The organism is Streptomyces sp. NPDC020422 (genome assembly GCF_044386705.1).
Classification (GTDB): Bacteria; Actinomycetota; Actinomycetes; order Streptomycetales; family Streptomycetaceae; genus Streptomyces.
In genome coordinates, this window is record NZ_JBIRVJ010000012.1 from 173,015 (window position 1) to 228,963 (window position 55,949).

Below are 55,949 nucleotides of genomic sequence, written 5' to 3' on the forward strand. Positions count from 1 at the left end.
CGAGACCGTCGTCCGGGTAGGAGTTGGCGGTCATGTAGCCCTCGGCGCCACCCACGGTGAAGGAGGTGGTGATCCCCGGGCGGCCCTTCGGGAGGCGCTTGCGGACCGGGCGGTACTCGACGACCTTCTCGACGGCCTCGCGGATCGTCGCCTCGGTCTTCGCGGTCACCTCGGCCTTCTCGTCCTCCTTCTTCTTGGCGGAGAGCGGCTGGCCGACCTTGCAGTTGTCGCGGTAGATGGCGAGCGCCTTGACGCCCATCTTCCAGGCCTCGAAGTAGACCTCCTCGACGTCCTCGACCGTGGCCGTCTCCGGCAGGTTGACGGTCTTGGAGAGGGCGCCGGAGATCCACGGCTGGATGGCGGCCATCATGCGGACGTGGCCCATCGCGGAGATGGAGCGCTCGCCCATGGCGCAGTCGAAGACCTCGTAGTGCTCGGTCTTCAGGCCGGGGGCGTCGATCACGTTGCCGTGCTCGGCGATGTGGGCGACGATCGCCTCGATCTGCTCCTCCTGGTAGCCCAGGCGGCGCAGGGCCTGCGGGACGGTGCCGTTGACGATCTGCATCGAGCCGCCGCCGACGAGCTTCTTGAACTTGACCAGGGCGAGGTCGGGCTCGAGGCCGGTGGTGTCGCAGGACATCGCGAGACCGATGGTGCCGGTCGGGGCGATGACCGAGGCCTGGGCGTTGCGGAAGCCGTTCTTGGCGCCGAGGCGGACGACGTCCTGCCAGGCCTCCGTGGCGGCGGCCCAGATCGGCGAGTCGAGGTCGTCCATGCGGACGGCCTTGTCGTTGGCGTCGGCGTGCTGCTTCATGACGCGCTGGTGCGGCTCGGCGTTGCGGGCGTAGCCGTCGTACGCGCCGACGACCGCGGCGAGCTCGGCGGAGCGCTTGTACGAGGTGCCGGTCATCAGCGAGGTGATGGCACCGGCCAGGGCGCGGCCGCCGTCGGAGTCGTAGGCGTGGCCGGTCGCCATCAGCAGGGCGCCGAGGTTGGCGTAGCCGATGCCGAGCTGGCGGTAGGCGCGGGTGTTCTCGCCGATCTTCTGGGTCGGGAAGTCGGCGAAGCAGATGGAGATGTCCATCGCGGTGATGACGAGCTCGACGACCTTGGCGAAGCGCTCGACGTCGAAGGACTGGTTGCCCTTGCCGTCGTCCTTGAGGAACTTCATCAGGTTCAGCGAGGCGAGGTTGCAGGACGTGTTGTCCAGGTGCATGTACTCGCTGCACGGGTTCGAGCCGTTGATGCGGCCGGACTCGGGGCAGGTGTGCCAGTGGTTGATCGTGTCGTCGTACTGGATGCCCGGGTCGGCACAGGCCCACGCGGCCTCGGCCATCTTGCGGAAGAGCGCCTTGGCGTCGACCTCCTCGATGACCTCGCCGGTCATGCGGGCACGCAGGCCGAACTTGCCGCCGTTCTCGACGGCCTTCATGAACTCGTCGTTCACGCGGACGGAGTTGTTGGCGTTCTGGTACTGGACGGACGTGATGTCGTCGCCGCCCAGGTCCATGTCGAAGCCCGCGTCACGGAGGGCGCGGATCTTCTCCTCCTCCTTGACCTTGGTCTCGATGAAGTCCTCGATGTCGGGGTGGTCGACGTCGAGGATGACCATCTTGGCGGCCCGGCGGGTGGCGCCGCCCGACTTGATCGTTCCTGCGGAGGCGTCGGCGCCGCGCATGAAGGAGACCGGGCCGGAGGCGTTGCCGCCGGAGGAGAGCAGCTCCTTGGAGGAGCGGATGCGGGAGAGGTTCAGGCCGGCACCGGAGCCGCCCTTGAAGATCATGCCCTCTTCCTTGTACCAGTCGAGGATCGACTCCATGGAGTCGTCGACGGACAGGATGAAGCAGGCGGAGACCTGCTGGGGCTGCGGCGTGCCGACGTTGAACCACACCGGGGAGTTGAAGCTGAAGATCTGGTGCAGGAGGGCGTAGGCCAGCTCGTGCTCGAAGATCTCGGCGTCGGCGGGCGAGGCGAAGTAGCCGTAGTCCTCGCCGGCCTTCGTGTAGGTCTTCACGATCCGGTCGATGAGCTGCTTGAGGCCGGTCTCGCGCTGCGGGGTGCCGACGGCCCCGCGGAAGTACTTGCTGGTGACGATGTTGACCGCGTTCACCGACCAGAAGTCGGGGAACTCGACGCCACGCTGCTCGAAGTTGATCGAGCCGTCGCGCCAGTTGGTCATGACGACGTCACGGCGCTCCCAGGCCACCTCGTCGTACGGATGCACGCCGGGGGTGGTGTGGATGCGCTCGATACGCAGGCCCTTGCTCGCCGCCTTGGCTCCCTTGGTGCGGGAACCACGTGCCGGACCGCTCGCCGTCTCTGTCATGCCGCCTCCCATATACGGGCAAAACACGCTGGAGCACCCGGAAAATTCCAGGGCTCCGCCTTCTGTACTTCGTCTTGTAGTGCAGTTGCCACGAGCGCCTCGCGGTTGGCTCGGGGCAGGTCTTTCCGGGCCGCGCGGCGGCCTTCTCCGGACCGCCCGTCTGGGACGTCGGACCGGCTCGCCGTTCTAGTCGGCGGCGGTGGCGGGCACGGGGACCTCGGGGGTCGCACCGGTCCCGCGCACCTCAGCGGGAGGCCGCTCGCGGAGTTCCGCGATGGCGGCCTCGAAGTCTTCGAGGCTGTCGAAAGCCTTGTACACGGACGCGAAGCGCAGGTACGCGACGAGGTCGAGCTCCTGCAGCGGGCCGAGGATGGCCAGACCCACGTCGTGGGTGGTCAGCTCGGCACTCCCGGTGGCGCGCACCGCCTCCTCGACCCGCTGGCCGAGCTTGGCGAGGGCGTCCTCGGTGACGGGCCTTCCCTGGCACGCCTTGCGCACGCCGGAGATGACCTTGGTACGGCTGAAGGGTTCGGTGACTCCCGAACGCTTGACCACCATGAGCGAGCAGGTCTCCACCGTCGTGAAACGGCGGGAGCAGTCGGGGCACTGGCGGCGGCGTCGGATCGACGTCCCGTCGTCGGTGGTGCGACTGTCGACGACACGGCTGTCGGGGTGCCTGCAGAAGGGGCAGTGCATTGGTTCCGACCCTCCCTCACGGCACGACTGAATAGCTTCGCCGGGCCCGTCAAGGCCCCTCGAAGCGACCACCAGCATAGGCGATACGGAGACCCCCGGCCGACCGAGGACCACTACTTGTAGGTGGCTGATCGGATCCAACCACTAGATCTTGGGTTGGTCCGCCATTTCGACCCCGTGCGCGTGTCGCGGTTCGCGACCGGCCACGAGGGTACGGGAAGGGCGCGGCTGCGCTGATTCCGGGGTCGCCGATGCGACACTGGGAGGGCAGCCGGCTCCCGCGCGGCACAGCGGTGAAGGTTACCGTAATGACCGAATTGAGACGGCGACCCGGGTCCGTGCAGGTCCGCATATACACCCACGCCCGTGCACACGTAAGGCGATCCGCGATTTTTCACTCGAACGTGTGTTTGGCGCAACCTTTCGAAAGCCACTACCGTTGTGCCAGCCAGGGAGACCATTCGAGAGGGGCCGCCGACGTGACCACCACCGCAGACAGTGCCACCATCACTGCCCAGGACCGCTCCCAGGGCCGACTCGAGCCGGTGCATGCGATGAATGACGCAGCCATGAACGGGGAGGAGCCCGGCCGACCCGCGCGCTCGCTCCCCGGACGACCTCCGGGGATCAGGGCCGACAGCTCCGGCCTCACCGACCGGCAGCGCCGGGTCATCGAGGTCATCCGCGACTCCGTCCAGCGCCGCGGCTACCCGCCGTCGATGCGCGAGATCGGCCAGGCGGTGGGCCTCTCCTCCACCTCCTCCGTGGCGCACCAGCTGATGGCCCTGGAGCGCAAGGGCTTCCTGCGCCGCGACCCGCACCGCCCGCGCGCGTACGAGGTGCGCGGCTCGGACCAGCCCAGCACGCAGCCCACGGACACCACCGGCAAGCCCGCCGCCTCCTACGTCCCCCTGGTCGGCCGTATCGCGGCCGGTGGCCCCATCCTGGCCGAGGAGTCCGTCGAGGACGTCTTCCCGCTCCCCCGGCAGCTGGTCGGCGACGGCGAGCTCTTCGTGCTCAAGGTCGTCGGTGACTCCATGATCGAGGCGGCCATCTGCGACGGCGACTGGGTCACGGTCCGTCGCCAGCCGGTCGCCGAGAACGGCGACATCGTGGCCGCCATGCTCGACGGCGAGGCCACGGTCAAGCGCTTCAAGCGCGAGGACGGCCATGTCTGGCTGCTGCCGCACAACGCGGCGTACCAGCCGATCCCCGGCGACGAGGCCACCATCCTCGGCAAGGTCGTCGCCGTGCTGCGACGGGTGTGACCCCACCTCGTCGGCCCTGAACCGGGCCCCGGGACCCACTGCGCCGGTCCCGGGGCCCTGCTGTGTCTCCAGGCCCCGAGCCGCGCGGCTACGCCTCGGCCGCCTTGGCCGCCGCGTCGATCGCCGAGAGCGACTTCCGCACCTGGTTGCGGTCGGTGGTGTACCAGAAGTCGGGCAGCGAGGCCTTCAGATAGCTGCCGTACCTGGCCGTCGCGAGCCGCGGGTCGAGGACCGCGACCACGCCCCGGTCCCCCGTCGCCCTGACCAGACGGCCGGCGCCCTGGGCCATGAGCAGCGCCGCGTGCGTCGCCGCCACCGCCATGAAGCCATTGCCCCCGGCGTCCTCCACCGCCTTCTGGCGCGCGCTCATCAGCGGGTCGTCGGGGCGCGGGAAGGGGATCTTGTCCATCACGACGAGCTGACAGCTCGGTCCCGGCACGTCGACGCCCTGCCACAGCGAGAGCGTGCCGAAGAGACAGGTCTTGGGGTCGGCCGCGAAGTTCTTGATCAGCTCGCCGAGGGTGTCCTCGCCCTGGAGCAGGATCGGCAGCTCGGGAATCCGGGTCCGCAGCTCCTCGGCCGCCTGCTGCGCGGCCCGCATCGAGGAGAACAGCCCGAGCGTGCGCCCTCCGGCCGCCTGCATCAGCTCGGTGAGCTCGTCCAGCATGTCGCCGCGCTCACCGTCCCGCGCGGGGCGGTTCAGATGCTTGGCGACATAGAGGATGCCCTGCTTCGGGTAGTCGAAGGGCGAGCCGACGTCGATGCCCTTCCACACCGGCAGGTCGTCGCCCGTGGTGCCCTCGGGGGCGAGCCCGAGCGAGGCGCCCACCCCGTTGAAGTCGCCGCCCAGCTTGAGGGTGGCGGAGGTGAGGACCACCGAACGGTCGGCGAACAGCTTCTCGCGCAGCAGCCCCGAGACGGTGAGCGGAGCGACCCGCAACGAGGCGCCGAAGCGGTCGTGCCGCTCGTACCAGACGACGTCGTACTCCGAGCCCTGGGTGATCCGCTCGGCCACTCCGTGCACGGTCTCGACCGACGCCAGGGCCTGCTTGCGGACGGCGTCCTCGTCCTGCACCGAGCGGTCCCGGGTGTTGCCCAGAGCCGTGATCACCGCGCGGGAGGCGTCGCGGAGCGCCATCAGCGCGTACGCCAGGTCCTCCGGGATCTCCTCCAGGCGGCCCGGCAGGGCGAGCTCCATCACGCGCTCGAAGCCCTCGGCGGCGGTCTGCAGCTGGTCGGCGACCTTCTCGTCGACCAGCTTCGCCGCCCGGCGCACCGCCCGGTTGACCTGGCCGGGCGTGAGCTCTCCCGTGGCCACGCCGGTCACCCGGGAGACCAGCTCATGGGCCTCGTCGACGATCAGCACCTCGTGCTGCGGCAGCACCGGCGCGCCCTCGATCGCGTCGATGGCGAGCAGGGCGTGGTTGGTGACGACGACCTCGGCGAGCTTGGCGCGCTCGCGGGCGGCCTCGGCGAAGCACTCCGCCCCGTACGCGCACTTGCTCGCGCCCAGGCACTCGCGCGAGGAGACCGAGACCTGGGCCCAGGCCCGGTCGGAGACGCCCGGCGTCAGGTCGTCCCGGTCGCCGGTCTCCGTCTCGTCCGACCAGTCCCGCAGCCGCAGCAGGTCCTGCCCGAGCTTGCTGGTCGGGGCCGCGGCCTCGAAGGGGTCGAACAGGCCGTCCTCCTCGTCCTGCGGGACGCCCTCGTGCAGACGGTGCAGGCACAGGTAGTTCGACCGGCCCTTGAGCATGGCGAACTCCGGGCGGCGGCGCAGCTGCGGGTGCAGGGCGTCGACCGTCCGCGGCAGGTCGCGCTCGACGAGCTGGCGCTGGAGGGCCAGCGTCGCTGTCGCGACCACCACCCGCTCCCCCTGCGCCAGGGCCGGCACGAGATAGCCGAGGGACTTGCCGGTGCCGGTGCCGGCCTGGACGAGGAGGTGCGAACCGTCGTCGATGGCCTCGGTCACGGCCTGGGCCATGGTGACCTGGCCGGGGCGCTCCACACCGCCGACGGCGGAGACGGCGGCGTGGAGGAGGTCGGGGAGGGATGGCTTCGTCATAGCGCTTCCAGCCTACGGGGCGGCACCGACAGCCGGGCCCTCCCGGTGATCACGCGAGGGGGTTCGGGACGGTGCCGTGGACCGCGGCGTGGGGGCGCTCGGGGCGGTCGCGGTAGCCGTCCAGATGGAGCCGGTTGCGGTTGAGACAGAGCCGGTCGATCCGGGGGACGAGCAGGTCGAACAGCTCGAAGCGTTCCTTCAGCTCCGGGAAGCGTGCCTGGTGGCGGAGGATCTCGGCGCGCAGCAGGGTCCAGAACTCCTCTTCGGGCACGCCCAGTTGCTCCTCGTACAGGGGCGCGAGGTAGCGGAAGACGCCGACGAAGAGGCCCGAATGGATGAACTGGGTGAGGAAGTCGGGCTCCTCGGTGAGCAGCACGGCCCGTACGTCGTCGGGCATCGTGGCGTGCTCGGGCAGCGGGTGGGCGCTGATGTTCACGTCGTCGACGAAGTCCTTGATCGCCAGGCGTACGGGCACGTCCTGCTCGTCGTAGACGACGATGGCGTTCTCGCCGTGCGGGGAGAAGACCGTGCCGTACTGGTAGAGGAAGTGCAGCAGCGGCGGCATCAGGGCGGCGAAGAGGCGCTGGAGCCAGGCCCGGGGGGCGAGCCCCGAGCGGTCGACGAGTTCGGCGGCGAAGGCGCGGCCGTCGGGGTCGGTGTGCAGCAGCGAGGCGAGGGTGCGGGCGCGCTCGCCGGGCGGCAGCCGCAGCGGCTCGCGCCAGATCGCCCCGAGGAGTTCCTTGTACTGGTACGGCACTTCCGGCAGGCGGTCGTAGAGCGGGTGCTCGACGGTGACGGAGGCGACCTCGCCGAGGAGGATCACCCCGCACTCCTCGCGCAGGAACGGGTCGGCGTCGCGCAGGCCGTGCACCCAGGCGGTGACGGCGGGGGCGGCGAGGGTGCGCTCGGTGGGCAGGCCGCGCCAGACGAGGGTGTTGAGGACGGACAGCGGCAGCTTGACGGTGTGGCGGTCGGGGCGGCTGGTGTTGAGGAAGGTGCGGACCGACTGCTGCGGCAGGCGCAGGTCGTCGTCCGCGGCGAGCGGCACCAGGGCCCCGGAGGCGACGGCCGGGGCGTAGAGCGGCAGCAGGATCTCGTCCCACTGCCAGGGGTGCACCGGGAGCAGGAGGTAGCCGTCGGGGTCGAGGCCGCGGGCCCGCAGCTCGGCGTGGAAGCCCTCGCGGACCTCGGGGTCGAGCTCGCGGGCGTAGAGCCGGTCGGGGGTGTCGAGGCCGGGGACCCCGCGGTAGGCGGCGATCCGGCTGCTGACCGCGATCCACGGCAGGCGGGTGGCGCGGCGGGCCTCGGGGGCCCAGCGGGCGGTGTCGGCGGCGGAGAAGCCGATCCGGCCCTTGTTGAGGACGAGCCACGGGTGCCCGGTCTGGTGCCCTTCGAGTTCCGCGTAGCCGAGGTCGGCGAGGCGGGCGGCGGGCAGCGCGGTGTGGTCGAGGCGGGCGTCGGCGGCGAGGGTGGTGGTCAGCTCGCGGATGAGGTGCCCGAGGGTGGCGCCGTCGAGGCCGAGGAGGCGGCGGGCGCGGACCAGGAAGGCGAGCGGGTCGGTGGCGGGGGCTCCGTCGAGGGTGAGCGAGTCGGGCGCCACCCGCCAGCTGCCGTAGGCGCCGCGGCGGGCGGTGAAGGCGAGGACGCCTCCGTCGTCGAGGGTGAGGGTGTAGCGGTTCGGCGCCTGGGCGGACGTGCCGGGGTCGGCCGGGATGGGTTCGACGATCTCCTCGTAGGCGAACTCGGCGACGGCCTTGGCGAGCAGCCGGGCGGAGGCCCGGGCCCAGCCGGCGGGGTTGAGTTCGGGCGGGGCGCAGAGGGCGGGCGGTGCGGGCTGTGCGGAGTCATGGGGTGCAGGGGACGTCGACACGAGGACTCCTCGGGGTGAAAGCCGCTGTGGGTCGAGCGGGGTGGGTACGTCAGGGGGTGTTCACAGGACATGGCGCAGGACGCGGTCGCGGACCATGAGCGCGGCCCGCTTGTCCGGGAGGTCGACCTCCGCGGAGAGGCGGAAGCCGGCGCCGAGGAAGGCGGCCACGGACGGGATGTTGCGCAGGTCGGGTTCGGCGAGGACCCGGGTGCAGCGGGGCCGGTGGTCGAGGACGAGGTCGGCGACGGCGCGCAGGAGCGTGGTGCCGACCCCGCGGCCGCGGTCGGCGACCCCGCCGACGAGCAGGTGGACGCCGGTGTCGTGGGGGCGCGCCGGGTAGTGCCGGGCGAGCGGGTCGAGGTCGGCCCGGTAGATCTCGAAGTAGCTCATCGGTGTGCCGTCGAGGACACCGAGGCAGGGCACGCTGCGCCCGTCGCCGTCGAGTTGGGCACGGATGTGGTCGGCGGTCACGGTCGGGGGGCCTTCGAGCTCCCAGAAGGCGGCGACGGCGGGGTCGTTCATCCAGCGGGCGATGAGCGCGAGGTCCCGGTCGAGTCGTACGGGGACGAGCTGGAAGCGGCCGGCGGGGGTGGCCGCCGGACGCCAGCCGGCGAGGTCGTCGAGGAGGTCGCCGTCCGCGCCCCCGGCCTCACGGTCGGCGGCGAGGAGGGCGAGGAGTTCCTCGGGGAGGTGCAGGTCGAGGGTGTCGTCGGCGCCCTGCTGGGCGCCGGGGCCGGGGGCCGGGCCCGTGGTTTCGGTGCCGGGGTGCGCTTCGGTGGGAGGCACGGGGCGCTCTCCTCTCGGCCGTCGGGGTGGGTGGTGGAGGCGGGTGGGCGCGTTGGCCGGGGACGGGTCAGGCGCGCAGCGGGTTGGTGATGGTGACGTAGACGGACTGGGTGTCGACCGGGCCGACGAGCTCGTCGAGGCCGTGCAGGCGGGTGAGGAGGTTGGCCTTGCAGCGCAGGGTCGCGGCCTCCAGGAGCCGGTGCGGCAGCGGCGATCCGAGGCTGGTCGCGCTGGTGAGGAACTGGCGCAGGGCGGCGAGCAGGACGCGCTCGTCGGCGAGGCGCTGGGCGCCGAAGGCGCCGATGAGGCCGAGGACGTTGTTGATGCCGAGGTAGTAGGCGAAGCGCTCGTCGGTCACCTGGTCGGAGACGAAGGTGTCGCTGGCCTTGCCGATGCCGGGGAGGCGGCCTTCGAGCTCGTCGCGGCGGGACTCGCGGAAGTAGTAGCCCTGGTTGTCGCGGTAGCGGCCGCCGACGGGCCAGCCCTCGGGGTCGAGGAGGACGAGGGTGTTCTGCTGGTGGGCCTCCAGGGCGACGCCGGCGTGTCCGTCGAGCCAGAGCACGGGGCGCACCACGAGGTCGAGGTAGCGCAGGAACCACTCGGCGGCGACGGCCGTGGTGGGGCGGCCGGTCCGGGCGGCGAGCCGGCCGACGACCTCGGCGAGGCGCGAGCTCATCCGGGGCGAGCCGGGCACCGGGCGCGGTGAGGTGAGGGCGGCGAGGCAGACGGCGTCGTCGCCGGCGGCGAACGGGTTGTGCCGGATCATGACGTCGAGTCCGGGGACGGGCTCGCCCTGGGGGGTGTCGACGGCGAGCCAGGCCGGGTCCCGGACGATGTCGAAGCCCGGGTGGGCGGCCTGCCACTGGTCGACGAGGCCGGTGCGCAGGAGCCGGTGCACCTCGACGCCCCGGTGGAGCTCCTTGCGCAGGTTCTCGCGGCGGGAGTTGGTGATCCGCACGCCGAGGGAGAGCTTCAGCATGGCCCGGGCGCCCGGGCGGTGCACCGTGCGGACGGAGGAGGTGGGGTGCCAGCGGCTGCCGTGCGGGCCGAGGTCGTGGAGGAGGCCCGCGTCGAGGAGGGCGGCGACGGCGGGGCGGTGGCGGAGTTCGCGGGCCTGCCAGGGGTGCAGCGGCAGGGCGGCGGTGCCCTGCGGCAGGTCGAGGCCCTCGGCGAGGGCGGCGGTGAGCTGGGCGGCGGCGACGAGGCGGCCCTGCTCGGTCCAGGCCGAGTCCGTGGCGAGGAGGGTGGGGTCGACGGCCATCCAGTGGAGCGGGAAGGAACCGTGCGCTTCGGGCGAGTAGAGCCGTGCTTCGGAGTCGGAGAGTCCCTCGCGGCTCTTGGGCGTGGGGTGGAGCGGGTGGCCGAGCAGCAGGGACTGCTCGGCGGTGAGGAAGAGGTCGGCCTCGGGGTCCGGCAGCGGGTGGCGGCGGCGTTCGGCGATGAACTCGGCGGTGCGGCGGGCGGAGTCGGCGACGCGCCCGACGAGTTCGGTGCCCTCGGGGCGGCCGGTCTCGCGGCTGAGGAGGGCGGCGACGGTGACCGCGTCGACGGTCGGCGCGCCGGCCGGGAGGCCTTCGAGGGCCGGGGCGCCGAAGCGGTGCCAGCCGGTGGGCGACCAGTAGCGGACGGGGACGAGGAGGGCGGCGCCGGAGGCGTCGAGGGGGATGCGCAGGGTGGGGGCGCCGGGTGCCGGGAGGTTCTTCTCCCGTACCCAGCAGCGCAGCAGGTTCTCTACGGCGGCCTGGTCGGCGGCCCGTCGGGGGTCGGGGTCGTCGAGCGGGTCCGGGTCGACGGAGGAGGGGAGGGCGGGGGCGACGGCAGTCGCGACGGCGGAGGCGGCGGCGGCAGCGGTGGGGGGAGGGACGACCGCGGGCGCGGGGGCCGACGCGACGGCGGAAGCGGCGGACGCGGCGGACCCGGCCGCCCCGGCGGACGCGGCCGGCCCGGATGAGGCGGCCGGCGATGCCACGGCGGACCCGGCCGGGGCACCGGACGCGCCTGCCGCGCCAGGCGCACCGGCCACGCCGCCCGACACCGGGGCCGGCCGCCCCGTCGGCGCCCCGCCGTGGGCGTCGGTGGGCGGCCCCGGGTACTGGCGGGGCACGGTCGGGTCGGCGGTGAGGGGGGCGGTCACGGGGCCGGAGGCTTCGGGGGTGGGGGTGGGGTTCACGGGACTTCCTTGGGAGGGGCCGGGGGACCAGTGGGATTGGCCCGGGTTCAGCGGGACGGTCCGGACGATCGGGCCCGGTGGGCCCGTTCGGCGGCGGCGAGGGCGTCGGCGAAGCGGTCGAGGACGGCGGCCGCCTGCTCGTCGGTGAGGGTCAGCGGCGGCAGCAGGCGGACGACCGCGTTGTGGCGGCCGCCGAGTTCGACGATGAGGCCCCGGTCGAGGCACTGGCGCTGGACGGCGCTCGCGAGCGCGGGGTCCGGCGGCGGGGCGAGGGCGTCCGCGCCTGCGGACTCGGGGTCGACAAGCTCGACGCCGATCATCAGGCCGCGGCCGCGGACGTCGCCGACGCAGGGGTGGGCGGCGGAGAGGCCCTGGAGCTGCCCGAGCATGCGGGCGCCGAGGGTGCCGGCGCGTTCGGCGAGCCTGTTCTCCCGTACGTAGGCGAGGGTGGCGGCGCCCGCGGCCATGGCGAGCTGGTTGCCGCGGAAGGTGCCCGCGTGGGCGCCCGGTTCCCAGGCGTCGAGCTCCGAGCGGTAGACGACGACGGCGAGCGGGAGGGAGCCGCCGATGGCCTTGGAGAGGACCATCACGTCGGGGACGACGCCGCTGTGCTCGACGGCCCAGAAGGTGCCGGTGCGGCCGACGCCCGTCTGGACCTCGTCCGCGATCAGGGGGATGGAGCGGTCGGCGGTGATCTCCCGCATCCGGCGCAGCCAGCCGTCGGGGGCGGGGATGACGCCGCCCTCGCCCTGGACGGGTTCGAGGATCATCCCGGCGGGGGCGGGGATGCCGCTCTTGGGGTCGTCGAGCGCGGTCTCGGTCCAGCGGGCGGCCAGTTCGGCCCCGTGCTCGCCGCCGACGCCGAACGGGCAGCGGTAGTCCTGGGGGTAGGGCAGCCGGGCGACGCGGACGTCGGTGGCGCCGCCGGAGGCGTCGAGGGCGCCGGCGGTCATGCCGTGGTAGGCGCCGCTGAAGGCGAGGATCCCGCGCCGGCCGGTGGCGGTGCGGACGAGCTTGAGCGCGGCCTCGACGGCGTCCGTGCCGGCCGGCCCGCAGAACTGGATGCGGGCGTCGTCGGCGAGCCCGGCGGGGAGGGTGGCGAAGAGCTCGCTGGTGAAGGCGTCCTTGACCGGGGTGGCGAGGTCCAGGACGTGCAGCGGGGCGCCCGAGTCGAGGACCCCGCGGATGGCCTCCAGGACGACGGGGTGGTTGTGCCCGAGCGCCAGGGTGCCCGCGCCGGAGAGGCAGTCGAGGTAGCGGCGGCCGTCGGCGCCCTCGATGGTGAGGCCGCGGGCCCGTACGGGGACGATCGGCAGGGAGCGTGCGTAGGTGCGGGCGGCGGACTCGCGTTGCGCCTGCCGGCGCAGGATGCCCTCATGGGCGCCGCAGGTCCGCTCGGCCGGCGTCAGGGCCGGAGCTGGTTCGGTCACGGCCACGGCTCGGTGTCCTCCCGCTGTAACAGTTGCGTTGCACATCGGTACGTTGCAGGGCGGCCCGAAGAGGCGTCCCGAACACCGCCGTTGTGTCCCCCGTCCGTACCAACGACGGGGGCTGCCGGGGATCACGGGCCGGAGCCAAGATCCTTGGCGTGTCCCGGATCACGGACCGGCAACGGCTGTCGGGCTCAGGAACCGCGGACCTGCGTCGTACCGTCCCCTCCGGCACCGGCATAGTGGGGGCTTCACACGGCACGGCCCGTCCGCGCCGCCACTGTTCACTGATGCACAAGTTGACGTAGTCCCAGGGGGATCACGAGATGCGATCGATTCGTCCGATGCTGGCCGCAGCATCCGCCGTCGCGGCACTGACGCTGACGGCGACGGCCTGCGGTCCGACCGAGGACAACGCGGGGGGTGACAAGCCCAGCGCTTCCGCGCCGACCGCGGACGGCAAGATCAAGATTCCGGACGACCTGAAGCAGCGTCTGAAGGACCACGGGATCGACCTGGACAAGTGGCGGAACGGCGAGTGGAGGAACTGGGACAAGGACAAGTGGCTGCGTGAGGCCAAGGACTACGTCAACCCGATCATCGAGGACCTCTGGGACCCGGACCGGATGCGGGACGCCGAGCGCCCCGACAAGCCGGTCAGGGACGAGGACATCTCCGGCGACAAGGGCGTGACCGACCCGACGCCGGACCCGGTGAAGGCCAAGGCCGTCCAGGCGCCGTACCACTCGACCGCGCCGGCCTCCGGCAAGGTCTTCTTCGACGGCCCCGAGGGCTCGATGGTCTGCTCGGCCACCGTCGTGCAGGACCCGGCGCACCCGGGCAAGTCCAACATGGTCTGGACGGCCGGTCACTGCGTGCACGCGGGCAAGAAGGGCGGCTGGTACCGCAACATCGCCTTCGTCCCCTCGTACAACAACGCCGCCAAGCCGACCGCGGAGCTGGAGAAGGCGACCCGCGAGGAGATCGCGCCGTACGGCGTGTGGTGGAGCGACTGGGCGCAGACCTCGGACCAGTGGATCGACCAGGGCGGGCAGACCGGCGGCCAGGGCGCGCCCTACGACTTCGCCGTGCTGCATGTGACGCCGGAGAAGGGCTCGACCGGCAAGTCCCTGGAGGAGACGGTCGGTTCGGCGCTTCCGGTCGAGTTCAACGCGCCGGCCGTGCCCAAGATCGCGGAGATGACCGCGACCGGCTTCCCGGCGGGTCCGCCCTATGACGGGCAGAAGATGTTCCAGTGCGCGGACAAGCCGGGCCGCCTTTCGGTGAAGACGGACCAGCCGACGATGTACCGGATCGGCTGCACCATGACCGGCGGTTCCTCCGGTGGCGGCTGGGTGGCCGCGGGCCAGGACGGCAAGCCGGCGCTGGTGTCGAACACCTCGATCGGTCCGGTGACGGCGGGCTGGCTGGCCGGTCCGCGACTGGGCGCCGAGGCCAAGGCGGTCTACGCCGGCGTCAGCAAGAAGTACGCCGACCGCTGACCCGGGCGGGGCCGGAGGCGGGACCCCCGGGGGGTCCCGCCCCTGCCGACGGGCATACTGTGCACCGCTAGTGACGCGTTCATGGCAATCAGGGACGGCTCCACAGGACCGCCGTGCCCCGGACCGCCGGACGCGCCGAACATCCCAGGGGGACATCACTCCATGCGTTCCATACGACTCCTGCCCGGCCTGACGGCCCTGGCGGCGGCGCTCGCGCTGACCGCGACGGCCTGCGGACCGACCGAGACCCCGGCCGCCGACAAGCCGGCCGACAAGCCCGCCACCTCCGCCTCCACCCCGGCCGACGACGGCTCCGGCTCCGGCTCCGACCTCACCAAGGACATCGCCGGCAAGCTGAAGAAGCACGGCGTCGACCTCGACAAGTGGAAGGACGGCGAGTGGAAGAACTGGGACAAGGACACCTGGCTCCGTGAGGCCGAGGACTTCGTCAACCCGGTGATCGACGGTCTCTGGGACCCGGCCCGGATGCAGTCGGCCAAGAGCCCGGACCCGACGATCACCGCGCAGGCCGGCAGCTCCGGCAGCGACCCGGTGCCGCGGCCGGTGCAGGCGCAGCGCGAGAAGACGCCGTACCACCGCTACGCGGCCCCGGTCGGCAAGATCTTCTTCGACTCGCCCGAGGGGTCGATGGTCTGCTCCGGCACGATCGTGAAGGACCCGCGCCACCCCGGCAAGTCCAACCTCGTGTGGACCGCGGGCCACTGCGTGCACGCCGGCAAGCGGGGCGGCTGGTACCGCAACATCACCTTCGTCCCGGCCTTCAACGACCTGGGCAAGTCGCCCGCCGCGCTGCGCAACGCCCAGCCGCACGAGGTCTACCCCTACGGCCAGTACTGGGCCGACTGGGCCGTGACCTCCGGTGAGTGGATCCAGAGCGGCGGCACCAACCAGGCCTGGCCGTACGACTACGCCGTGCTGCACGTCAAGCCCGAGCGGGGCCGCAAGTCCCTGGAGGAGACCGTGGGCGTGGCCCTGCCGGTCGACTTCTCCGCTCCCTCGGCCGCGCAGGCCGGCACGGTCGGCGCCTGGGGCTACCCGGCGGCTCCGCCGTACAACGGCATGATCATGCACAAGTGCCTGGACCGCGCCTCCCGCCTCACCACGGCGCCGGCCACCCCGACCATGTACCGGATCGGCTGCACCATGACCGGCGGCTCCTCCGGCGGCGGCTGGTTCCGCGTGCTGCCCAACGGCACGACGGCGCTGGTGTCGAACACCTCGATCGGCCCCGCCGGCCGCAACGGCTGGCTGGCCGGACCGCAGCTGGGCCGCGGCGCCAAGGCCGCTCACGAGATGGTCAGCAAGAAGTTCGCCCGCTGACCCGAGGACCGGAAGCACCCGTACGACGACAAGGCGCCGGCCGTCTCCCCGAAGGGAGGCGGCCGGCGCCCTCGTGCGTGGGTCGCGTCAGTGCGCGGCGGGGACGTACGGCGCGAGGAGCGCCGCGAGTTCCTCGTGGACCCGCGCCTTGAGCAGGGTGCCCTCCGGGGCGTGCTCCTCGGAGAGGACCTCGCCCTCGCCGTGCACCCGCGAGACCAGTCCGCCGTGCGTGTAGGGCACGAGGACCTCGATCTCGACCTGGGGCCGCGGCAGCTCGGACTCGAGGAGTGCGAGCAGCTCCTCCATGCCCTCGCCCGAGCGGGCGGAGACGGCGATGGAGTGCTTCTCGACCCGCAGCAGGCGCTGGAGCACCAGCGGGTCGGCCGCGTCCGCCTTGTTGATCACGACGATCTCCGGCACGTTCACCGCGCCGACGTCGCGGAACACCTCGCGGACGGCCGCCAGCTGCTCCTCCGGGGCCGGGTGCGAGCCGTCCACCACGTGCAGGATGAGGTCGGAGTCGCCGACCTCCTCCATGGTGGAGCGGAAGGCCTCGACCAGGTGGTGGGGCAGGTGCCGGACGAAGCCGACGGTGTCGGCCAGGGTGTAGACCCGCCCGGTGGGCGTCTCCGCCCGGCGGACGGTCGGGTCGAGGGTGGCGAACAGCGCGTTCTCCACCAGGACGCCGGCGCCCGTGAGGCGGTTGAGCAGCGAGGACTTGCCGGCGTTGGTGTACCCGGCGATCGCGACCGACGGGATCTTGTTCCGGCGGCGCTCCTGCCGCTTGATGTCGCGGCCGGTCTTCATCTCCGCGATCTCCCGGCGCATCTTCGCCATCTTCTCGCGGATCCGACGCCGGTCGGTCTCGATCTTGGTCTCACCGGGACCACGGGTCGCCATGCCGCCACCGCCGCCGCCACCCATCTGACGGGAGAGCGACTGACCCCAGCCGCGCAGTCGCGGCAGCATGTACTGCATCTGCGCGAGCGCGACCTGCGCCTTGCCCTCTCGGGACTTGGCGTGCTGGGCGAAGATGTCGAGGATGAGGGCGGTCCGGTCGACCACTTTCACCTTGACGACGTCCTCGAGGGCGATCAGCTGGCCGGGGCTGAGCTCACCGTCGCAGACGACGGTGTCGGCACCGGTCTCCAGGACGATGTCCCGGAGCTCCTGCGCCTTGCCCGAGCCGATGAAGGTGGCCGGGTCCGGCTTGTCGCGGCGCTGGATGACGCCGTCGAGCACGAGGGCACCCGCCGTCTCGGCGAGGGCCGCGAGCTCCGCGAGGGAGTTCTCCGCGTCCTGCACCGTCCCCGAGGTCCACACACCGACCAGCACGACGCGCTCCAGGCGCAGCTGGCGGTACTCGACCTCGGTGACGTCCTCGAGCTCGGTGGAGAGGCCCGCGACACGGCGCAGGGCCGCGCGCTCGGAGCGGTCGAGCTGGTCGCCGTCCCGCGCTCCGTCGATCTCGTGGCTCCAGGCGACGTCCTCTTCCATCAGGGCATCGGCCCGAAGGCTCTCGGTGCGGCTGGTCTCCGCGAAGCTCTGCTTGTCCTGGGAAGGGGATGAAGAGGAGGTCATTTGATCCTTACGTCGAAGAGAAGTCCGTTACGGCAGTCACAACGCGTGACGTCCGGGAAGAATTCCCGGGTTCCGGCCGCGCCGCCGACCAGAAGATGGTGACACGGCCGGACCGGGCCCGTCACCCCGGTTTCACGGCGCTCGGCGCCTTCGCCCCGGCTCGTGGCGCCCTGCTGCGCCAGTCCGGGTGCCCGGGCATGGGCGGTGTCTTCTTCCCGTACAGCCACTCGGCGAAGAAGCCGGACAGATCGCGCCCGGAGACCCGCTCGGCGAGCGCGGTGAAGTCGGCGGTCCCGGGCGTGCCGTCCCGGTTCTCGCTCACCCAGGCGCGCTCCAGGCGCTCGAAGGCCTCCGTGCCGATCGTGTGGCGCAGCGCGTAGAGCGCGAGGGCGGCGCCGTCGTAGACGCCGGGCCGGAAGAGGCTGATCTTCTCGCCCGGCTCCGGCGGCTTGGGCGCGGCCGGCGGGCCGCCGTCCGCGCGCCACTGGTCGGAGGCACCGTACGCGGCCTTCATGCGCCGTTCCAGGGTGGGCCCGCCCTTCTCCGCCGCGTACAGCGCCTCGTACCAGGTGGCGTGCCCCTCGTTGAGCCAGAGGTCGGACCAGGCGCGGGGCGAGACGCTGTCGCCGAACCACTGGTGGGAGAGCTCGTGGACCATGATCGAGTCGACGTACCACTCGGGATAGCCGGGTTCGGTGAAGATGCCGCGCTCGAAGAGGGAGAGGGTCTGGGTCTCCAGCTCGAAACCGGTGTCGGCGTCGGCGACGAGCACCCCGTAGGTCTCGAACGGGTACGGGCCGACCCGGCTCTCCAGCCATTCCAGGTGCCCGGGGGTGCGCCGCAGCCAGGGTTCCAGGAGCTCGCGGTCGGCGGTGCGCACGACGTCCCGGAGCTTCAGCCCGTGCGGCCCCTGGCGGTGCACGACGGTCGACTCGCCGATGGAGACCTGGGCGAGCTCGGTGGCCATGGGATGGGCGGTTCGGTACGTCCAGGTGGTGGTGGCGCCGTCCCGGGTGCGGCTCTCGGGCAGGCCGTTGGCGACGGCGGTGAGGCCGCTGGGCGCGGTGATCCGGAAGGTGAAGTACGCCTTGTCGGAGGGGTGGTCGTTGGAGGGGAAGACCCGGTGGGCGGCGTCGGCCTGGTTGGCCATCGCGAGCCCGTCCCCGGTGCGCACCCACCCGCCGCTGTCGGCGGGTCCGCTGGGGTCGCTGGTGTGCGTGACGGTGATCTCGACCGCCTCGCCCCGTTCGACCGGGCGCGCGGGGGTGACGACCAGGTCCTCGCCGCTGCTCTCGTAGGCGGCGGGTTCGCCCTCGACGGTGACGGCGGAGACGGTGCCGTGGGTGAAGTCGAGGTTGATCCGCTCCAGGTCGTCGGTGGCCAGCGCCTGGATCCGGGTGACGCCCGCCAGCGGCGCGGTGTTGCGGCCGGGGTAGGTGAGGGAGATGTCGTACGACAGGACGTCGTAGCCGGGGTTGCCGAGCTGCGGGAACAGCGGGTCCCCGATGCCGAGCGGCGCGGCCGGCGGCAGGGCCGCGGCGACGAGCCCGGCGGAGAGGGCGACGAGGACGGCGGAGCGCAGCGCGCGTGCGCGGGCACGCGCGCGGGCCGACGGATGGCGGGGGGTGCGGGAGGGGAGCGGCATGGGCTACCGCTACCAGGGCCCGGACCGCTCCCCCGGGCGGCGCGCGCGCCCGCCACCCGAAGGGGTCAGGCGTCAGTGCTGGGGTGACGCGGGATGCCGGGCGCGGCTCACGTCGTACACCCCGGGCACGTCCCGCATGGCCCGCATGAGGGCGGGCAGTCCGGCCGCGTCGGGGAGTTGCAGGGTGTACGTGTGGCGGACCCGCTGCTCGCTGGGGGGTTCGACGGTGGCGGCGACGACGGCGGCGCCTTCGGTCGCGATGGCCTCGGTGAGGTCGGCGAGCAGTCGGGGGCGCCCGAAGGACTCGGCAACCAGGGTGACCCGGCAGGCGGCGGTGTCGCCCCAGTGGACGGTGACGGGCGAGCGGCCGAGCCGCCGCATGGTCTCGGCGGAGGCGCAGGCCGTGCGGTGGACGGTGACGGAGCCGCCGCGCACGACGAAGCCGGTGATCTCGTCGGGGGGTACGGGGGTGCAGCAGCCCGCGGGGCGTACGGCGGGGGTCTCGGCGCCGGGCAGCTCGACGCGGAGCCTGGTCCCGGAGCGCCGGTCGGCGGTGACGCTGGCGGGCGGGCGGGGGGCCGCGGCGGGGATCTTGACGTCCTCGGGGTGGGCCTGGAGCCAGCCCGTGATGGCGATCCGGGCGGCGGGGGTGCGGGCGTGGTCGAGCCACTGCGGCGAGGGCCCGGAGGTGGTGTCCTGGGCGAGCAGCGGCTGCACGGTGTCGCCGTCGTGGAGCACGGTGCTCAGGGGCGCGAGCCGGCCGTTGACCCGCGCCCCGAGACAGCTGTGGGCGGCTTCGCCGTGCTGGGCGTAGGCGGCGTCGATACAGGTGGCCCCGGCGGGCAGGCTGATGGTGCCCGGGGTGCCGCCGTCCGTGCGGAAGACGGTGATCTCCTGGTCCTGGGCGAGGTCGGCGCGCAGCGAGGTCCAGAAGGTGTCGGGGTCGGGGGCGGACTGCTGCCAGTCGAGGAGCCGGGAGAGCCAGCCGGGCCGGGTCGGGTCGGCGCGCTCGCCGTCCTCGGCGCCGGCGGGGTCGGGGGTGTCCTGGCCGCTGTAGGGGTTGCCGAGGGCGACCACGCCGGCCTCGGCGACCTGGTGCATCTGGTGGGTGCGGATGAGGACCTCGGCGACGGCGCCGTCGGGGGCGGCGACGGCGGTGTGCAGCGACTGGTAGAGGTTGAACTTGGGGGCGGCGATGAAGTCCTTGAACTCGGAGACCACCGGGGTGAAGCAGGTGTGCAGCTCGCCGAGGACCGCGTAGCAGTCGGCGTCCTCGCCGACCAGGACGAGGAGCCGGCCGAAGTCGCTGCCGCGCAGTTCGCCGCGCTTGAGGCGGACCCGGTGGACGGAGACGAAGTGCCGCGGCCTGACGAGGACTTCGGCAGCGATGCCGGCCTCGCGCAGCAGTGCGGTGACCTGCTCCGCGATGGTGGCGAGTGCGTCGCCCGCACCGCTGTTCCCGGCGATGAGGGCGCGGGTGGCCTCGTACTCCTCGGGATGGAGGATGGCGAAGACCAGGTCCTCGAGCTCGGTCTTCAGCGCTTGGACGCCGAGGCGCTCGGCGAGCGGGATGAGGACGTCGCGGGTGACCTTGGCGATGCGGGCCTGTTTCTCGGGCCGCATCACGCCGAGGGTGCGCATGTTGTGGAGGCGGTCGGCGAGTTTGATCGACATGACCCGGACGTCGTTGCCGGTGGCGACGAGCATCTTGCGGAAGGTCTCCGGCTCGGCCGCCGCGCCGTAGTCGACCTTCTCCAGCTTGGTGACGCCGTCCACGAGGTACGCGACCTCGTCGCCGAACTCGCGGCGCACCTGGTCGAGCGTCACCTCGGTGTCCTCGACGGTGTCGTGGAGCAGGGCCGCGGTCAAGGTCGTGGTCTCGGCGCCGAGTTCGGCGAGGATCAGGGTGACCGCGAGCGGGTGGGTGATGTACGGCTCGCCGCTCTTGCGGAACTGGCCGCGGTGCGAGGACTCGGCGAGCACGTAGGCCCGGCGCAGCACGGCCAGGTCGGCGTCGGGGTGGTGGGCGCGATGGGCCTCGGCGACGTGCCCGATGGCGTCGGGCAGCCGGTCGCGGATCGCGGGCCCCGCGGTCGCGCCGAGCAGGGCGGCGCGACCGAGCCTGCGGAGGTCGATCCTGGGGCGGCCGCGTCTGCGGCCGGGAGCGTCGGGGCCGGTGGTCTCGGCCTCGCTCACGGGGTTGGTGGCCTCTGCGCTCATGGGGCACCTCCGGCGGCGTCGACCGGCAAAGGGCCGGGGCAGGGTGTGCCCGGCGGGCCGGTGCTTGATGCTACCGACCCCACCACGTGGCGCAGTCCCGCTCTCGCCGAGCGTGAACCGGATCACCCATTCGAGGGACGAATCAGTCGTTGACGGTTTCGAATCCGTCGCTTCCGGCCGCCGTCCCCGGTCCGTCTCAGACGGAGGCGTCGAGCCAGGACGGCTCCACGGTGCCCTCGGCGACGATCACGGCGGGGCCCGTCATCTCGATCTCGCCGTCGGGGTGCTCGGTGATGACGAGCGTGCCGCCGAGTACGTCCACGGTGTACGTGACGGGGGCGCCGGACAGGGCAGGGTCGGCGCCGTCCCGGCGGGCGGTGGCCACGGCCACGGCGCAGGCGCCGGTGCCGCAGGAGCGGGTCTCGGACGCGCCGCGCTCGTGGACGCGCATGGCGACGTGGCGGGGGCCTCGGTCGACGACGAACTCGATGTTGACCCCGTCCGGGTAGACCCCGGCCGGCTCGTACGGCGGCTCGGTGTAGAGGTTGCCCGCGTGGTCGAGGGAGTCGACGAAGGCGACCGCGTGCGGATTGCCCATGTTGACGTTGCGGGCGGGCCAGCTGCGCTCGCCGACCGTGACGGTGACGCCGGCCTCGGGGAGCACGGCGCGGCCCATGCGGACGGTGACGGAGCCGTCCTTGGCGAGGTGGACGTGCTTGACGCCGCCGCGGGTGGCGATGGCGACCTCGCCGGCGGTGACGTGCCCGGCGTGCTCCAGATAGCGGGCGAAGACCCGGACGCCGTTGCCGCACATCTCCGCGACGGAGCCGTCCGCGTTGCGGTAGTCCATGAACCACTCGGCCTCGTCGGCCATGTGCCGCGCCTCGGGGTGGGCGGCGCTGCGCACGACGTGCAGCACCCCGTCGCCTCCGATGCCGGCCCGCCGGTCGCACAGCCGGGCGACGGTCGCGGGGGGCAGGTCGAGGGCGTTCTCGGCGTCGGGGACGATCACGAAGTCGTTCTCGGTGCCGTGGCCCTTGAGGAAGCTGAGGGGCGAGGTCTGCGTGCTGGTCACGGGATCAACTGTACGGGCCGCCCACGACAACGGGCGGGACGGTCCACGGAGCGGTACGGGTCGCAGGCACAGCGCCACCGGCAGGCGCAGCCCGCCGGGGTCGGCCCGCTCGGCGTGCCCTCGGACGGGTCAGCGGAGGCGGGCCACGCGCCAGACCGCGAGGGCGACCAGGAGGGCGCTCAGCGAGACGTACAGGGCGAGGGCGCCCCAGTTGGGGCGTTCGCCCGAGCCGCGGGCCGGCAGGCCCGGCCAGGTGTAGCCGACGCGGCGGGCGGCCATCATGCCCCAGCCGGCCGCGCAGGAGCTGATGAGCAGTCCGAGCATGGCGACGACGGCGCCGCCCTCGCCCGAGCCGAAGGCGAGCGGGAAGGCGAACATCAGGGAGCCGACGGCGGCGAGACCGACGATCGGGGCGAGCTGCCAGATCCTCAGGCGGCGCTGCGGCCGCAGTTCCACCTCGACCTCCGCGGGCTCCACCTCGACGGCGCTGCCCTCGGCCTGGTCGGGTCCGTCCGGCGTCAGTCCGGGCGTCCCACCGGGGGTTTCGCCCCGGGCGGGCGCCTGCTGTTCCGTGTCACGAGGGCCGGCCTCCATCGCCACGCGCCCTCCCCACTCGGACTCCACTTGTCGATCGATGCTCGATGATGGCACGCCGACACCCCCCGGAATGACGGGCATGACGTCCCGATGCCATCACGTGATCAGGCTGTAACCGCTCGTTCGACCAACGTCAGCGCCCGCCCGGGGAGTTCCTCCCGGTCCGCGGCCGCGCCGCTGAGCCAGTGGACCCGCGGATCGCGCCGGAACCAGGAGTCCTGGCGGCGGGCGAAGCGCTTGGTGGTGCGCACCGTGTCGGCGCGCGCCTCGTCCTCGGTGCACTCGCCGGCGAGCGCCGCGAGCACCTGCTGGTAGCCGAGCGCGCGGGCGGCCGTGCGCCCCTCGCGCAGGCCCTGTGCCTCCAGGGCGCGCACCTCGTCGACGAGTCCGGCCTCCCACATGCGGTCCACGCGGGTGGCGATGCGCTCGTCGAGCTCGGGGCGGGCGACGTCGACGCCGATCTGCACGGTGTCGTAGACGGAGTCGTGCCCGGGCAGGTTGGCGGTGAACGGCTTGCCGGTGATCTCGATGACCTCCAGGGCGCGGACGATGCGCCGCCCGTTGCCGGGCAGGATCGCGCGCGCGGCCTCGGGGTCGGCGGCGGCGAGCCGGGCGTGCAGGACGCCGGAGCCGCGCTCCTCCAGCTCGGCCTCCAGGCGGGCCCGCACCTCCGGGTCGGTGCCGGGGAACTCCATCACGTCCAGGGCGCCGCGTACGTAGAGGCCGGAGCCGCCCACGAGGATCGGGGTGCGCCCCTCGGCGAGCAGCCGGTCGATCTCCGCGCGGGCGAGGCGCTGGTACTCGGCGACGCTGGCGGCCTCGGTCACGTCCCAGATGTCGAGGAGGTGGTGCGGGATGCCGCCGCGCTCCTCCAGCGTCAGTTTGGCGGTGCCGATGTCCATCCCTCGGTAGAGCTGCATCGAGTCGGCGTTGACGACCTCGCCGCCCAGCTGCTGGGCGAGGAAAACGCCCAGATCGGACTTTCCGGCCGCTGTGGGACCGACGACGGCGATGACCCGCGGGGCGGGAGCTGCACTTCTCACCGAACCAGTCTCGCAAACCTCACGGCGCGTCCCCGAATGAGCTACGTGACGGCGCCCATCCGGCTTCGTTGCCTGTTGCGGGATAACGACCCTGAGTACGCTAGGAGTGAATATGGGTGTTTTCGCGAAGCTTCTCCGCAGGAACAAGGACGGCGCCGCCGCGGCGGCCGCGACGGAGGACGTGGAGGCCGTCACGGCCGAGGCCGAGGCGGCCCCGGCCGTTGCCGAGGCGGCGGAGCAGGCCGAGGTGAAGGCCGAGACCGTCGAGATCCCCAAGCAGCAGTCGGCGGAGGAGGCGGCGGACAGCGAGGCCGGCGAAGGCGCCCGTCAGTAGGCACGGATCTGTTCGGCACGGTTCGGCACGCACCGGACCGGGCACGAGACGGCACGACACGGACTCCCCGAGGGTCCGCCGGAGGGATGGTGACCCCATGGGTCTCCTGGATTCACTGAAGGCCAAGCTCGCCCCGGCCAAGGACAAGGTCTCCGACCTCGCGCAGCAGCACGGCGACAAGGTGGAACACGGCCTGGAGAAGGCCGCGAGGGTGGTCGACGAGAAGACCAAGGGCAAGTACAGCGAGAAGATCGAATCCGGTACCGGCAAGGCCAAGGAAGCCATCGAGCGGCTCGCCCACAAGGACGGGACGGACGGCGGCACGGGCGACGGCGCCACCCCGCCGCCGGCCGCCTGAGGCCACCGGCCCCCGGCCCGTCACCCCTCGGTCCCTCCGAACGAACGGCGGACGGCCGCGGAGCGCAGAGCTCCGCGGCCGTCCGCCGTTCGTGTGTGTCCCCTCTGCGCCGGCGTACCGCGCGGGGCAGGGCGCCGTCAGCTCCAGGCGGCCACGAAGTAGCCGACGCCGTAGGGGGCGCCCTCGTGGAGCAGCCGGCCCTCCAGACCCGCGCCCTCCGCGGCGCCCGCGAGGACCTGCCAGGAGGCCCGTCCGGCCGCCTGGAGCGCCTGGGCGAGCTCCGCGTCCAGGGCGAGCAGCGCGGCCGTGTCGGCCGTCCCCAGCGCGCGGGCGGCCGCGGCGTCGAAGCCCTCGGCGCGCTCGTCGAGGTAGCCGGGAGCCTTCAGCGTGCGGCAGGCGCTGCCGTCGCCCATCACCAGCAGGGCGACCCGGTCCGCCGCCGCGGCGATCTCCCGGCCCGCCGCCGCGCACCGGGCGCTCTCCAGCTCCTCCCCGACGCCGAGCCCCTCGACGGGCGCGTCGGCCCAGTCGGTCTGCTCCAGGAGCCAGGCCGCGACCGCGAGCGAGGCGGGCAGCGGGCGCTCCCCGCCGGGCCCGCTGCCGAGCCGTACGGTCAGGTCGACGCCGAAGCCGGCGAAGGAGCCGGCCGAACCGGCGGGGTGGACGCCCCGGCCGTCCACCCCCGCCGGGCCGACGACGACGAGCCGGTCGGGGCGGGAGGCGGCGAGCACGGCGAGCGCGTCGGAGCAGGCCGTGCGCGCGTCGGCGAGCTCGGGCGCCGCACCGGCCGCGACGGCGGGCACGAGCAGCGGGGGGCAGGGGCAGACGGCGGCGGCGACAAGCATGATCCGCAGCCTACTGCGCCGGCGGCCGGTCCCCGGGGGCGGCGGGCCAGGCGTCCCAATCCTTGGTGTCGTGGACCAGCTCGGCGATGCTCAGCGTGGTCTCCAGCAGCGACACGGCGCCCCTGGCGATCACCAGGTAGCTGTCGCCGCCGGAGAGCCGGTAGACCTCGCGCCACTTCTCCCGCATCGGGGTGCGGTACGAGGTGGCGGCGAGCCGCAGGGCCTCCAGGGCGTCCTCCCGGGTGCCGGTCACCCGGGAGACCACGTCCGTGACGTACCGGTCACCCTGCGCGTACTGCGCGATGACGGCCCACTTCTCCATCCCGTACCCCCCTGCGCTCGACCGTGTCAGTGGCTCCCGCAGGCCGGCGCGTCCGCGACCGGCAGCGGCTCCGGGACGCCGATCTTCGGCAGCCCCAGGAGGACGCCGGCCGGCTTGGCGGCGGCCTCGGTGGTGCGCTTCTCCCAGGCGTCGCCCGCGCGGGTGCGGCGGACGGCCGTGGTCGGGCCCTCGGCGAGCAGGTGGTGCGGGGCGGCGTAGGTGATCTCGACGGTCACCACGTCACCGGGGCGCACGTCCTCGTCCGGCTTGGTGAAGTGGACGAGCCGGTTGTCGGGGGCGCGACCGGAGAGGCGGTGGGTCTCGCCGTCCTTGCGGCCCTCGCCCTCGGCGACCATGACCTCCAGCGTGCGGCCGACCTGCTTCTTGTTCTCCTCCCAGGAGATCTCCTCCTGGAGGGCGACGAGGCGCTCGTAGCGCGCCTGCACGACCTCCTTGGGGATCTGGCCCTCCATGGTGGCCGCGGGGGTGCCGGGGCGCTTGGAGTACTGGAAGGTGAAGGCGTTCGCGAAGCGGGCCTCGCGGACGACGTGCATCGTCTGCTCGAAGTCCTCCTCGGTCTCGCCGGGGAAGCCCACGATGATGTCGGTGGAGATGGCGGCGTGCGGGATGGCGGCGCGCACCTTCTCGATGATCCCGAGGAACCGCTCCTGCCGGTACGAGCGGCGCATCGCCTTCAGGACGGTGTCCGAGCCGGACTGCAGCGGCATGTGCAGCTGCGGCATCACGTTCGGGGTCTCGGCCATGGCGGCGATCACGTCGTCGGTGAAGTCGCGCGGGTGCGGCGAGGTGAAGCGGACCCGCTCCAGGCCCTCGATCTGGCCGCAGGCGCGCAGCAGCTTGCTGAAGGCCTCGCGGTCGCCGAGGTCGGAGCCGTACGCGTTGACGTTCTGGCCGAGCAGGGTGATCTCGGAGACGCCCTCGGCGACCAGCGCCTCGATCTCGGCGAGGATGTCGCCGGGGCGGCGGTCCTCCTCCTTGCCGCGCAGGGCGGGGACGATGCAGAAGGTGCAGGTGTTGTTGCAGCCGACGGAGATGGAGACCCACGCGGCGTAGGCGGACTCGCGCCGGGTCGGCAGCGTGGAGGGGAAGGCCTCCAGCGACTCGGCGATCTCGACCTGCGCCTCCTCCTGGACGCGGGCGCGCTCCAGGAGGACCGGCAGCTTGCCGATGTTGTGGGTGCCGAAGACCACGTCGACCCAGGGGGCCTTCTTGACGATGGTGTCGCGGTCCTTCTGCGCCAGGCAGCCGCCGACGGCGATCTGCATGCCGGGCCGCCCGGCCTTGCGGGGGGCGAGCCGGCCGAGGTTGCCGTACAGCTTGTTGTCGGCGTTCTCACGCACGGCGCAGGTGTTGAAGACGACCACGTCGGCGTCGCCGTCGGCGTCCGCCGGTGCCTTGACGTAACCCGCCTCCTCCAGGAGGCCGGAGAGCCGCTCGGAGTCGTGGACGTTCATCTGGCACCCGTAGGTGCGTACTTCGTAGGTGCGCGTCACGCCCGCCTCGGCCACTGCTCCGGTCCCGTCTTTGCTGCTGGTCACCAGACAAGGGTAAGGGGGGCCCGGGACTGTCCGGCTACCTCGGTCCCGCGGCCGCCTCCAGCAGCGCCGTGAGCTGCGCGGCAAGGGTTCCCGCGTCGGGGCGGACGGCGCCCGCGAAGGCAGCGGAGCCGACGGTGAAGGCGTCGGCCCCGGCCTCGGCGAGCTCCCGGATCTGGGCCGGGGAGGAGAGGGAGCCGGCGACGACGAGGCGGCCGCCGGTGGCGGCGCGGGCCGCGCGGACCAGGTCGAGCGGCTCCGCCTCGGTGGCCCGGTGGGCGAGCAGGTCGACGCCCGCGCAGCCGGCGGCCTCGGCACGGCGGCAGTCCTCGGCGATCCGGGCGGGGGTGCCGGCCAGGCGGGTCGGGTGCCCCTGGGGTTCACCCGCGAAGGGCAGATAGCGGACGGGGGTGCCGGCGAGCAGGCCGAGGGTCTCCTCGATCCGGACGCCGCCCATCAGCCAGTCCACGCCGAGGTCGGCAGCCGCCCGCACGGAGTCGAGGGCCTGCTCGCGGCCGGTGGACACCACCTCCAGGTGGCTGGTGGCGCCGAGTTCCCTGATCTGCGCGTGGAGGCGGCGCAGGGTCGCGGGGTCGACGCCGACGTCCTTGAAGCCGATGTGGGTGATGCCGAGCTCGCGGACGGAGTCCAGGACGTGCAGGCAGTCGGTGACGGTCCGGTCGTCGCGGGTGAGCATGAAGATGAAGTCCATCGGAGTCCCTCAGGCGTGGGCGGCGCGAGCGGCGAGCTCGTCGGCGTGGTGCAGGGCGGTGAGCAGGCTGGTGTGGTCGGCGGTGCCGGTGCCCGCGCGGTCGAAGGCGGTGCCGTGGTCGACGCTGGTGCGGACGAACGGCAGGCCGAGGGTGATGTTGACGCCGTGCTCCAGGCCCAGGTACTTGACCGGGATGAGCCCCTGGTCGTGGTACTGCGCCACGACGGCGTCGAACTCCCCCGCGCGGGCCCGCATGAACACGGTGTCCGCGGGGTGGGGCCCGTCGGCGTCGATGCCCTCGGCGCGTGCGGCGCGGACGGCCGGGGCGATGACGTCGAGGTCCTCGCGGCCGAAGAGGCCGTTCTCCCCCGCGTGCGGGTTGAGTCCGGCGACGGCGATACGGGGCCGGGCCCCCCGGTCCCCGCCGAGGGCCCGGTGGGCGAGCCGGATGGTGTCCAGCTCCCGGGCCGGGGTGAGCGCGTCGATCGCCGAGCGCAGGGACTGGTGCACGGTGACGAGGACGGTCCGCAGCTCCTGGTTGGCCATCATCATGGCGTAGCGCTCGGTGCCGGAGAGCTCGGCCAGGATCTCGGTGTGGCCGGGGTAGGGCAGCCCGGCGAGCCGGAGGGCCTCCTTGTTGATCGGGGCGGTGGTGAGTGCCCGAACCTCTCCGGCCAGGGCCAGCTCTACGCCCCGGCGGACGTACGCGAAGGAGGCGGCGCCGGCGCCGGCGTCCAGGGTGCCGAGGGCGGGGTGCGCGGGGAGGGCGGGCCCTTCCGGGAGTACGGGGAGGACGCCGGGTGCGTGCCCGGCCTCGGCCGCGGTGGCGACCGGGCGCACGGTCAGCGGAACGCCGGTGGTGCGGCAGGCGCGGGTGAGGGCGCCGGGGTCGCCGATGACGAGGACCGGGGGGCGGCGGCGCGGATCGGCGCAGGCCTTGACGGTGATCTCGGGGCCGACGCCGTGCGGGTCGCCCATGGTGACGGCGATGGGGCGGGGGTCGGCCTCCCGTCGGGCTCCGACGTGGTTCATCGGCCGTGTCCCGTCGTGAGCAGGGCGCAGAGGCGGGAGAGGGTGCCGTCGTCGCCGAAGCCGCCCGCCTTGACGAGGACGGGGAGACGCGGGGCGGTCGGACCGTGGAGGGCGCCGCGGGCGATGCCGGGTTCGGGTTCGTCGAGGAGTTCCATGCCCGTGGCGCCGAGGGCGCCGAGGACGGCGGCCGCGGTCTCGCCGCCGGTGAGCACGAGCCCGTCGGCGTGGCCCTCGCGGGCCAGTTCCGCGGCGGTCTCGGTGAGGCGGCGGGTGAGCTCGGCGGGGTCCTCGCCGCGGGCGTCCGGGGTGTGCACGGCGAGCAGGGGCGCCCGCGCCGCGCTCAGCGCGGCGACGGCGGACGGGGGGTCGTCGGCGACGGCGCCGGCCATCTCCGACTGTGCGTACAGCGCGCCGAGTTGGCGCCTGCTGACGGGGTTGGCGCTGCCGACGACGGCCAGCGGGCGCCGTACGGGCGGGAGTTCGGGCAAGGAGGCCGCCGGATCGCGGGGGTACCGGCGGGCCAGGGCGGCGGCGAGGCCCGGGGAGCCGACCCAGAGGACGTCCTCGGGGCGGCCCACGGCGGCGACCACCGCGTCGAGCTCGCCCTCCGTGGCCGCCGAGCAGACGAAGACGCCGCTTCCCGCGAGGAGTTCGAACCGGTCCGCCTCGACGACGGTGGCCGCCGGCAGGAGGCGGGCGAGGTCGGCGGTGCGGACCGGGTGGGCCGGGTCGCGGGCGAACTCGCTCTCGTCGACCCGTACGCCCCGCACGTACTGGACGCCGCCGACCGTCGTGCGCCCCTCCGCGGGGAAGGCGGGGGCGACGACGGCCGCCCGGCGGCCCGATCCGGCGAGGGCGGCCCGCAGTTCGGCCGCCACATGCCCGCGCAGCGTGGAGTCGACGGTCTTGAGCAGCAGGTCCGCACCGGCGTACGCCCGGGCCGCCCACCGCGTCCGGGCGGCCGCCTCGGTCGCGTCGACGAGCCGGCTGCCGAGGTCGACGGCCGTGACTCCCGCCCGCAGCGCCTCGGGGAGGTCGAAGAGGACCAGGACGGGGTGCCCCGCCCTGCGGAAGGGCGCCGCGCCGTCGGCGGCGCTGGTGAGGTCGTCGGCGAGGACGACGAGGGTGGAGGGCGGCATCGCCGGGTGTTCCCCTCGGATCGGGTTCCGTGACGAGATCAACCCTGGCGTCCACGAACTCCCTGGACAAGCGATTCCTTCTCACTCCACCTGTGAGTAGGTTTCACACATGAGCCGCCCGGACCTGCCGCCGCTGACCACCCTGCTCCCCTTCGAGGCGACGGTGCGCCACGCGAGCATGACCCGGGCCGCCCGGGAGCTCCACGTCACCCACGGGGCGGTCAGCCGCCAGGTGCAGAACCTGGAGAAGGCCCTCGGCACCTCCCTCTTCGAGCGGGGGGCGCGCTCGCTGCGGCCCACCCCGCAGGCCCGCCGTCTCGCCGCGGCCGTGCGGGAGGCGCTCGACCTGGTCGAGGAGGCGGCCCGCGAGGTGTCGGGCCGCGGCGGCGCCGGGCCGCTCGCCCTGTCCTGCGAGCCCACGCTCCTGATGCGCTGGCTCATCCCGCGCCTGCCGGACCTCGCCGGGCGCCACCCCGGTCTGACCGTGCACCTGTCGGCGGGCGGCGGACCGGTCGCGTTCGCGCGGGACACCGTGGACGCGGCGGTGCGCCGGGACGACTTCCCGGTGCCGGAGGGGGTGTGCCGGGTGCCCCTCTTCGAGGAGCGGATCGGCCCGGTCTGCCACCCCGAACTCGCCGCGCAGCTGGAAGCCGGCGCACCGGTGACCCTGCTGCACGCCGGCACCCGGCCGGGTGCCTGGGACGACTGGCAGCGGCTGACCGGCCGGACCACGAGAGCCTCGGGGCAGCAGACCTTCGAGCACTTCTATCTGGCCCTCCAGGCAGCCGTCGCGGGCGTGGGCGTCGCCATCGGCCCGTACGCGCTGGTCCATGACGACCTCGTTCGGGGCCGGTTGACGGCCCCGTACGGATTCGTCGCGGACGGCACGGACTACGGGCTGCTCAGCCCGCGCCCGCCGGAGCGGGACCCGCGGACCGCCGCACTGCTCGGCTGGCTGCGCGGGCAGGCGGCGGAGCTGACCCCGCCCACGGGGCCCTCGGTCAGCTGAGCGGAACGGTTCGGGTGGCCCGCGCGGTGGGCGGGGCGACCTTCATCAGGCCCTTGTCGGAGGAGTAGGCGGCCCCGCCCGAGTCGACCGGGGTGGTGGTCATCGGCCTGGCCGCGGCGCACCGCTGCTTCTCCGCCTCGGACATCGGCCCGGTGCGCTGGAGCAGCCGGTCGGGCACCCCGCGCGAGGGCCCGTCGATGACGGCGTGGAGCCGGTAGTCGTCCTTCTTGCTGAGGAACCAGCCCTCGACGCGCTCCCGGCTCGGCTGGAGCTCGACCCAGCTGACCTCGCCCGGCTGGATGCGCTCGACGACATTGCGCTGTTCGCCCGAGAACCACTGCCAGGCACGCTGCCAGCCCTTCTCGTACGCGAGCGAGAACTGCCCCGCCATCGGGCGCTCCTTGATCCGCTTCTCGTCCTCGGTGCGGTCGCCCGAGGTGGGCAGCTTGGCCACGTCGTTGAGGGGGAGGCCGGCGGCCGCGTAGGTCTGGGCGATGCTGTCGTAGCTGCGGTCGGCGAAGGAGACGACCCGGGCGTGTTCGAGGGTGTTGCGGGTGCAGTTGACGAAGGCCTCGCCCACCACGCGGGCGCGGTCGTAGTAGCGGAAGGACATCCGCATGTCGGGGCGGAAGACGCAGGCGTTGTCCCCGTTGCAGGCGGCGGCCGCGTTGTGCAGCGTGGACTGGCGCTCGTTGCCCTTGTACGCCTCCGCCCGGCCGAGGTTGGTCTTGTCGACGGTCCGGTCGAGCGGGACCGGCACCTCCACGGCGCGGACGCGGGCGATCATCGGGGTGCAGGTGACATGGGTCTTGGAGTCGGTGACCTTGGAGGCGAAGGCGAGCAGCGGCTCGTTCTCGCCGGCCGTGAAGGTGTAGCTGCGTTTGGTCCACACCCCCGTTCCCGGCGTGCCCTTGACCCTGTCCGGGTCGCCGGCGGTGGTCACCGCCTGGGCGGTGCCGCCGGATCCCTCGACGGTGTAGGGCTGGCCGCTGACGACGTCCGGACCGGTGCACTCCTTGGAGACGGCCGGGCTGTCCTCGTAGCTGACCGTCACCCTCGCTCCCGAGCGGACCCCGCGCAGGCGCTGGGCGAGGGAGTTGCCCTCCTTTTCGAGGGCGACGCCATGGGCGTTGTCGGTGCGGCCCGAGGCGGACGGGGAGTAGCGCTGGTTGCGGCCGTCCCAGAAGTCGAGGCCCACGGTGGTGGGGCCGTCGCCCTTCATGACGGGGTCGGCGAAGTCGCCGTTGAGGACGGTGACGGTCTGGGGGGCGGGGGCGTCGGCCGCGGCGGCCGGACCGGCGAGGGCGGCCGGGAGCAGCAGACCGGCGGCCGCGAGCGTACGGACGGCGGAAGAGGAAGACATGGGGACGGACTCCTCGTGGGGGGGTGCGTGCCAGGGGCGGGACGGGGAGGGAGGGAGCGGGCGGCGTGGCGCCGCGCCGCTCAGGAACCGCTGCGGACGGAGGGCCGGGGACGCTCAGGAACCGCTGCGGACGGAGGGCCGGGGACGCTCAGGAACCGCTGCGGACGGAGGGCCGCAGTCGCTCAGGAACCGCTGCGGACGGAGAGCCGCAGTCGCTCAGGAACCGCTGCGGACGGGGTGCAGGATGTCGACCCGCTTCGGTACGGCCCCGGGGACGAGGGCGTCGCGGGGGCGCAGCGTCCGGGGGGACGGCGGCGGGCCCGGCTGCGGCTGGACGCCGCCGGCCGTGTTGCCCGTGGGGCGGGTGCGGCCGCACAGGTTGGCCGGGGCGGCGTAGGTCTGGGCGACGAAGCTGCTGGAGTTGACCATGGAGGGGCTGTCCACGGCGATCCCGGAGATCTGGGCCCCGGAGTTGGCGACGAGGCTGCCGACGACCCTGCGCATGGCCGCGCTCGCTCCGAACACCAGCATGTCGTAGGCCTTGACGGTGGTCTTGTAGGTCGTCGCCTCGGTGTTGTCGACCGTCCAGGACTTCGAGTACGTGGCCTTGAAGGCGGCCTCGAAGGCGAGCTTGGCGCTCATCGAGCCGGCCACCTTCCCGCCGGCGGCGACACCGGTCTTGGTGCCGTTGGTCGAGGTCGGGCCGTCCTTGAGATTGGGGGTCTTGTTCTCGCTGGTGATGTCGTTGGTGAGGTTGGTGGTGACCTCGCCCGACGCGGTGACGGTGCCCTCGGCGGTGATCTTGCCGGAGATCTCGCCACCGATGTTGTCGGTGCTGGAGGTGCGCAGGGTGACCGTGCGGTCGACGTTCATGTCGCTTTCGGTGCAGTTGACCACCGAGTTGCCGAGGGACCGGACCGCGGTCGCGAACTCGCGCCCCTGCTTGGGGTCGATGACGAAGCGGCAGGCGTCGGCCTTGGTGTCGCAGTACTTCAGGACGTCGGCGATCTTCGCCGGGCTTCCGTCGGCGGCGACGGCATGCGGGACGGGCGGCTCGCCGGGCCCTTCCTCCGCGCCGAAGGCGGGCGGGGCGAGGGGCACGGCGAGGCCGAGGGCCAGGGCGGGGAGCAGAAGCAGCGCGGGACGGCGCGGGGACATGGGGAAACCCTTCGGATCAGGGGCGGTGGGGCGGGCGGGCTCAGGAACCGAGCAGGGAGCAGAGCTGGGAGACCGGGAAGGGGGACTGGTCCGGTTCGGCCGAGCCCGCGGGCAGCGAGGCCGGGAAGTCGGCGCAGGTGGTGGTGACGGCGGACTGGGCGTTGTCCTTCGGGTCGGGCTTGAAGCCGTTGACGGTGGCGGTCATGTCGGCGAGGCCCGCCTTCTCGCCGTTGCCCTTGGCCAGCTTGTCCATGCAGGTGTCGGACCCGGGCTTGCACTCCTCCAGGTCCTTGCCGACCTTCTTGATGTCCTTGTCGGCCTGGGCCGCCGACTCCTTGGTCTTCTTCTGCTGCTCCTCGATCTCCTTCGCCTCGTTGGCGTTGGCCTCCTGGTCCTTGCACGCCTGGTCGTCGGGGGCGCACTCGGCGGGGGCGGCCGGGGTCCGGGCGAGTGCGGCCGGGGCGGCCGTGAGGGCGAGGGCCAAGGCGAGGACGGCGGCGCCGAGCGCGCGCCGCGGGGATCGGGCGGACAGAGCGTGGGACATCACAACTCCTTGGGAGCGGAGGTGAGTTGACAGGAACGGGAACGGGCCGGGGATCGCGGCAGGGACCGCCGTCAAGATCGCCAAGCGCAGACCGACGCTAACCGGACCGGTCACGGCGCCACGTCAGGACACACGGCGCGGCGACGGCTCCGCCCCGGGCTCACCGCATCGGCGGAGCGCATCCACGGTCCGCCGTACGGCTCGGGCGGGTGCGGCCGCGAGGGGTCCCGCACTCCGGCCCGGGGACCCCGTACGGATGGATTCGGGGCGGCGGGCGGGGGCTCCCGCACCGCGCGCCCCGGGGCTCTCACCCTCCCGGACGCCGCCGATCGGCGGCGCTGCGCACGCGGCGCGGACGACCGGCGCACTCCGCCCCCGATCCGGTGAATCAGCGGCCCGGAGCGACCTCCCGAACGGCCGTCCGTCATACGGGTGTTTCAGTCGTGCCGAGTCGCGCCCATGATCGCCGTCGGTAAGTCTGCTGATGGGTCCGACGGTCCGTTCCCGGCCGTCCGACCAGGTCCCGGGCACCCCATGCCCGCGGTCCGCCCTCCCGTCAGTCCCCCACGAAGGAGAGCAGACCCATGTCCCGATCACCACGCGGCCCCTGGCGGGCCCTGCGCGGCATGCCCCTCGTCGCCGCCCTGGCCGCCCTCGCCGCCGTGCCGCTCCTCGCCCCCGCGGCGAGCGCCAACGAGGGCAATCCGACCGTGCTCAGCTGGGGGGCCGGGCGCACCGGCCAGCTCGGCAACGGCACCGTGAACGACAGCCTGTCCCCCACTTCGGTCACCAGCCTCTTCCGGGGCGACGTGGACCAGATGTCGGCGGGCGGCACCTCGTCGGCCGACTCGTTCGTCCTCGCCCGCACCGACAAGACCGTGAAGTCCTGGGGCCACAACTCCTCGGGGCAGCTGGGCAACGGCGGCAACGACAACCAGACCGTGCCGACCACGGTGCCCCGGCTGACGAACGTCAAGGACGTCGCGGCCGGCGGGAAGCACGCCCTCGCCCTCGACACCGGCGGCCAGGTCTACTCCTGGGGCGACAACTCCTACGGCCAGCTCGGCAACAACCGCACCGGCGACAGCCGCACCGTTCCCGACCGGGTCCAGGGCATGCCGAAGGTGAAGCAGATCTCGGCCGGCTGCGACTTCAGCCTCGCGCTCCTGGAGAACGGCAAGGTCTACGCCTGGGGCCGCGGCATCCACGGCCAGCTGGGCAACGGCAGCCGCGCCACGAGCCCGGTGCCCCGGCAGGTGCAGGGCCTGGAGAACATCGTGTCGATCGACGCGGGCTGCTACCACGCGCTCGCCCTGACCGCCGACGACACCGTGAAGTCCTGGGGCTACAACCTCTACGGCCAGCTGGGCAACTCCAGCACCAAGTCCTCCACCATCCCGGTCGACGTCGACTGGGTGGAGGGGGTCTCCGAGATCGAGGCCGGCGCCTTCCACAACTACGTGAAGACCAGCGACAGCCACGTCTGGGGCTGGGGGAACAACCAGTACGGCCAGCTCCTGGAGGGCGACGAGGCCTTCGGCGACAACGTCTCGCGCACCAACCGCACCGCCCCCGTCGAGATCCCGCGCCTGGAGGGCGTCCAGCACCTCGCGGCGGGCGCGCGGCACGGCGTCGCGGTGACGGCGGACGAGGTCTTCGCCTGGGGCCACAACGGCGAGGGCCAGCTCGGCAACGGCACGACCGTGTCCCGCTTCGAGTCCGTCAGGATCCTCGACGAGGGCTCGAAGGTGAAGGACGTGGCGGTGTCGCTGGGCGGCAACACGTCGTACGCGTACTGAGCGGGGTGCGTACGTGATGACGTACTCCCCCGCACGCATAGGCGCCGCCCTGGCCGCCGCCCTCGCCGCCGTCCTCGCCCTGAGCACCCCGTCCCCCGCCGGAGCACCCGATCCCTGGGTGCGGGCCTGGGGCCTGAACAGCGCGGGGCAGCTCGGCAACGGCTCTCTGCTGGACCAGTCGACACCGTCGTCGGTCACCGGCCTGGCCCGGGACTCCGTACGGGAGATCGCGGGCGGCGGCGGCAACAACGGCAACCCCTTCGCCGTCGCCGTCCTGAACGACGGGACGGTCCAGTCCTGGGGCAGCAACTCCAACGGGCAGCTGGGCGACGGCACCACCGTCAACCGGCCGTTCCCCGCCGCGGTGAGCGGACTGTCCGGCGTCACCGACGTCGCCGCCGGCGTCAACTTCGCGGTGGCCGTACGGGCCGGGCGGGTCCTCGCCTGGGGTGCCGCCGGCGCCGGCCAGCTCGGCGACGGCACGGTCGGCGACCAGGCCACCACCCGCCCGGTCAGGGTCCAGAGCCTCAGCGGTGTCACGGACGCCGCCTCGGGCTGCTACCACACCGTCGCCCTGCGCGCGGACGGCACGGTCTGGACCTGGGGCATGAACGACGAGGGCCAGCTGGGCATCGGCTCCACGACCAACCGGAGCACGCCCCAGCGGGTCCCCGGCCTCACGGACGTGGTCGCCGTCACGGCCGGCTGCCGCCACTCGCTCGCCCTCACCGCCCAGGGCACCGTGAAGGCCTGGGGGCGCAACGTCGACGGCCAGCTCGGCGACGACAGCACCACCCCCAGGTCCAGCCCCGTGGACGTCGTCCACCTCCAGGACGTGGCCGCCGTCTTCTCCGGCGGCTACCACAACCTCGCCCTCCTCGACGACGGCGGCGTCCGCGCCTGGGGCGGGAACTGGGCGGGCCAGCTCGGCGACGGAAGCACCGTCAAGCGCACCACCCCCGTGCCCGTCACCGGCCTCGGCGAGGTCCGCTCGCTCGCCGGCGGCTACGACCACACCCTCGCCGTCCTGGCGGACCAGTCCGTCACCGCCTGGGGCGACAACCGCTCCGGACAGCTCGGCGACGGCACCACGGACTCGTCCCGCGGTCCCGTCCTCGCCCTCCCTCCCGGCAGCGGCACCACCCGTGTGACCACCTCCACCGTGTGGCGCACGAGCTACGCCTACTGACCCCACGACGATCCGAAAGGCACGCAGATGACCCCACCCCTGCGTCTCACCCTCCTCGCCGCCCTGCCCCTGGCGGCCCTCCCCCTCACCGCCGTGCCCGCCGCCGCACACGCCGGCACCGACCCCTGGGTCCGCGGCTGGGGCGAGAACGCCCAGGGCCAGCTCGGCAACGGCTCCGTGCTCACCCAGCAGACCCCGGCCGCCGTCACCGGCATCGCCCGTGACGACGTCCGCAAGGTGTCCGGCGGCGGAGGCGGAGCCGCGGCCGCCGCCAACCCCTTCGCGGTCGCCCTCCTCAAGGACGGCACCGTGAAGTCCTGGGGCAGCAACACCACCGGCCAGCTCGGCAACGGCACCACCACCGCCCAGAGCTTCCCCGGCACCGTCACCGGCCTCTCCGGGGTCAGCGCCGTCTCCGCCGGGCTCAACCACGTCCTCGCCGTCAAGGGCGGCCGGATCCTGGCCTGGGGCAGCAACGCCTCCAAACAGCTCGGCACCGGCCAGGACACCACCAGCCCCTACAAGACGCCGATCCCCGTGCAGAGCCTCGACAAGGTGAAGGACGTCGGGGCCGGCTGCGACTTCAGCGTGGCGCTGCGCCAGGACGGCACCGTCTGGACCTGGGGCAAGGGCGACAACGGGCGCCTCGGCACGGAGAACAACACCACCCGCGAGACGCCGCAGAAGGTCCCCAACGTCGAGAACATCGAGGCCATCGCCGTGGGCTGCGAGTACGTCCTCGCACTGACCGCCGACAACACGGTGAAGGCCTGGGGCAAGGGCACGGACGGGCAGCTCGGCAACGACTCGGTCGCCGACAGCAACAAGGCGGTCGACGTGGCGTACCTGGACTCCGTCGCCTCGGTCTTCGCCACCAACGCCACCGCCTTCGCGACCCTCGACGACGGCAGCGTCGCCGCCTGGGGCAAGAACACCGACCGGCAGCTCGGCGACGGCACCAACGCCAACCGCACCACCCCGGTCGTCCTCGACCAGCTCAAGGGCGTCCAGGACATCGCGGGCGGCCTCAACTACACCCTCGCCGCCCTCGACGACGGCTCGGTGATCGGCTGGGGCGCGAACGACGTCGGGCAGCTCGGCGACGGCACCACCACCGGCACCACCGGGACGGCGACGACGACGGCGCTGCCCCCGGGCAGCGCCATCACCCACGTCACGACCACGATGACCGGAAAGTCCAGCCTCGCCTACTGAGCGGCACCGGGCGCTCGCTCCCCGTCCCGCGGCCGGGTCCGCCCTGGCCAGGACGGGGAGCGAGCTGGCAGGATCGCGCCATGCTCCCCGCGCTCTCCCGTACCGCCCGCCGCCGCGCCCTCCAGGTCTCGGCGGCGCTCCTGGCGCTCGCGGGAGCCCTGGTGTGGTGGCTGGTCCCGTTTGGCGCGAAGACGCCGAGCGGGCACGTCACCTTCAGCACCGGCGTGCCGACGGGCGTCTACCAGAAGTACGGGGAACTGCTCAAGCAGGCCCTCGCGCGGGAGCTGCCGGACGTCTCGATAACGCTGCGGAACAGCGAGGGGTCCCAGCAGAACCTCGCCCGGCTCGCCTCGGGCGAGGCGAACTTCACCGTCGCGACGGCGGACGCCGTGGCCCAGTACCAGCGGGACCGCAAGCCCGGGTACGAGCGGCTGCGCGGCTGCGCCCGGCTCTACGACGACTACGTCCAGCTGGTCGTGCCGAAGGGCTCGGCCGTGCGGACGGTGGCCGATCTGCGCGGGCTGCGGGTCGGGGTCGGGCAGCCGGGCTCGGGCGTGCGGCTGATCGCCGACCGGGTGCTGGCGGCGGGCGGTCTGACCCCCGACGTGGACATCCGTCCGGTCTCGGCCGGCATCGACACCATGCCCGGCCTCCTGCAGCGCAAGCAGCTGGACGCCTTCTTCTGGTCGGGCGGTCTGCCCACCTCGGCCGTGCAGAACCTGTCCGAGCGCTTCCCGATCCGGCTGGTGCCGCTGGACGCCGCCCTGGTGAACAGCCTGCACGACGTGGGCGAGTCCACCCGCCACTACCGTTCCGCGGTGATCCCCGCCGACGCCTACGGCCTGGCCCAGGACGGCAACCCGGTGGACACCCTGGCGGTGGCCAACATCCTGGTCACCACGGACACCGCCGACGCCGACCTGGTGGAGGGCTTCACCCGGACCGTGATCGGGAGCCGGGACCGGATCGGCGGCCAGGTGCACCCGGCGCAGCTGGTGGACCTGCGGACCGCGATCTACACCGAGCCGCTCACCCTGCACGAGGGCGCCCGGCGGTACTACCGCTCCGTGAAGCCCTGACCCCGGTGTCCCCGCGGCTCGTTGCGGGGGACGGTGACGGTCACCCTGAGGCCGTGGGGATCGTTGCGGGCGTACGCGATGGTGCCGGCGCTCGCGGCGAGGAGGACCCGGGCGATGGAGAGGCCCAGACCCGATCCCTTGACGTTCTGGTGCCGGTTGGAGCGCCAGAAGCGGTCGCCGACCCGCTCCAGCTCCTCGTCGGTGAGGCCGGGCCCGTGGTCGGCGACCTCCACGGCGACGGTCCGGCCGCCCGGGCTCAGGAAGACGGCGACGGAGACGCCCTCGCCGGCCGGGGTGAACTTCAGCGCGTTGTCGATCACCGCGTCGAGCGCGCTGGACAGCGCCACCGGGTCCGCCCAGGCGGTGATCGCGGCGGTGTCCTCGGTGATCGTCACGCCCTTCTCGTCGGCGACCGGCCGCCAGGACGCCACCCGCTCGGCGGTGAGCGCCCCGATGTCGGTGAGCCGCAGATCGGCGTCGGCGTGCTCGGCGAGCGCGAGGTCGAGCAGGTCGTCGAGGACCTGGGCGAGCCGCTTGCCCTCGGTGCGCACGGAGGCGATCTCCTGGTTGCCCTCGGGCAGTTCGAGGGCGAGCAGCTCGATGCGGAGGAGCAGCGCGGCGAGCGGGTTGCGCAGTTGGTGGGAGGCGTCGGCGACGAAGGCCCGCTGCTGTTCCAGGACGTCCTCGACGTTGTCGGCCATCTCGTTGAACGAGCGGGCCAGGCGGCGCAGTTCGGGCGGTCCGCCGGTGGCGGCGACGCGGGACTTCATGCGTCCGGTGGCGATGTCGTGGGTGACGGCGTCGAGGACGCGGACGGGCCTGAGGACCCAGCCGGTGAGCCGGAAGGCCGCGCCGACGGCGAGCAGCATGGCCGCCGCCTCGCCCGCGAAGATCAGCAGCCAGCCGTGCAGGATGCGGCTGCGGAGCTGCCCGGTGGGCGAGTCGGTGACGACGACGGCGACGACGTCCCCGTCCCGTACGACGGGGGAGGCGATCGTGAGCCGGGCGTCGCCCTGCCAGGGCCAGACCTGCGGCGGGTCGTGGCTGCGCCGGCCGAGCAGGGCCTCGTTGAACGCGCGCCTGCCCTCCCCCTCGTACGGTACGACCCAGTCCTCGGGCGCGGCGGCCATCGCACGGTTGTCGCGGTAGAAGATGCCGGCACGGATGCCGTAGACGTCGTGGTAGCTGGCGAGTTCGCCGCCGAGGGTCGTACGGCGTTCGTCGGGGCCGACGGCCCGCTCGCCGACGAACTGGGCGAGCGCGGCGAACCGGGCCGCGTCGTCGAGCCGGTCGACGACCACGCGCTGCTGCTCGGAGGCGGCGAGGCTGGCGGCGAGCGGGAAGCCGAGGGCCAGCAGGACGCCGGCCATCAGGACGATGAGGAGCGGAAGGAGTCGGGTGCGCACGTGCCTGCGGGCCGGGGGTTACGCGGCGGGCGTGACCAGGCGGTAGCCGACGCCCCGCACGGTCTCGATCAGGGCGGGCATGCGCAGCTTGGAGCGCAGCGAGGCGACGTGCACCTCCAGGGTGCGGCCGGTCCCCTCCCAGCTGGTGCGCCAGACCTCGCTGATGATCTGCTCGCGGCGGAAGACCACGCCGGGGCGCTGGGCGAGCAGGGCGAGCAGGTCGAACTCCTTGCGGGTGAGCGGGACGGCGTCGCCGTCGACGCTGACCCGGCGGGTGGGCAGCTCGATGGTGACCTGCCCGAGGCGCAGGGTGTTTCCCTCGGCCGCGCCGGCGCCGTCCTCGCCGCCGGAGGTGCGCCGGCTGACGGCGTGGATACGGGCCAGCAGCTCGCCGGTGTCGTAGGGCTTGACCACGTAGTCGTCGGCGCCGAGGTTGAGGCCGTGTATCCGGGACCGCACGTCGGCCCGCGCCGTGACCATGATCACGGGGGTGGTGGTGAGCTTCCTGATCCGCCCGCAGACCTGGTAGCCGTCCTGGTCGGGCAGGCCGAGGTCGAGCAGGATCACCCCGTACGAGGGCCGCTCGCCGTGCGCGGCGGGCAGCACGGCCTGGAGCGCCTCCTCGCCGTTGCGGGCGTGGGTGACGGTGAAGCCGTGCCGGGCGAGGATCGCGGAGAGCGCGGCGGCGACGTGGTCGTCGTCCTCGACGAGCAGCAGTCTCATGGCCCTCCTCCGTGATCTCTCGGTGTCATGTGTGTACCAGGGCATGAACGCCGATGGCCACGGTCACAGTCAAGTGTCCCCCCGTTACGCGGCCGTTTCCGTTATGGACCCGGTACGGCCCCGGGCGCCCCCTTCACGCAGAGTGCCCGTTTGCGACCGGATCGTTATCCTCAAACTTCGCTCAGATGTGATGACGCTCGTCGCACCCGGTCTCTAGTGTCCTCCCCAACCGAGCAGGACGGAGCCAGAAGCCGATGAGCGGAGTGTCAGTGACCAAGGGTTCTCAGGGCGGCGCCCCGGCCGTGGACGACCTGGTCGTGCTGTCCGACGTCAACAAGCACTTCGGCGCGCTGCACGTGCTGCAGGACATCGACCTGACCATCGCCCGTGGCGAGGTCGTGGTGGTCATCGGGCCCTCCGGGTCCGGCAAGTCCACGCTGTGCCGCACCATCAACCGCCTGGAGACGATCGACTCCGGCAGCATCACCATCGACGGCAAGCCGCTGCCCCAGGAGGGCAGGGAGCTGGCGCGGCTGCGTTCCGACGTCGGCATGGTCTTCCAGTCCTTCAACCTCTTCGCGCACAAGACGGTGCTCGAGAACGTGATGCTGGGCCAGGTCAAGGTCCGCAGGACGGAGAAGAAGGCGGCGGAGGCCAAGGCCCGCGCCCTGCTCGACCGGGTCGGCGTCGGCACCCAGGCCGACAAGTACCCGGCGCAGCTCTCCGGCGGCCAGCAGCAGCGCGTGGCCATCGCCCGGGCGCTCGCCATGGACCCCAAGGTCATCCTGTTCGACGAGCCGACCTCGGCCCTCGACCCGGAGATGATCAACGAGGTCCTGGAGGTCATGCAGCAGCTGGCCCGGGACGGCATGACCATGGTCGTGGTCACCCACGAGATGGGCTTCGCCCGCTCCGCCGCCAACCGCGTGGTCTTCATGGCCGACGGAAAGATCGTCGAACAGGCCACGCCCGAGGAGTTCTTCAGCAACCCGCGCAGCGACCGGGCCAAGGACTTCCTGTCGAAGATCCTTCACCACTGACCTCGTCGCCGGATCCGGCGCGCGCCCGCAACTCCTTAGTCGCGACAGGCGATGTGCTGCACACTGACGATCAACTACCCACGACCCTGAGGGATGTTCACGATGAAGCTCCGCAAGACCGCGGCCGTGGCCGTTGCCGTACTCGCGCTGACCGCGACCGCGTGTGGCGGCAAGGAGGGCTCGGCCGGCGACAAGCCCGCCACGAAGCCCGGTGACGCCGCCGCCCCCAAGCTCCCCACGTACACCGTCGCGACCGGTGTGGACCTGAACTCCCCCACCTTCAAGAAGGCCAAGGAGCGCGGCAAGCTGATCATCGGCTCCAAGGCCGACCAGCCGTACCTCGGCTTCGAGGACCAGGCCACCAAGGAGCGCTCCGGCTTCGACATCGAGATCGCGAAGATGATCGCGGCCGAGCTCGGCTTCTCCCCCGACAAGATCGAGTGGAAGACCGTCAACTCCAAGCTCCGCGAGACCGCGATCTCCACGGGCCAGGTGGACTACTACGTGGGCACCTACACGATCAACGACAAGCGCAAGGCGCAGGTCGGCTTCGCGGGCCCGTACTACAAGGCCGGCGCCGACCTCCTGGTCCGCAAGGACGAGACCTCGATCACCGGGCCGGAGAGCGTCAAGGGCAAGAAGGTCTGCTCGATCACCGGCTCGACCCCGCTGCAGGAGATCAAGAAGCCGCAGTACGGCGCGGAGACCGTCGAGCTCGGCAAGTACTCCGACTGCGTCCAGCAGCTGCTCACCAAGCAGGTCGACGCCGTCACCACCGACGACTCGATCCTCAAGGGCTACGCCGCCGCCAACAAGGGCAAGCTCAAGGTCATCGGCAAGCCGTTCACCGAGGAGCCCTACGGCATCGGCATGCCGAAGGAGGACAAGGTCCTGCGCGACAAGGTGAACGACGTCCTGGAGAAGTTCGAGAAGGACGGCACCTACAAGAAGATCTACGAGGCCACCCTCGGCCTCTCCGGCTCGGCCTACACCGAGCCGCCGGCGGTCGTGCGCTACTGACCCGCCCGCGCGTGAGCGCCCCGTACGCGCCTGGCGCTGCGGGGCGCCCCGCCCCCTGCCCGTAAGCCTGCTGCCCTTCTGCCGCTGACTGCCGACGCGGAGTCCTCATGAACGTACTGCTCGACCATTTCCCGGAGTTCCGCGACGGATTCATAGGAACCGTGTCGATCACCGCCGTCAGCTCGGTCATCGCCCTGGTCCTCGGCATCGTCATCGCGGGCTTCCGGGTCTCGCCCGTCCCCCCGCTGCGCTTCTTCGGCACCGCCTGGGTGACGCTGCTGCGCAACACCCCGCTGACCCTGCTCTTCCTGGTCTTCTTCTTCGTCGTCCCGGAGATCCTCTTCCCGGGCATGAGCCCCTTCGTGCTCGCCTCGCTCGCCCTGGGCTTCTACACCTCCTCGTTCGTCTGCGAGGCCGTCCGCTCCGGCATCTCCACCGTGCCGCTGGGCCAGGCCGAGGCCGCCCGCTCGCTCGGCATGAGCTTCTCGCAGACGCTGCGGCTGATCGTGCTGCCGCAGGCCACCCGGACCGTGATCCCCCCGCTGAGCTCGATCTTCATCGCCCTGACCAAGAACTCCGCCATCGCCGGCGCCTTCAGCGTCACGGAGCTCTTCGGCTGGCAGACGCTGATGAGCGAGCAGGGCTACGCGATCGGCCCGGTCTTCTTCTGGGTCGCCGTCGCCTACCTCGTCATCACCTTCGCCATCAGCGGTCTCTTCCGTCTCCTGGAGCGCAACATGGAGGTCGCCCGATGAGCGCCAGCGTTCTCTTCGACGCCCCCGGCCCCAAGGCCCGCGTCCGCAACCGGATCTACGCCGTCATCGGCGTCCTCGCGATCCTCGCCCTGCTCGCCGTGAGCGTGGTGCGGCTGGGCGACAAGGGGCACCTCGCCCCCGAGATGTGGGACATCTTCAACTACGCGGGCATCCGGCAGAACATCGCCGACGCGCTGCTCGCCACCCTGAAGGCCTTCGGCCTCGCGGCCGTCGGCTCGCTCGTCCTCGGTGTGCTGCTCGCCGTCGCCCGGCTCTCGGACCACAAGCCGGTCCGCTGGGTCGCCACCGGCATCATCGAGGTCTTCCGCTCGCTGCCGCTGCTGATCACGATCTACGCCGTGTGGGTCGCCTTCCTCGCCGACTACTCGATGTGGGCGCTGGCGATCGGCCTGTCCATCTACAACGGCTGCGTCCAGGCCGAGGTGCTGCGCGCCGGCGTCAACGCCGTGCCGCGCGGGCAGCGCGAGGCCGCGTACGCGCTGGGCATGAGCAAGACCCAGGTGATGACGAGCGTCCTGCTGCCGCAGGCGGTCCGGGCCATGCTGCCGACGATCATCAGCCAGCTGGTGGTGACCCTCAAGGACACCTCGCTCGGCTACATGATCCTCTACCCCGAGCTGCTCTACTCGGCCCAGCTGATCGCCTCCAACACGCTGGTCAACGGGCAGTACCCGTACGTCTCCGTGATCGTGGTCTTCGGCGTCATCTACATCGCGCTCTGCCTGGCGCTCTCCTCGCTCGCCACCTGGATCGAGAAGCGCGGCCGCCGGGCCAAGACCGGCATCGCCGTGACCCACGCGGGCGTCCCGGGCTCCAAGGCCGAGCTGGAGGCGGAGCTCACCGCCGATCCCGCGGACGGCCCCTCCACCGGCCACGCCGACGGCCCTGGCAGCACGAAGAACTGACGGCATGTGACATCATCCGGGGGCAGTGGCGACCGCCGCTGCCCCTGTCACTTGACGCACGCACCCAAGGTGGGTTGCATACGTTCTGTGATCAAGCTCCGGGCCCGCGCCACACTCTGCTGTGCATCCCGCATGACCGAACGGCCTTCAGGAGCCACGCCGTGGACCCGGTGATCATCGTGGGCGCGGGGCCCGTCGGCCTCGCGCTCTCCCTCGCCCTGGCCGCCCAGGACGTGCCCAGCGTCGTCCTCGACGAGAGCGCCGGCAAGGAGGAGCCGCGGCCCGCCCGGACCGCCGTGCTCCGCGCCGACATGGCCGCCCTGGTGGAACGGCTCGGCTGCACCACGCTCCGTGACGAGGGGGTCCGCTGGGTCGGCTGGCGCTCGCTGCGCCGCCGGCAGCAGACGCGGCACGTCCCGCTCGACCTGGGCCTGTCCGGGGACGCCGGCGCGGCGGACGGCCCCGAGGGCCCGCCCGCGCCCCTGCACATCCCGCAGCACGCCCTCGCCCGCGGCCTGCGCGACGCCATCGCCCGCCAGGAGCTGATCACCCTCGTCACCGACGCCCGGGTCGACACCCTGGAGCAGGACGCCCACGGGGTCGGCGCGCACACCCGCGGCCCCGACGGCACCTGGTGGCGCGGCAGCTTCCTGGTGGGCTGCGACGGCGCCCGCTCGACCGTCCGCAAGCTCCTCGGCGTGCGCTTCCCCGGGCGTACGGCGGTGGAGCGGCACGCCGTCGCCGCGCTGCGCACCGAACTCCCCTGGGCGGGCGAGGCCCTGTTGCACCGTCAGCCGCCGTGGCGGGGCTCCGGGGAGGAGATCACCGCCCGGCCGCTGCCCGACGGGGTGTGGCGGATCGACTGGCTGCTGCCGCCGCGCGGCGACCTGGTCACCCCCGACGCGCTGGTGACCCGGATCCGCGACACCCTGGCCGGCTGGTGCGAGGGGGCGACCCCGCCGTACGACCTGATCGACACCGGCGTCCACACCGTGCACCACCGGCTCGCCCGGCGCTGGCGGGTGGACCGGGTGTTCCTCGCCGGGGACGCGGCCCATCTGCTCGGCGCGGTCGGCACCCAGGGCCTCGACGAGGGGCTGCGGGACGTCGACAACCTGGCCTGGAAGCTCGCCCGCACCTGGCACCACCGGGACGCCTCGCCCGCCCTGCTCGACAGCTACCAGAGCGAGCGCCGGGCCGCCGTCGCCGCCCGGCTGCGGGCGGCCGACCAGTCGCTGCCGGTGCTGCGCGGCGGCGGGGGCCTGCGCGCCTATCTGCCGGGCGGCGGGCGCGGGCACGACGCCCTGCTCACCGACGGGCACCTGGGGCGCGGCCCGCTCGGCGCGCCGCCCGCCTATCCGCACTCCCCGCTGGCCCCGCCGGCCTCCGAGGGGCGGATCCCGGTGGGCACACCGGACGGGGCACCCGCGGAGGACGTCCGGGTGACGGCCCCCGACGGCACGACGGTGCGGCTGCGGGACCGGCTCGGGCAGGGGCGGCTGCTCGTCGTCCTCGTCGCCCCGGGGACCGGGGTGTGGGACCGTCGGCACTGGATGAGCGCCGGCGTGATGCCGCGGCTCGCCGAGGCGGTGGAGGCGCTGCCGGCACCGGCCGAACTCCTCGTCACGGAGGGCTACCCGGGCGCCCCGGCCCACGCCGTCCTGCTCGTGCGCCCGGACGGGCACCTGGCGGCGGCCTTCGCCGGGGTCCGGCCGGAGGAGCTGCACGCCGCCGCCGACGCGGTACGGGGCGGGAGCCCCGCTGTCGAGGACGTGTCCACGGGCAGCGACCGCACCGCGGACGTCAATTGACCCTCGCAGGCGCACATGGTGTACTCCGGAGCGTGACCGACACCGATGTGCGCCTGTGGCGGAGGGTCCATATGGACCTGGTCCGCTACGCGGGCTGCGTGTGTCGCCCGTCCTGCTGAATTCGCACCCCTCTTCCGCTTCTTCGCGCGCCCGCTCGGTCGTGCGCGCTTTCGCGAACCCTCAGGACGGTCATCCGTGCCCCAGACGCAGCACGCCCCCACACCCGTTTCCGGCTCCCCCACCGCGGCCGATCTGCTGGACTTCGTCCGGCGCACCGCCGCCGACACCGAACTGATCGCCTCGCTGCCCCTCGACCCGGAGGGCCGCACCTGGGTACGGCTCGACGGCCCCGGCGGGAGCGAGGCCTGGCTCATCGGCTGGCCGCCCGGCACGGGCACCGGCTGGCACGACCACGACGAGTCGATGGGCGCCTTCGCCACCGCGCGCGGGACCCTGAAGGAGCACTCCCTCGCGGTACGGCTGCCGGCCGGCGGCTGGAAGAACCTGGAGCTGGCGGACGGGGTGGACCGCCACCGCGAGCTCCCGGCCGGCCAGGGGCGCGCCTTCGGCCGCCACCACGTGCACGAGGTCCTCAACGAGTCGGCTGTGGAGCACGCCGTCTCGGTGCACGCCTATTACCCGCCGCTCCCGCTCATCCGGCGCTTCAGCCGGTCGGGCGCGGTACTCCGTCTCGAGCAGGTCGAACGCCCGGAGGACTGGCAGTGAGCGACGAACGCATCGGCATCGACGAGCTGTTGGAGCGCGTACGGGCGGGCCTCGACCGCATCGACGCGCGGACCGCCTACGAGGCGTACGAGGCGGGCGACGCGCTCCTGGTCGACACCCGCTACGCGGCCCTGCGCGAGCGGGACGGCCTGATCCCGGGCGCGCTGATCGTGGAGCGCAACGAACTGGAGTGGCGGCTCGACCCCCTGGGCAGCCACCGCGCGCCCCAGGCGTACAGCCACGACTTGCGCGTCGTGGTCGTCTGCAACGAGGGCTACGCCTCGTCCCTGGCCGCCGCTTCCCTCCGCCGGCTGGGCATCCACCGCGCCACGGACGTCATCGGCGGCTTCCAGGCCTGGAAGGCGGCCGGCCTCCCGGTCCTCCTCCCGGCGACGGGGGTGAGCGGACGCCGTTGAGGGGCGGGGGCCCGCCCGGCTAGAAGGGCTCCTCCAAGCCCTCCGTGTCCTCGCCCTCCTCCTCCAGGGCCTGGCGGACCACGCGCAGGGCCATGCCCTCCGGGTAGCCCTTGCGGGCGAGCATCCCGGCGAGGCGGCGCAGGCGGCGGTCCCGTTCCAGGCCGCGGGTGGCGCGCAGCTTGCGGTCGACGAGCTCGCGCGCCCGGGTCTCCTCCTGGTCGGAGTCGAGCCGGTCGACGGCCTCCTCGATGAGCGAGGCGTCGACGCCCTTGGTCCGCAGCTCGCGGGCGAGGGCCCGGCGGGCGAGGCCCCGGCCGTGGTGCCGGGACTCGACCCAGGCCCCGGCGAAGGCGGCGTCGTCGATGAGCCCGACGTCCTCGAACCGGGAGAGGACCTCGTCGGCGACCTCGTCCGGGATGTCCCGCTTGCGCAGGGCGTCGGCGAGCTGCTTGCGGGTGCGGGGGGTCCCGGTGAGCAGGCGCAGGCAGATCGCCCGCGCCCGCTCAGCCGGATCCTGGGACGACAGCTCCTTCTCGGCCCTCGACGAGTCGGGGCTGTCGTCCGGCCATTCGGTGCGGCCGGTCACCGGTTCAGCTCTTGACCGCGGCGGCCTTGGTCGCCTTGACGGCCTTGGCCGGCGCCGGGACGGACTTCGCGTCGCCCGCGTCCGCCTCGTCCGGGCCGCTCGCGGCGTCCGCACCCGGCTCGACCGAGGGCTCCTCGGGCCGGACGCCGACGCCCAGCTTCTCCTTGATCTTCTTCTCGATCTCGTTGGCGAGGTCGGGGTTGTCCTTCAGGAAGTTACGGGCGTTCTCCTTGCCCTGGCCCAGCTGGTCGCCCTCGTACGTGTACCAGGCGCCGGCCTTGCGCACGAAGCCGTGCTCCACGCCCATGTCGATCAGGCCGCCCTCGCGGCTGATGCCCTGGCCGTAGAGGATGTCGAACTCGGCCTGCTTGAACGGGGGCGCGACCTTGTTCTTGACGACCTTGCAGCGGGTGCGGTTGCCGACCGCCTCCGTGCCGTCCTTCAGGGTCTCGATGCGGCGGATGTCGATACGCACCGAGGCGTAGAACTTCAGGGCGCGGCCACCGGTCGTGGTCTCCGGCGAGCCGAACATCACGCCGATCTTCTCGCGGAGCTGGTTGATGAAGATCGCGGTGGTCTTGGACTGGTTGAGCGCGCTGGTGATCTTCCGCAGGGCCTGGCTCATCAGTCGGGCCTGCAGACCGACGTGGGAGTCGCCCATCTCGCCCTCGATCTCCGCGCGCGGGACGAGCGCGGCGACGGAGTCGATGACGATCAGGTCGAGGGCGCCGGAGCGGACCAGCATGTCGACGATCTCGAGGGCCTGCTCGCCGTTGTCCGGCTGGGACAGGATGAGGTTGTCGATGTCGACGCCCAGCTTGCGGGCGTACTCGGGGTCGAGGGCGTGCTCGGCGTCGACGAAGGCGACCTGGCCGCCGGCCTTCTGCGCGTTGGCGACGGCGTGCAGGGTCAGGGTCGTCTTACCGGAGGACTCCGGGCCGTAGATCTCCACGACACGGCCGCGCGGCAGGCCGCCGACGCCGAGCGCGACGTCCAGGGCGGTCGACCCGGTCGGGATGACCTCGATCGGCTCCCTCGAGCGCTCGCCCATGCGCATGACGGCACCCTTGCCGAATTGCCGTTCAATCTGTGCGAGCGCGGCGTCGAGCGCCTTCTCGCGGTCGGTTCCTGCCATGGGTTCCACCCGGTTTGCTTGAGTCGATCGCTTCATGTGAAAGACGCTAACCCCTGCCACTGACAATGGGCCCCGGCGTCCCTTCCAGCCTGTGGATAACTCGGCGAAAACCCCGTGGTTCCAAGGCTCTGTCTCTCATGAGAATGGATGTTCGATTTTTGTGTCAAGCGCACCACGCCGCTGCGCCGCACCGCCCGCGGGCCCGTTCCCGGCCCGCCCCCGGCCCGGGCCAGAGCCGTCCCCGCCCCCCAGCGTCTACCCGTCCTTCCGGCCGGTCTCGTGCTGCTCCTTCTTGTGGTGCAGCGCCTTCTGCAGGCGGGCGACGACGGCCTCCCCGTACCGCCGGTGGCCGTGCACCCGGGGGTCGTCGGTCACGTCGTACCGCTTCACGTACGCGCCGAGGAAGGCCTGCAGGGTGGCGACGGCGGGGATGGCGATCAGGGCGCCGACCGCGCCGAGCAGCGCGGTGCCCGCGATGACCGAGCCGAAGGCCACCGCCGGGTGGATGTCCACCGTCTTGGAGGTCAGCTTCGGCTGCAGCATGTAGTTCTCGAACTGCTGGTAGACCACGACGAAGACCAGCACCCACAGCGCGTACCAGGGGTCGACGGTGAAGGCGATCAGCATCGGCAGCGCGCCCGCCAGGTAGGTGCCGATGGTCGGGATGAACTGCGAGACCAGACCGACCCAGACGCCGAGCGCCGGCGCGTAGGGCACGCCGAGGATCTCGAAGAGCACGAAGTGCGCCACACCGGAGATCAGCGCCATCAGACCGCGCGAGTAGAGGTAGCCGCCGGTCTTGTCGACGGCGATCTCCCAGGCCCGCAGCACCTCGGTCTGGCGGGCCGGCGGCAGCACCGAGCACAGCGCGCGGCGCAGCCGGGGCCCGTCGGCGGCGAAGTAGAACGAGAACAGGAAGATCGTCAGGAGCTTGAAGAGGCCTCCGAGCAGCGTGGCGGAGACGTCCAGGACGCCGGAGGCGCTGTTCTGGACGTACTTCTGCAGCCAGCCGGAGCGCAGCACGCTGTCCTGCACCTCGAGCCGGGACAGATCGGTGTGGAAGTGCGTGTTGACCCAGTTGATCAGTGAGTCGAGGTACTTGGGGAAGTTCTCGACCATGTCGACGATCTGGCCGGCGAGCATCGAGCCGAGCAGCACGACGAAGCCGACGCCGACGGCGAGCACGGCGAAGAAGACGATGAAGGTGGCGAGCCCCCGGCGCATGCCGCGCGCCGCCATGCGCCCCACGGCGGGCTCGATGGCCAGCGCCAGGAAGAAGGCGAGCAGGATGTTGACGAGGAGCCCGATGAGCTGGTGGAAGGCCCAGCTGCCGAGCTGGAAGCAGGCGTAGAGGGCGAGGGCGAGCACCAGGGCGCGGGGCAGCCAGCGCGGCATTCTCGCGCCGGGGGACGGGGCGGCGGCCGTCACGCCCCCGGATCCACCGGGGCCGCCGGAGCCGCCCGCCGCGGCGGGGCGGTCGCCATGAGCGCCGGCGGAGGCGCCGGCAGGGGTATCGGCACGGTTGTCTTCGTTCGCGTCGTCGGTGGCCACCCCGCAAGTCTCGCGCACCGCCCGGACATTCCGGCCACGGCCCGTCACATCACCGCTTCTCGGCCGGCACGCCGACGGCCGCGCAGACCGCCCGCCACACGTCCTTGGCCTCCCAGCCCGCGTCCAGCGCCTCCAGCACCGTACGCCCGCCGAGCTCGGCCATCACATGGTCCTTGGCGAAGCTCTCGGCATAGCCCGCACCGAAGTGGTCGGCCATCCGTTCCCAGAAAATCGTCAACCGCATGAGCCCAGTATCGCGCTCTCAAGGGTGCAGCCCGTGCCGAAGCCCTTGTCAGACCCGGTTTCCCGCCTACGGTCGGAACATGGCCGGAAAACCCCCAGAGAACGCCTCTCCCCTCGCCCGGGCCGAGCACTTCGTCTGGCTGACCGCACGCGTGCTCGAACAGCGCCGGTTCGCCTACCACTTCCTGCGCGGCGCCGCCGACCCGGTGGAGGCCGCGCTCGGCGCGTACCTCAACGAGGACGGCGGCTACGGCCACGCCCTCGAACCCGATCTGCGCGGACCGGTCAGCCAGCCGCTGCACACCGCGCACGCCCTGCGGGTGCTCGACTCGATCGGGCGGTGCGGAGGGCTGCGGATCGAGCGGATCTGCCGCTATCTGACCGAGGTGTCCACCCACGAGGGCGCGCTGCCCGCGATCCATCCCTCGCAGCGCGGCTACCCGTCGGCGCCGTTCGTTCCCGTCGTCGACGCGCCGCCCGGCGCGCTGCTCTCCACCGGTCCCGTGGTCGGGCTGCTCCACCGCAACCAGGTCTGGCACGCCTGGCTGTTCCGGGCCACCGAGTTCTGCTGGGCGGCCGTCGACGCGCTGGAGAAGTCGCACCCGTACGAGGTGCAGGCGGCCGTCGCCTTCCTCGACGGGGTCCCGGACCGCGCCCGGGCCCAGGCGGCGAGCGACCGGCTGGGGCGCCTCGTGCGCGAGCAGCGCCTCGCGGTGCTCGACCCGGACCGGCCGGAGGACTACCCGGTGGCCGACGGCTACGCGCCGGGCGAGCACCACTACCCGCACGACTACGCGCCCGTGCCGGACTCGCTGGCCCGCCGCTGGTTCACCGACGAGGAGATGTCCCGCTCCCTGGACCACCTCGCGGCGAGCCAGCAGGAGGACGGCGGCTGGCCCATCGGCTGGCGCCGGTGGGCACCGGGCTCCGCCCTGGAGTGGCGGCCGATCGTGACCGTGGAGGCCCTGCGGACCCTGCGGGCCCACGGCCGCGCCATCTGACCGCCGGGGCGCGGGTGGCCGCCTCAGCCGCCCAGCGCCCGCGCGCCGGCCGTGACGAGCACCGCCGCGCCGACGACCACCAGGAACGGGGCCCGCAGCACCAGGGCGAGGCCCGCCGCGGCGAGACCGGCGGCGCGGGCGTCCACGGTGAGTGCGCCCTGGCTGCTGAAGGTCTGCTGGGCGGTGAGCGCGGCCAGCAGGGCGACCGGCACCAGGGCCGCGAGGCGCTGGACGAGGGGCCGCTCCAGGGTGTCGGCCGGCACGAGCAGACCGAGCAGTTTGACCAGGTAGCACCCGGCGGCGGTCAGGCCGATGGCGATCCAGACGTTCATCGGGTCTCCTCCCCGCCCTCGCGGCGGCCCCGCACCCACAGCACGGCGGGCGCGGCGAGCGCGGCGGCCAGGACCGGGACGCCGGCCGGCAGGACCGGCAGCAGCCCGAGGCCCAGCAGGACGGCGAGGGCCGCGGTGGCGCGTTCGGTGGCCGTCTTCAGCATGGGCGCGAGCAGGGCCAGGAAGACCGCGGGACCGGCCGCGTCCAGGCCCCAGGCGCCGGTGTCGCCGATGGCCTCCGCGCCGAGCGCGCCCAGGAACGTGGTGACGTTCCACAGCACGTACAGCGTCAGTCCGGTGACGGTGAAGCCGATCCGCGCGGTGCGCCGGTCGGGCTGGGCGAGGGCCACGGCCGTGGTCTCGTCGATCACCCACTGCGCGGCGAGCGGCCGGACGGGCCGCCGCAGCGCGAGCAGCTGGCTGAGCCGCAGGCCGTAGAAGGCGTTGCGGGTGCCGAGGAAGAACGCCCCGGCGGCGGCCGTGAACGGGTTCCCGCCCGCCGCGAGCGCGCCCACCAGGGCGAACTGCGAGGCGCCGGTGAAGACCAGCAGGCTGAGCGCACAGGTCTGGAGCAGGCTCAGGCCGGCGCCGGCCGAGGTCACGCCGAACGCGAAGCCGGAGAGGCCGACGGCCACCCCCACCCCGAGCGCGTCGCGAACGACGGCGGCGTCGCTCTTGGGTGGTGCGGTCTCGTCGCGTATGTCCGGGGGTGCTGTCTGTTCTGCCACGTCAGGGACGTTACGGGCGCCTCCCGGGTCGGGTCTTGTACGTTCTTGCGCCCCGCGCGGGCGGCCCCTGCCGCCGCTGCCCGCCCCTACCGTCCGGGCCGTACGCCCCGGGCGCGCTGGTACGCCCCTGGGGGCACCCCCACGCTCCGGGTGAAGTGCCGGTTGAGGTGGGGCTGGTCGGTGAAGCCGACGGCGACGGCGGCCTGCGCCGGGGGCGTCCCCGCGTCCAGGAGGCGCCGGGCCCGGCGGACCCGGGCGTCGGTCAGCCAGGTGTGCGGCGGCATCCCGTACGCGCCCCGGAAGGCCCGCAGCAGGGCGAACGGGCTGGTGCCGAGCTCGGCGGCGAGCTGCTCCAGCGTCGGCGGGTCGGCCATCCGCTCCTCCAGGACGGCCCGCGCGCGTGCCGCGTCCCGTGCTCCAGCCGAGCGGGCGGCGAGCGGCGGGACACGGCCGCCGTGGCTGCGCAGCATCCGCGCGGTGACCAGGCGCAGCAGGCTGTCGGCGGCGAGCGCGTTGCCCTCCTCGGCGGCCCGGTGGACGCCGATGACGAGCCGCGCCGCGTACGCGTCGTCGACGACGGGCTCGACGAAGCCGACCTCCCGGCGCACGGCGAGGGTGTCGGCGGCGATGGCGGCGACGAGCTCGGCGTCGGGGTAGATCGTGCGGTAGGTCCAGCCCTCGGGCACTCCGGCGTGCCCCGTGTGCGGGGTGTCGGGGTTGACCAGGGCGATCTGTCCGGGGCCCGCCCGGACGAGGTCGCTGCCGTAGTGGAAGGCCTCGACGCCCTCGGTGATCGCGGCGAAGACGAAGCTCTCGTGGGTGTGCCGCGAGAACGACTTGTGGACGTAGTGGGCGTGCAGCAGGTCGACCCCGGGCAGCCCGTCCGGGCGCCAGTAGCGCGCCCGCTCGCCGTGCGCGGCGAGTCCGTCGCCCGGGGTGCCGTGCTCCCGCGCCACGCGCCCGTGCCCCGCGTCCCCGCTCGCCATGCCCCCATTCTGCGCCACCCCGCGCCCGCGCCACGAGCCGGTTTCCCCAGCTCCGGGCGGTTGTCAGTGCCGGGGTGCACGATGGGGGACATGGTCAGGTCCGCGCTCGACTCGTTCTCCCCCGCGACCCGCAGCTGGTTCACCGGGGCCTTCACCGCGCCCACGGCGGCGCAGGAGGGCGCCTGGCAAGCCATCGGCGCGGGCTCCGACGTGCTCGTGGTCGCCCCGACCGGCTCCGGCAAGACCCTCGCGGCCTTCCTCGCCTCGCTCGACCGGCTGGCCGCCACGCCCCCGCCGGCCGACGCCAAGAAGCGCTGCCGGGTGCTGTACGTCTCCCCGCTGAAGGCCCTCGCCGTCGACGTCGAGCGCAATCTGCGCTCCCCGCTCACCGGCATCCGCCAGGAGTCGGTCCGGCTCGGCCTGCCCGAGCCGGACGTGAAGGTGGGCATCCGTTCCGGCGACACCCCGGCCGCCGAGCGCCGGGCGCTCGCCACCCGGCCGCCGGACATCCTGATCACCACCCCCGAGTCGCTGTTCCTGATGCTGACCTCGGCCACCCGGGACGCGCTCTCGGGCATCGAGACGGTCATCCTCGACGAGGTCCACGCGGTCGCCGGCACCAAGCGCGGCGCGCATCTCGCGCTCTCGCTGGAGCGGCTCGACGAGCTGCTGCCCCGGCCGGCCCGCCGGATCGGCCTGTCGGCGACCGTCCGGCCGGTGGAGGAGGTGGCGCGCTATCTCTCGCCGCAGCGGAAGGTCGAGATCGTCCAGCCGCCCTCCGACAAGGAGTTCGACCTCTCCGTGGTCGTGCCCGTGGAGGACATGGGCGAGCTGGGCGGTTCCCCGGCGTCCGACGCCTCGGGCGGCGCGGAGGGCGGCGACCGGCCGTCGATCTGGCCGCATGTGGAGGAGCGGATCGCCGATCTGGTGCAGGCGCACCGCTCGACCATCGTCTTCGCGAACTCCCGCCGCCTGGCGGAGCGCCTGTGCAACCGCCTGAACGAGATCGCGTACGAGCGGGCCACCGGCGAGGCCCTGCCCGAGGGGAAGCCGTCCGCCGAGATCATGGCCCAGTCCGGGGCGGCACAGGGCGTCCCGCCGCTGCTGGCCCGCGCGCACCACGGCTCGGTCTCCAAGGAGCAGCGCGCCCTGGTCGAGGAGGACCTGAAGGCCGGCCGGCTCCCCGCCGTGGTGGCCACGTCCAGCCTGGAGCTGGGCATCGACATGGGCGCGGTGGACCTGGTGGTCCAGGTGGAGTCGCCGCCCTCGGTGGCCTCCGGGCTCCAGCGGGTCGGCCG

Annotated in this window: 51 protein-coding genes (2 of these 51 running past the window's edge); 20 read left to right on the forward strand and 31 right to left on the reverse strand. The window is 73.0% G+C overall.

From position 1 onward, the window contains the following. Together ACH414_RS29615 and nrdR are read right to left on the reverse strand one after the other, a co-directional pair. Nucleotides 1-2,326: the 5' portion of a vitamin B12-dependent ribonucleotide reductase gene (locus ACH414_RS29615; RefSeq protein ID WP_382547387.1), read on the reverse strand. 569 nt of this gene lie to the left of the window's left edge; the window shows 2,326 of its 2,895 coding nt (coding positions 1-2,326); its start codon is at nt 2,324-2,326; its stop codon lies off the left edge, out of view. A 186-nt stretch (nt 2,327-2,512) separates the two neighbouring features. Next, nucleotides 2,513-3,022 (reverse strand): transcriptional regulator NrdR, encoded by a 510-nt coding sequence (gene nrdR / locus ACH414_RS29620; RefSeq protein WP_382547390.1) that lies wholly within the window; start codon nt 3,020-3,022, stop codon nt 2,513-2,515. 479 nt (nt 3,023-3,501) lie between these two features. On the opposite strand from nrdR, the gene lexA reads away from it, so the two are divergent. After that, complete coding sequence (gene lexA, locus ACH414_RS29625; protein ID WP_046911342.1) at nt 3,502-4,290, forward strand: transcriptional repressor LexA; 789 nt, start codon at nt 3,502-3,504, stop codon at nt 4,288-4,290. A gap of 88 nt (nt 4,291-4,378) precedes the next feature. On the opposite strand, the gene ACH414_RS29630 is transcribed toward lexA, so the two are convergent. From ACH414_RS29630 to ACH414_RS29650, 5 genes are all read right to left on the reverse strand, one after another. Further along, nucleotides 4,379-6,352 (reverse strand): ATP-dependent DNA helicase, encoded by a 1,974-nt coding sequence (locus ACH414_RS29630; RefSeq protein WP_382547394.1) that lies wholly within the window; start codon nt 6,350-6,352, stop codon nt 4,379-4,381. 49 nt (nt 6,353-6,401) lie between these two features. Continuing rightward, entirely contained in the window at nt 6,402-8,222 is a 1,821-nt protein-coding gene (locus tag ACH414_RS29635; RefSeq protein ID WP_386568764.1) for an IucA/IucC family protein, read from the reverse strand. Between the two features lie 60 nt (nt 8,223-8,282). After that, nucleotides 8,283-9,008 carry a GNAT family N-acetyltransferase gene (locus ACH414_RS29640; RefSeq protein WP_398944102.1) on the reverse strand — a complete coding sequence of 242 codons (726 nt, stop codon included), beginning with the start codon at nt 9,006-9,008 and terminating at the stop codon, nt 8,283-8,285. Between the two features lie 67 nt (nt 9,009-9,075). Beyond that, nucleotides 9,076-11,178 (reverse strand): IucA/IucC family protein, encoded by a 2,103-nt coding sequence (locus tag ACH414_RS29645; RefSeq protein WP_382547403.1) that lies wholly within the window; start codon nt 11,176-11,178, stop codon nt 9,076-9,078. Between the two features lie 47 nt (nt 11,179-11,225). Beyond that, on the reverse strand, nt 11,226-12,614 hold the full coding sequence (locus ACH414_RS29650) for a diaminobutyrate--2-oxoglutarate transaminase family protein (RefSeq protein ID WP_398944104.1): 1,389 nt from the start codon (nt 12,612-12,614) through the stop codon (nt 11,226-11,228). Nucleotides 12,615-12,934: 320 nt separating this feature from the next. On the opposite strand from ACH414_RS29650, the gene ACH414_RS29655 reads away from it, so the two are divergent. Continuing rightward, a complete protein-coding gene (locus ACH414_RS29655; RefSeq protein ID WP_382547409.1) occupies nt 12,935-14,110 on the forward strand; it encodes a trypsin-like serine peptidase in 1,176 nt (391 codons plus the stop codon). 162 nt (nt 14,111-14,272) lie between these two features. Continuing rightward, nucleotides 14,273-15,451, forward strand: coding sequence for a trypsin-like serine peptidase (locus ACH414_RS29660; protein WP_382547412.1), 1,179 nt, complete (start codon nt 14,273-14,275; stop codon nt 15,449-15,451). Nucleotides 15,452-15,538: 87 nt separating this feature from the next. On the opposite strand, the gene hflX is transcribed toward ACH414_RS29660, so the two are convergent. The 6 genes from hflX to miaA form a co-directional block, all read right to left on the reverse strand. After that, on the reverse strand, nt 15,539-17,032 hold the full coding sequence (gene hflX / locus ACH414_RS29665) for a GTPase HflX (protein ID WP_382547415.1): 1,494 nt from the start codon (nt 17,030-17,032) through the stop codon (nt 15,539-15,541). Nucleotides 17,033-17,153: 121 nt separating this feature from the next. Further along, the gene (locus ACH414_RS29670) at nt 17,154-18,677 is read right to left on the reverse strand and encodes a M1 family metallopeptidase (RefSeq protein WP_398944106.1); all 1,524 of its coding nucleotides are present in this window, start codon (nt 18,675-18,677) and stop codon (nt 17,154-17,156) included. Nucleotides 18,678-18,749: 72 nt separating this feature from the next. Beyond that, nucleotides 18,750-20,897 (reverse strand): RelA/SpoT family protein, encoded by a 2,148-nt coding sequence (locus ACH414_RS29675; RefSeq protein ID WP_398944108.1) that lies wholly within the window; start codon nt 20,895-20,897, stop codon nt 18,750-18,752. Nucleotides 20,898-21,093: 196 nt separating this feature from the next. Further along, nucleotides 21,094-21,972: a diaminopimelate epimerase gene (gene dapF / locus ACH414_RS29680; RefSeq protein ID WP_382547424.1), complete on the reverse strand. Its 879-nt coding sequence runs from the start codon at nt 21,970-21,972 to the stop codon at nt 21,094-21,096. 129 nt (nt 21,973-22,101) lie between these two features. After that, nucleotides 22,102-22,566 (reverse strand): hypothetical protein, encoded by a 465-nt coding sequence (locus ACH414_RS29685; RefSeq protein ID WP_382547545.1) that lies wholly within the window; start codon nt 22,564-22,566, stop codon nt 22,102-22,104. Nucleotides 22,567-22,673: 107 nt separating this feature from the next. Beyond that, nucleotides 22,674-23,612 carry a tRNA (adenosine(37)-N6)-dimethylallyltransferase MiaA gene (miaA, locus tag ACH414_RS29690; protein ID WP_382547427.1) on the reverse strand — a complete coding sequence of 313 codons (939 nt, stop codon included), beginning with the start codon at nt 23,610-23,612 and terminating at the stop codon, nt 22,674-22,676. Nucleotides 23,613-23,724: 112 nt separating this feature from the next. Between miaA and ACH414_RS29695 the strand changes: the two genes are divergently transcribed. Next, on the forward strand, nt 23,725-23,946 hold the full coding sequence (locus tag ACH414_RS29695) for a gliding motility protein (RefSeq protein ID WP_386568782.1): 222 nt from the start codon (nt 23,725-23,727) through the stop codon (nt 23,944-23,946). Nucleotides 23,947-24,043: 97 nt separating this feature from the next. Then, nucleotides 24,044-24,304 carry an antitoxin gene (locus tag ACH414_RS29700; protein ID WP_382547433.1) on the forward strand — a complete coding sequence of 87 codons (261 nt, stop codon included), beginning with the start codon at nt 24,044-24,046 and terminating at the stop codon, nt 24,302-24,304. 137 nt (nt 24,305-24,441) lie between these two features. Here ACH414_RS29700 and ACH414_RS29705 read toward each other — a convergent pair whose 3' ends face one another. From ACH414_RS29705 to ACH414_RS29730, 6 genes are read right to left on the reverse strand one after another with little or no spacing between them, the layout of a single operon-like run. Further along, nucleotides 24,442-25,149, reverse strand: a complete 708-nt coding sequence (locus tag ACH414_RS29705) for a hypothetical protein (RefSeq protein ID WP_391770201.1) — start codon at nt 25,147-25,149, stop codon at nt 24,442-24,444. A gap of 10 nt (nt 25,150-25,159) precedes the next feature. Next, complete coding sequence (locus ACH414_RS29710) at nt 25,160-25,471, reverse strand: hypothetical protein (protein WP_382547439.1); 312 nt, start codon at nt 25,469-25,471, stop codon at nt 25,160-25,162. Between the two features lie 26 nt (nt 25,472-25,497). After that, a complete protein-coding gene (gene miaB / locus ACH414_RS29715) occupies nt 25,498-27,030 on the reverse strand; it encodes a tRNA (N6-isopentenyl adenosine(37)-C2)-methylthiotransferase MiaB (protein WP_382547442.1) in 1,533 nt (510 codons plus the stop codon). 34 nt (nt 27,031-27,064) lie between these two features. Next, entirely contained in the window at nt 27,065-27,739 is a 675-nt protein-coding gene (locus tag ACH414_RS29720; protein ID WP_382547444.1) for a HisA/HisF-related TIM barrel protein, read from the reverse strand. A 9-nt stretch (nt 27,740-27,748) separates the two neighbouring features. Continuing rightward, nucleotides 27,749-28,771 (reverse strand): 4-hydroxythreonine-4-phosphate dehydrogenase PdxA, encoded by a 1,023-nt coding sequence (gene pdxA / locus ACH414_RS29725; RefSeq protein ID WP_391770200.1) that lies wholly within the window; start codon nt 28,769-28,771, stop codon nt 27,749-27,751. Next, on the reverse strand, nt 28,768-29,910 hold the full coding sequence (locus ACH414_RS29730; RefSeq protein WP_398944112.1) for a four-carbon acid sugar kinase family protein: 1,143 nt from the start codon (nt 29,908-29,910) through the stop codon (nt 28,768-28,770). Before ACH414_RS29730 ends, pdxA begins: the two co-directional genes overlap by 4 nt. 109 nt (nt 29,911-30,019) lie before the next feature. On the opposite strand from ACH414_RS29730, the gene ACH414_RS29735 reads away from it, so the two are divergent. Beyond that, on the forward strand, nt 30,020-30,919 hold the full coding sequence (locus tag ACH414_RS29735) for a LysR substrate-binding domain-containing protein (RefSeq protein ID WP_382547453.1): 900 nt from the start codon (nt 30,020-30,022) through the stop codon (nt 30,917-30,919). Here ACH414_RS29735 and ACH414_RS29740 read toward each other — a convergent pair. The 3 genes from ACH414_RS29740 to ACH414_RS29750 all read right to left on the reverse strand — a co-directional run bounded on the left by ACH414_RS29740 (nt 30,912) and on the right by ACH414_RS29750 (nt 33,984). Continuing rightward, a complete protein-coding gene (locus tag ACH414_RS29740; RefSeq protein WP_398944114.1) occupies nt 30,912-32,282 on the reverse strand; it encodes a hypothetical protein in 1,371 nt (456 codons plus the stop codon). The two genes, ACH414_RS29735 and ACH414_RS29740, sit on opposite strands and share 8 nt — an antisense overlap. A 216-nt stretch (nt 32,283-32,498) precedes the next feature. Beyond that, complete coding sequence (locus ACH414_RS29745; RefSeq protein WP_382547459.1) at nt 32,499-33,440, reverse strand: hypothetical protein; 942 nt, start codon at nt 33,438-33,440, stop codon at nt 32,499-32,501. A 40-nt stretch (nt 33,441-33,480) separates the two neighbouring features. Beyond that, nucleotides 33,481-33,984, reverse strand: coding sequence for a hypothetical protein (locus ACH414_RS29750; protein WP_386568800.1), 504 nt, complete (start codon nt 33,982-33,984; stop codon nt 33,481-33,483). Nucleotides 33,985-34,568: 584 nt separating this feature from the next. Here ACH414_RS29750 and ACH414_RS29755 point away from each other — a divergent pair. From ACH414_RS29755 to ACH414_RS29770, 4 genes are all read left to right on the forward strand, one after another. Next, nucleotides 34,569-35,783, forward strand: coding sequence for an RCC1 domain-containing protein (locus ACH414_RS29755; protein ID WP_382547465.1), 1,215 nt, complete (start codon nt 34,569-34,571; stop codon nt 35,781-35,783). 16 nt (nt 35,784-35,799) lie between these two features. Continuing rightward, a complete protein-coding gene (locus ACH414_RS29760; RefSeq protein WP_382547467.1) occupies nt 35,800-36,972 on the forward strand; it encodes an RCC1 domain-containing protein in 1,173 nt (390 codons plus the stop codon). A gap of 27 nt (nt 36,973-36,999) precedes the next feature. Continuing rightward, nucleotides 37,000-38,187 (forward strand): RCC1 domain-containing protein, encoded by a 1,188-nt coding sequence (locus tag ACH414_RS29765; RefSeq protein ID WP_386568803.1) that lies wholly within the window; start codon nt 37,000-37,002, stop codon nt 38,185-38,187. Between the two features lie 80 nt (nt 38,188-38,267). After that, entirely contained in the window at nt 38,268-39,266 is a 999-nt protein-coding gene (locus tag ACH414_RS29770) for a TAXI family TRAP transporter solute-binding subunit (protein WP_382547473.1), read from the forward strand. On the opposite strand, the gene ACH414_RS29775 is transcribed toward ACH414_RS29770, so the two are convergent. Both ACH414_RS29775 and ACH414_RS29780 read right to left on the reverse strand, forming a co-directional pair. Continuing rightward, the gene (locus tag ACH414_RS29775; protein WP_386568806.1) at nt 39,245-40,672 is read right to left on the reverse strand and encodes an ATP-binding protein; all 1,428 of its coding nucleotides are present in this window, start codon (nt 40,670-40,672) and stop codon (nt 39,245-39,247) included. The genes ACH414_RS29770 and ACH414_RS29775 overlap by 22 nt on opposite strands. Before the next feature lie 18 nt (nt 40,673-40,690). Then, entirely contained in the window at nt 40,691-41,395 is a 705-nt protein-coding gene (locus ACH414_RS29780; protein WP_382547479.1) for a response regulator transcription factor, read from the reverse strand. A 254-nt stretch (nt 41,396-41,649) separates the two neighbouring features. On the opposite strand from ACH414_RS29780, the gene ACH414_RS29785 reads away from it, so the two are divergent. The 8 genes from ACH414_RS29785 (at nt 41,650) to ACH414_RS29820 (ending at nt 48,089) form a co-directional block, all read left to right on the forward strand. Next, on the forward strand, nt 41,650-42,435 hold the full coding sequence (locus ACH414_RS29785) for an amino acid ABC transporter ATP-binding protein (protein ID WP_382547482.1): 786 nt from the start codon (nt 41,650-41,652) through the stop codon (nt 42,433-42,435). A 102-nt stretch (nt 42,436-42,537) separates the two neighbouring features. After that, nucleotides 42,538-43,455 carry a glutamate ABC transporter substrate-binding protein gene (locus ACH414_RS29790; protein WP_382547485.1) on the forward strand — a complete coding sequence of 306 codons (918 nt, stop codon included), beginning with the start codon at nt 42,538-42,540 and terminating at the stop codon, nt 43,453-43,455. Between the two features lie 107 nt (nt 43,456-43,562). Further along, nucleotides 43,563-44,210: an amino acid ABC transporter permease gene (locus ACH414_RS29795; protein ID WP_382547488.1), complete on the forward strand. Its 648-nt coding sequence runs from the start codon at nt 43,563-43,565 to the stop codon at nt 44,208-44,210. Further along, a complete protein-coding gene (locus ACH414_RS29800; RefSeq protein WP_382547491.1) occupies nt 44,207-45,136 on the forward strand; it encodes an amino acid ABC transporter permease in 930 nt (309 codons plus the stop codon). Before ACH414_RS29795 ends, ACH414_RS29800 begins: the two co-directional genes overlap by 4 nt. 161 nt (nt 45,137-45,297) lie before the next feature. Beyond that, entirely contained in the window at nt 45,298-46,947 is a 1,650-nt protein-coding gene (locus ACH414_RS29805; protein ID WP_382547493.1) for an FAD-dependent monooxygenase, read from the forward strand. Between the two features lie 47 nt (nt 46,948-46,994). Continuing rightward, nucleotides 46,995-47,066 carry a putative leader peptide gene (locus ACH414_RS29810; RefSeq protein WP_309544753.1) on the forward strand — a complete coding sequence of 24 codons (72 nt, stop codon included), beginning with the start codon at nt 46,995-46,997 and terminating at the stop codon, nt 47,064-47,066. 76 nt (nt 47,067-47,142) lie between these two features. After that, complete coding sequence (locus ACH414_RS29815) at nt 47,143-47,673, forward strand: cysteine dioxygenase (protein WP_382547495.1); 531 nt, start codon at nt 47,143-47,145, stop codon at nt 47,671-47,673. Next, a complete protein-coding gene (locus tag ACH414_RS29820; RefSeq protein WP_382547497.1) occupies nt 47,670-48,089 on the forward strand; it encodes a rhodanese-like domain-containing protein in 420 nt (139 codons plus the stop codon). Before ACH414_RS29815 ends, ACH414_RS29820 begins: the two co-directional genes overlap by 4 nt. A 19-nt stretch (nt 48,090-48,108) precedes the next feature. Here the strand turns inward: ACH414_RS29820 and recX are convergent, their stop codons facing one another. The 4 genes from recX to ACH414_RS29840 form a co-directional block, all read right to left on the reverse strand. Beyond that, a complete protein-coding gene (recX, locus tag ACH414_RS29825) occupies nt 48,109-48,789 on the reverse strand; it encodes a recombination regulator RecX (protein WP_398944120.1) in 681 nt (226 codons plus the stop codon). Continuing rightward, entirely contained in the window at nt 48,680-49,810 is a 1,131-nt protein-coding gene (gene recA, locus ACH414_RS29830) for a recombinase RecA (protein WP_398944122.1), read from the reverse strand. Before recA ends, recX begins: the two co-directional genes overlap by 110 nt. 255 nt (nt 49,811-50,065) lie before the next feature. Further along, nucleotides 50,066-51,205 carry an AI-2E family transporter gene (locus tag ACH414_RS29835; RefSeq protein ID WP_382547547.1) on the reverse strand — a complete coding sequence of 380 codons (1,140 nt, stop codon included), beginning with the start codon at nt 51,203-51,205 and terminating at the stop codon, nt 50,066-50,068. Between the two features lie 205 nt (nt 51,206-51,410). Further along, complete coding sequence (locus tag ACH414_RS29840) at nt 51,411-51,605, reverse strand: DUF3046 domain-containing protein (RefSeq protein ID WP_382547503.1); 195 nt, start codon at nt 51,603-51,605, stop codon at nt 51,411-51,413. Nucleotides 51,606-51,684: 79 nt separating this feature from the next. Between ACH414_RS29840 and ACH414_RS29845 the strand changes: the two genes are divergently transcribed. Next, nucleotides 51,685-52,605, forward strand: a complete 921-nt coding sequence (locus ACH414_RS29845) for a hypothetical protein (RefSeq protein ID WP_382547505.1) — start codon at nt 51,685-51,687, stop codon at nt 52,603-52,605. A 23-nt stretch (nt 52,606-52,628) separates the two neighbouring features. Here ACH414_RS29845 and ACH414_RS29850 read toward each other — a convergent pair whose 3' ends face one another. The 3 genes from ACH414_RS29850 to ACH414_RS29860 all read right to left on the reverse strand — a co-directional run bounded on the left by ACH414_RS29850 (nt 52,629) and on the right by ACH414_RS29860 (nt 54,651). Continuing rightward, a complete protein-coding gene (locus ACH414_RS29850) occupies nt 52,629-52,937 on the reverse strand; it encodes an AzlD domain-containing protein (RefSeq protein WP_382547507.1) in 309 nt (102 codons plus the stop codon). Further along, complete coding sequence (locus ACH414_RS29855) at nt 52,934-53,665, reverse strand: AzlC family ABC transporter permease (RefSeq protein ID WP_382547509.1); 732 nt, start codon at nt 53,663-53,665, stop codon at nt 52,934-52,936. Before ACH414_RS29855 ends, ACH414_RS29850 begins: the two co-directional genes overlap by 4 nt. An 86-nt stretch (nt 53,666-53,751) precedes the next feature. Beyond that, complete coding sequence (locus ACH414_RS29860; RefSeq protein WP_391770193.1) at nt 53,752-54,651, reverse strand: AraC family ligand binding domain-containing protein; 900 nt, start codon at nt 54,649-54,651, stop codon at nt 53,752-53,754. A 90-nt stretch (nt 54,652-54,741) separates the two neighbouring features. On the opposite strand from ACH414_RS29860, the gene ACH414_RS29865 reads away from it, so the two are divergent. After that, nucleotides 54,742-55,949, forward strand: partial view of an ATP-dependent helicase gene (locus ACH414_RS29865; RefSeq protein ID WP_398944123.1) — the 5' portion only. 3,439 nt of this gene lie beyond the right edge of the window; 1,208 of the gene's 4,647 nt are visible here — the first part of the coding sequence; the start codon lies at nt 54,742-54,744; the stop codon falls past the right edge of the window.

What these genes read in the sequence shown, in the direction of transcription:
- ACH414_RS29700 (WP_382547433.1), top strand. Translation starts at nt 24,044, where the DNA reads ATGGGTCTCCTGGATTCACTGAAGGCCAAGCTCGCCCCGGCCAAGGAC.
- ACH414_RS29735 (WP_382547453.1), top strand. Translation starts at nt 30,020, where the DNA reads ATGAGCCGCCCGGACCTGCCGCCGCTGACCACCCTGCTCCCCTTCGAG.
- ACH414_RS29670 (WP_398944106.1), bottom strand. Translation starts at nt 18,677, where the DNA reads ATGCCGCTCCCCTCCCGCACCCCCCGCCATCCGTCGGCCCGCGCGCGT.
- ACH414_RS29760 (WP_382547467.1), top strand. Translation starts at nt 35,800, where the DNA reads ATGACGTACTCCCCCGCACGCATAGGCGCCGCCCTGGCCGCCGCCCTC.
- ACH414_RS29630 (WP_382547394.1), bottom strand. Translation starts at nt 6,352, where the DNA reads ATGACGAAGCCATCCCTCCCCGACCTCCTCCACGCCGCCGTCTCCGCC.
- ACH414_RS29790 (WP_382547485.1), top strand. Translation starts at nt 42,538, where the DNA reads ATGAAGCTCCGCAAGACCGCGGCCGTGGCCGTTGCCGTACTCGCGCTG.
- ACH414_RS29655 (WP_382547409.1), top strand. Translation starts at nt 12,935, where the DNA reads ATGCGATCGATTCGTCCGATGCTGGCCGCAGCATCCGCCGTCGCGGCA.
- ACH414_RS29695 (WP_386568782.1), top strand. Translation starts at nt 23,725, where the DNA reads ATGGGTGTTTTCGCGAAGCTTCTCCGCAGGAACAAGGACGGCGCCGCC.
- ACH414_RS29840 (WP_382547503.1), bottom strand. Translation starts at nt 51,605, where the DNA reads ATGCGGTTGACGATTTTCTGGGAACGGATGGCCGACCACTTCGGTGCG.
- ACH414_RS29730 (WP_398944112.1), bottom strand. Translation starts at nt 29,910, where the DNA reads ATGCCGCCCTCCACCCTCGTCGTCCTCGCCGACGACCTCACCAGCGCC.
- ACH414_RS29675 (WP_398944108.1), bottom strand. Translation starts at nt 20,897, where the DNA reads ATGAGCGCAGAGGCCACCAACCCCGTGAGCGAGGCCGAGACCACCGGC.
- ACH414_RS29785 (WP_382547482.1), top strand. Translation starts at nt 41,650, where the DNA reads ATGAGCGGAGTGTCAGTGACCAAGGGTTCTCAGGGCGGCGCCCCGGCC.
- ACH414_RS29685 (WP_382547545.1), bottom strand. Translation starts at nt 22,566, where the DNA reads ATGGAGGCCGGCCCTCGTGACACGGAACAGCAGGCGCCCGCCCGGGGC.
- ACH414_RS29710 (WP_382547439.1), bottom strand. Translation starts at nt 25,471, where the DNA reads ATGGAGAAGTGGGCCGTCATCGCGCAGTACGCGCAGGGTGACCGGTAC.
- ACH414_RS29795 (WP_382547488.1), top strand. Translation starts at nt 43,563, where the DNA reads ATGAACGTACTGCTCGACCATTTCCCGGAGTTCCGCGACGGATTCATA.
- ACH414_RS29780 (WP_382547479.1), bottom strand. Translation starts at nt 41,395, where the DNA reads ATGAGACTGCTGCTCGTCGAGGACGACGACCACGTCGCCGCCGCGCTC.
- ACH414_RS29850 (WP_382547507.1), bottom strand. Translation starts at nt 52,937, where the DNA reads ATGAACGTCTGGATCGCCATCGGCCTGACCGCCGCCGGGTGCTACCTG.
- ACH414_RS29740 (WP_398944114.1), bottom strand. Translation starts at nt 32,282, where the DNA reads ATGTCTTCCTCTTCCGCCGTCCGTACGCTCGCGGCCGCCGGTCTGCTG.
- ACH414_RS29660 (WP_382547412.1), top strand. Translation starts at nt 14,273, where the DNA reads ATGCGTTCCATACGACTCCTGCCCGGCCTGACGGCCCTGGCGGCGGCG.
- ACH414_RS29720 (WP_382547444.1), bottom strand. Translation starts at nt 27,739, where the DNA reads ATGGACTTCATCTTCATGCTCACCCGCGACGACCGGACCGTCACCGAC.
- nrdR (WP_382547390.1), bottom strand. Translation starts at nt 3,022, where the DNA reads ATGCACTGCCCCTTCTGCAGGCACCCCGACAGCCGTGTCGTCGACAGT.
- ACH414_RS29860 (WP_391770193.1), bottom strand. Translation starts at nt 54,651, where the DNA reads ATGGCGAGCGGGGACGCGGGGCACGGGCGCGTGGCGCGGGAGCACGGC.
- recA (WP_398944122.1), bottom strand. Translation starts at nt 49,810, where the DNA reads ATGGCAGGAACCGACCGCGAGAAGGCGCTCGACGCCGCGCTCGCACAG.
- hflX (WP_382547415.1), bottom strand. Translation starts at nt 17,032, where the DNA reads ATGACCTCCTCTTCATCCCCTTCCCAGGACAAGCAGAGCTTCGCGGAG.
- ACH414_RS29755 (WP_382547465.1), top strand. Translation starts at nt 34,569, where the DNA reads ATGTCCCGATCACCACGCGGCCCCTGGCGGGCCCTGCGCGGCATGCCC.
- ACH414_RS29705 (WP_391770201.1), bottom strand. Translation starts at nt 25,149, where the DNA reads ATGCTTGTCGCCGCCGCCGTCTGCCCCTGCCCCCCGCTGCTCGTGCCC.
- ACH414_RS29845 (WP_382547505.1), top strand. Translation starts at nt 51,685, where the DNA reads ATGGCCGGAAAACCCCCAGAGAACGCCTCTCCCCTCGCCCGGGCCGAG.
- ACH414_RS29770 (WP_382547473.1), top strand. Translation starts at nt 38,268, where the DNA reads ATGCTCCCCGCGCTCTCCCGTACCGCCCGCCGCCGCGCCCTCCAGGTC.
- ACH414_RS29765 (WP_386568803.1), top strand. Translation starts at nt 37,000, where the DNA reads ATGACCCCACCCCTGCGTCTCACCCTCCTCGCCGCCCTGCCCCTGGCG.
- ACH414_RS29835 (WP_382547547.1), bottom strand. Translation starts at nt 51,205, where the DNA reads ATGCCGCGCTGGCTGCCCCGCGCCCTGGTGCTCGCCCTCGCCCTCTAC.
- ACH414_RS29745 (WP_382547459.1), bottom strand. Translation starts at nt 33,440, where the DNA reads ATGTCCCCGCGCCGTCCCGCGCTGCTTCTGCTCCCCGCCCTGGCCCTC.
- ACH414_RS29800 (WP_382547491.1), top strand. Translation starts at nt 44,207, where the DNA reads ATGAGCGCCAGCGTTCTCTTCGACGCCCCCGGCCCCAAGGCCCGCGTC.
- ACH414_RS29750 (WP_386568800.1), bottom strand. Translation starts at nt 33,984, where the DNA reads ATGTCCCACGCTCTGTCCGCCCGATCCCCGCGGCGCGCGCTCGGCGCC.
- pdxA (WP_391770200.1), bottom strand. Translation starts at nt 28,771, where the DNA reads ATGAACCACGTCGGAGCCCGACGGGAGGCCGACCCCCGCCCCATCGCC.